Annotated in this window: 51 protein-coding genes, 1 tRNA gene, 1 riboswitch and 1 other annotated feature (1 of these 54 running past the window's edge); of the genes, 39 read left to right on the top strand and 13 right to left on the bottom strand. The window is 28.9% G+C overall.

Annotated elements, in window-relative coordinates; all coding sequences use genetic code 11:
* Positions 1 to 434 carry the 3' portion of a TetR/AcrR family transcriptional regulator gene (locus I4V51_RS10915; RefSeq protein WP_195988467.1) on the top strand. Its footprint begins 127 nt before the window's first position, so the window shows 434 of its 561 coding nt (coding positions 128-561); its start codon lies off the left edge, out of view; its stop codon occupies positions 432 to 434.
* 37 nt (positions 435 to 471) lie between these two features.
* Here I4V51_RS10915 and I4V51_RS10910 read toward each other — a convergent pair whose 3' ends face one another.
* The 4 genes from I4V51_RS10910 to I4V51_RS10895 form a co-directional block, all read right to left on the bottom strand.
* Positions 472 to 2,061, bottom strand: coding sequence for an ATP-binding cassette domain-containing protein (locus tag I4V51_RS10910; protein WP_195988466.1), 1,590 nt, complete (start codon positions 2,059 to 2,061; stop codon positions 472 to 474).
* 225 nt (positions 2,062 to 2,286) lie between these two features.
* Positions 2,287 to 3,822 (bottom strand): cardiolipin synthase, encoded by a 1,536-nt coding sequence (cls, locus tag I4V51_RS10905; RefSeq protein ID WP_207745950.1) that lies wholly within the window; start codon positions 3,820 to 3,822, stop codon positions 2,287 to 2,289.
* A 150-nt stretch (positions 3,823 to 3,972) separates the two neighbouring features.
* On the bottom strand, positions 3,973 to 4,188 hold the full coding sequence (locus tag I4V51_RS10900) for a DUF4351 domain-containing protein (RefSeq protein WP_195988465.1): 216 nt from the start codon (positions 4,186 to 4,188) through the stop codon (positions 3,973 to 3,975).
* Positions 4,189 to 4,216: 28 nt separating this feature from the next.
* Positions 4,217 to 4,864, bottom strand: a complete 648-nt coding sequence (locus I4V51_RS10895) for a hemolysin III family protein (RefSeq protein WP_195988464.1) — start codon at positions 4,862 to 4,864, stop codon at positions 4,217 to 4,219.
* Positions 4,865 to 5,081: 217 nt separating this feature from the next.
* On the opposite strand from I4V51_RS10895, the gene I4V51_RS10890 reads away from it, so the two are divergent.
* Together I4V51_RS10890 and I4V51_RS10885 are read left to right on the top strand one after the other, a co-directional pair.
* A complete protein-coding gene (locus I4V51_RS10890) occupies positions 5,082 to 5,654 on the top strand; it encodes a DUF1836 domain-containing protein (protein WP_207745949.1) in 573 nt (190 codons plus the stop codon).
* 3 nt (positions 5,655 to 5,657) lie between these two features.
* On the top strand, positions 5,658 to 7,349 hold the full coding sequence (locus I4V51_RS10885) for an ABC-ATPase domain-containing protein (RefSeq protein ID WP_195988462.1): 1,692 nt from the start codon (positions 5,658 to 5,660) through the stop codon (positions 7,347 to 7,349).
* Positions 7,350 to 7,411: 62 nt separating this feature from the next.
* Here the strand turns inward: I4V51_RS10885 and I4V51_RS10880 are convergent, their stop codons facing one another.
* Both I4V51_RS10880 and ahpC read right to left on the bottom strand, forming a co-directional pair.
* Positions 7,412 to 9,079, bottom strand: a complete 1,668-nt coding sequence (locus tag I4V51_RS10880; RefSeq protein ID WP_195988461.1) for an FAD-dependent oxidoreductase — start codon at positions 9,077 to 9,079, stop codon at positions 7,412 to 7,414.
* Between the two features lie 137 nt (positions 9,080 to 9,216).
* A complete protein-coding gene (ahpC, locus tag I4V51_RS10875) occupies positions 9,217 to 9,780 on the bottom strand; it encodes an alkyl hydroperoxide reductase subunit C (protein WP_195988460.1) in 564 nt (187 codons plus the stop codon).
* 216 nt (positions 9,781 to 9,996) lie between these two features.
* Here ahpC and I4V51_RS10870 point away from each other — a divergent pair.
* A tRNA-Glu gene (locus tag I4V51_RS10870) sits at positions 9,997 to 10,071 on the top strand.
* A 125-nt stretch (positions 10,072 to 10,196) separates the two neighbouring features.
* Here the strand turns inward: I4V51_RS10870 and I4V51_RS10865 are convergent.
* Complete coding sequence (locus I4V51_RS10865; RefSeq protein ID WP_195988459.1) at positions 10,197 to 11,573, bottom strand: YjiH family protein; 1,377 nt, start codon at positions 11,571 to 11,573, stop codon at positions 10,197 to 10,199.
* A gap of 295 nt (positions 11,574 to 11,868) precedes the next feature.
* Here I4V51_RS10865 and proB point away from each other — a divergent pair, with 295 nt between their 5' ends.
* The 4 genes from proB (at position 11,869) to I4V51_RS10845 (ending at position 15,081) form a co-directional block, all read left to right on the top strand.
* The gene (gene proB / locus I4V51_RS10860; protein ID WP_195988458.1) at positions 11,869 to 12,675 is read left to right on the top strand and encodes a glutamate 5-kinase; all 807 of its coding nucleotides are present in this window, start codon (positions 11,869 to 11,871) and stop codon (positions 12,673 to 12,675) included.
* 22 nt (positions 12,676 to 12,697) lie between these two features.
* Positions 12,698 to 13,942, top strand: coding sequence for a glutamate-5-semialdehyde dehydrogenase (locus tag I4V51_RS10855; RefSeq protein ID WP_195988457.1), 1,245 nt, complete (start codon positions 12,698 to 12,700; stop codon positions 13,940 to 13,942).
* Between the two features lie 25 nt (positions 13,943 to 13,967).
* Positions 13,968 to 14,414 carry a GNAT family N-acetyltransferase gene (locus tag I4V51_RS10850; RefSeq protein ID WP_195988456.1) on the top strand — a complete coding sequence of 149 codons (447 nt, stop codon included), beginning with the start codon at positions 13,968 to 13,970 and terminating at the stop codon, positions 14,412 to 14,414.
* 70 nt (positions 14,415 to 14,484) lie between these two features.
* Positions 14,485 to 15,081: an ElyC/SanA/YdcF family protein gene (locus I4V51_RS10845; RefSeq protein WP_195988455.1), complete on the top strand. Its 597-nt coding sequence runs from the start codon at positions 14,485 to 14,487 to the stop codon at positions 15,079 to 15,081.
* 35 nt (positions 15,082 to 15,116) lie between these two features.
* On the opposite strand, the gene I4V51_RS10840 is transcribed toward I4V51_RS10845, so the two are convergent.
* Complete coding sequence (locus I4V51_RS10840) at positions 15,117 to 15,527, bottom strand: hypothetical protein (RefSeq protein ID WP_195988454.1); 411 nt, start codon at positions 15,525 to 15,527, stop codon at positions 15,117 to 15,119.
* A gap of 71 nt (positions 15,528 to 15,598) precedes the next feature.
* Positions 15,599 to 16,093 carry a hypothetical protein gene (locus I4V51_RS10835; protein WP_195988453.1) on the bottom strand — a complete coding sequence of 165 codons (495 nt, stop codon included), beginning with the start codon at positions 16,091 to 16,093 and terminating at the stop codon, positions 15,599 to 15,601.
* A gap of 375 nt (positions 16,094 to 16,468) precedes the next feature.
* Between I4V51_RS10835 and I4V51_RS10830 the strand changes: the two genes are divergently transcribed.
* From I4V51_RS10830 to I4V51_RS10775, 12 genes are all read left to right on the top strand, one after another.
* Positions 16,469 to 17,251, top strand: a complete 783-nt coding sequence (locus I4V51_RS10830; RefSeq protein WP_195988452.1) for an SDR family oxidoreductase — start codon at positions 16,469 to 16,471, stop codon at positions 17,249 to 17,251.
* A gap of 11 nt (positions 17,252 to 17,262) precedes the next feature.
* Positions 17,263 to 18,075, top strand: coding sequence for an HAD family hydrolase (locus tag I4V51_RS10825; protein WP_195988451.1), 813 nt, complete (start codon positions 17,263 to 17,265; stop codon positions 18,073 to 18,075).
* A 563-nt stretch (positions 18,076 to 18,638) separates the two neighbouring features.
* A complete protein-coding gene (locus I4V51_RS10820) occupies positions 18,639 to 19,688 on the top strand; it encodes a carbamoyl phosphate synthase small subunit (RefSeq protein WP_195988450.1) in 1,050 nt (349 codons plus the stop codon).
* A gap of 13 nt (positions 19,689 to 19,701) precedes the next feature.
* The gene (gene carB / locus I4V51_RS10815; RefSeq protein WP_195988449.1) at positions 19,702 to 22,908 is read left to right on the top strand and encodes a carbamoyl-phosphate synthase large subunit; all 3,207 of its coding nucleotides are present in this window, start codon (positions 19,702 to 19,704) and stop codon (positions 22,906 to 22,908) included.
* Positions 22,909 to 23,145: 237 nt separating this feature from the next.
* A complete protein-coding gene (locus tag I4V51_RS10810; RefSeq protein ID WP_195988448.1) occupies positions 23,146 to 23,448 on the top strand; it encodes a hypothetical protein in 303 nt (100 codons plus the stop codon).
* Between the two features lie 121 nt (positions 23,449 to 23,569).
* Positions 23,570 to 24,346: a glutamate racemase gene (gene murI / locus I4V51_RS10805; RefSeq protein WP_195988447.1), complete on the top strand. Its 777-nt coding sequence runs from the start codon at positions 23,570 to 23,572 to the stop codon at positions 24,344 to 24,346.
* Positions 24,347 to 24,504: 158 nt separating this feature from the next.
* Complete coding sequence (locus tag I4V51_RS10800; RefSeq protein ID WP_195988446.1) at positions 24,505 to 24,777, top strand: STAS-like domain-containing protein; 273 nt, start codon at positions 24,505 to 24,507, stop codon at positions 24,775 to 24,777.
* Between the two features lie 268 nt (positions 24,778 to 25,045).
* On the top strand, positions 25,046 to 25,570 hold the full coding sequence (locus I4V51_RS10795; protein WP_195988445.1) for a peptidylprolyl isomerase: 525 nt from the start codon (positions 25,046 to 25,048) through the stop codon (positions 25,568 to 25,570).
* A gap of 117 nt (positions 25,571 to 25,687) precedes the next feature.
* Positions 25,688 to 26,062, top strand: coding sequence for a DUF3783 domain-containing protein (locus tag I4V51_RS10790; protein ID WP_195988444.1), 375 nt, complete (start codon positions 25,688 to 25,690; stop codon positions 26,060 to 26,062).
* Positions 26,055 to 26,729: a helix-turn-helix transcriptional regulator gene (locus I4V51_RS10785; protein ID WP_195988443.1), complete on the top strand. Its 675-nt coding sequence runs from the start codon at positions 26,055 to 26,057 to the stop codon at positions 26,727 to 26,729. The genes I4V51_RS10790 and I4V51_RS10785 overlap by 8 nt, the downstream gene beginning before the upstream one ends.
* Positions 26,730 to 26,741: 12 nt before the next feature.
* The gene (locus tag I4V51_RS10780) at positions 26,742 to 30,464 is read left to right on the top strand and encodes a S8 family peptidase (RefSeq protein ID WP_207745947.1); all 3,723 of its coding nucleotides are present in this window, start codon (positions 26,742 to 26,744) and stop codon (positions 30,462 to 30,464) included.
* 72 nt (positions 30,465 to 30,536) lie between these two features.
* Positions 30,537 to 31,871, top strand: coding sequence for a peptidoglycan-binding domain-containing protein (locus I4V51_RS10775; protein ID WP_195988442.1), 1,335 nt, complete (start codon positions 30,537 to 30,539; stop codon positions 31,869 to 31,871).
* A gap of 377 nt (positions 31,872 to 32,248) precedes the next feature.
* Here I4V51_RS10775 and I4V51_RS10770 read toward each other — a convergent pair whose 3' ends face one another.
* Positions 32,249 to 33,310, bottom strand: a complete 1,062-nt coding sequence (locus I4V51_RS10770) for a transporter (RefSeq protein WP_195988441.1) — start codon at positions 33,308 to 33,310, stop codon at positions 32,249 to 32,251.
* 133 nt (positions 33,311 to 33,443) lie between these two features.
* Here I4V51_RS10770 and I4V51_RS10765 point away from each other — a divergent pair, with 133 nt between their 5' ends.
* The 5 genes from I4V51_RS10765 (at position 33,444) to I4V51_RS10745 (ending at position 37,508) form a co-directional block, all read left to right on the top strand.
* Entirely contained in the window at positions 33,444 to 34,526 is a 1,083-nt protein-coding gene (locus I4V51_RS10765) for a hypothetical protein (protein ID WP_195988440.1), read from the top strand.
* 138 nt (positions 34,527 to 34,664) lie between these two features.
* Positions 34,665 to 35,591 (top strand): TIGR01212 family radical SAM protein, encoded by a 927-nt coding sequence (locus tag I4V51_RS10760; RefSeq protein WP_195988439.1) that lies wholly within the window; start codon positions 34,665 to 34,667, stop codon positions 35,589 to 35,591.
* 206 nt (positions 35,592 to 35,797) lie between these two features.
* Positions 35,798 to 36,343 (top strand): sigma-70 family RNA polymerase sigma factor, encoded by a 546-nt coding sequence (locus I4V51_RS10755; protein WP_207745946.1) that lies wholly within the window; start codon positions 35,798 to 35,800, stop codon positions 36,341 to 36,343.
* Entirely contained in the window at positions 36,336 to 37,070 is a 735-nt protein-coding gene (locus I4V51_RS10750; RefSeq protein ID WP_195988437.1) for a hypothetical protein, read from the top strand. The genes I4V51_RS10755 and I4V51_RS10750 overlap by 8 nt, the downstream gene beginning before the upstream one ends.
* Before the next feature lie 24 nt (positions 37,071 to 37,094).
* Entirely contained in the window at positions 37,095 to 37,508 is a 414-nt protein-coding gene (locus tag I4V51_RS10745) for a DUF2752 domain-containing protein (RefSeq protein WP_195988436.1), read from the top strand.
* Positions 37,509 to 37,624: 116 nt separating this feature from the next.
* On the opposite strand, the gene I4V51_RS10740 is transcribed toward I4V51_RS10745, so the two are convergent.
* Complete coding sequence (locus I4V51_RS10740) at positions 37,625 to 38,800, bottom strand: class I SAM-dependent rRNA methyltransferase (RefSeq protein ID WP_195988435.1); 1,176 nt, start codon at positions 38,798 to 38,800, stop codon at positions 37,625 to 37,627.
* A gap of 434 nt (positions 38,801 to 39,234) precedes the next feature.
* On the opposite strand from I4V51_RS10740, the gene I4V51_RS10735 reads away from it, so the two are divergent.
* From I4V51_RS10735 to I4V51_RS10705, 7 genes are all read left to right on the top strand, one after another.
* Positions 39,235 to 41,256: an ABC transporter substrate-binding protein gene (locus I4V51_RS10735; protein ID WP_195988434.1), complete on the top strand. Its 2,022-nt coding sequence runs from the start codon at positions 39,235 to 39,237 to the stop codon at positions 41,254 to 41,256.
* A 140-nt stretch (positions 41,257 to 41,396) separates the two neighbouring features.
* On the top strand, positions 41,397 to 42,365 hold the full coding sequence (locus tag I4V51_RS10730) for an ABC transporter permease (RefSeq protein WP_195988433.1): 969 nt from the start codon (positions 41,397 to 41,399) through the stop codon (positions 42,363 to 42,365).
* Positions 42,366 to 42,376: 11 nt separating this feature from the next.
* Entirely contained in the window at positions 42,377 to 43,393 is a 1,017-nt protein-coding gene (locus tag I4V51_RS10725; RefSeq protein WP_195988432.1) for an ABC transporter permease, read from the top strand.
* A 151-nt stretch (positions 43,394 to 43,544) separates the two neighbouring features.
* On the top strand, positions 43,545 to 44,540 hold the full coding sequence (locus I4V51_RS10720) for an ABC transporter ATP-binding protein (protein WP_347708659.1): 996 nt from the start codon (positions 43,545 to 43,547) through the stop codon (positions 44,538 to 44,540).
* A gap of 20 nt (positions 44,541 to 44,560) precedes the next feature.
* Positions 44,561 to 45,538, top strand: a complete 978-nt coding sequence (locus I4V51_RS10715) for a dipeptide ABC transporter ATP-binding protein (protein ID WP_195988431.1) — start codon at positions 44,561 to 44,563, stop codon at positions 45,536 to 45,538.
* A gap of 104 nt (positions 45,539 to 45,642) precedes the next feature.
* Positions 45,643 to 45,882, top strand: coding sequence for a GIY-YIG nuclease family protein (locus tag I4V51_RS10710; RefSeq protein WP_195988430.1), 240 nt, complete (start codon positions 45,643 to 45,645; stop codon positions 45,880 to 45,882).
* 30 nt (positions 45,883 to 45,912) lie between these two features.
* A complete protein-coding gene (locus I4V51_RS10705; RefSeq protein WP_195988429.1) occupies positions 45,913 to 46,416 on the top strand; it encodes a GNAT family N-acetyltransferase in 504 nt (167 codons plus the stop codon).
* 201 nt (positions 46,417 to 46,617) lie between these two features.
* Here the strand turns inward: I4V51_RS10705 and I4V51_RS10700 are convergent, their stop codons facing one another.
* On the bottom strand, positions 46,618 to 46,830 hold the full coding sequence (locus I4V51_RS10700; RefSeq protein WP_195988428.1) for a (2Fe-2S)-binding protein: 213 nt from the start codon (positions 46,828 to 46,830) through the stop codon (positions 46,618 to 46,620).
* 241 nt (positions 46,831 to 47,071) lie between these two features.
* Positions 47,072 to 47,315, top strand: a binding site (T-box leader).
* A gap of 96 nt (positions 47,316 to 47,411) precedes the next feature.
* On the opposite strand from I4V51_RS10700, the gene ileS reads away from it, so the two are divergent.
* Positions 47,412 to 50,522 (top strand): isoleucine--tRNA ligase, encoded by a 3,111-nt coding sequence (gene ileS / locus I4V51_RS10695; protein WP_195988427.1) that lies wholly within the window; start codon positions 47,412 to 47,414, stop codon positions 50,520 to 50,522.
* A gap of 183 nt (positions 50,523 to 50,705) precedes the next feature.
* Complete coding sequence (locus tag I4V51_RS10690; protein ID WP_195988426.1) at positions 50,706 to 51,704, top strand: LacI family DNA-binding transcriptional regulator; 999 nt, start codon at positions 50,706 to 50,708, stop codon at positions 51,702 to 51,704.
* Positions 51,705 to 51,975: 271 nt separating this feature from the next.
* Here I4V51_RS10690 and I4V51_RS10685 read toward each other — a convergent pair whose 3' ends face one another.
* Entirely contained in the window at positions 51,976 to 52,161 is a 186-nt protein-coding gene (locus I4V51_RS10685) for a hypothetical protein (RefSeq protein WP_195988425.1), read from the bottom strand.
* Between the two features lie 185 nt (positions 52,162 to 52,346).
* Between I4V51_RS10685 and I4V51_RS10680 the strand changes: the two genes are divergently transcribed.
* The 5 genes from I4V51_RS10680 to I4V51_RS10660 all read left to right on the top strand — a co-directional run bounded on the left by I4V51_RS10680 (position 52,347) and on the right by I4V51_RS10660 (position 57,543).
* Positions 52,347 to 52,922 carry a nucleoside recognition domain-containing protein gene (locus tag I4V51_RS10680; RefSeq protein WP_195988424.1) on the top strand — a complete coding sequence of 192 codons (576 nt, stop codon included), beginning with the start codon at positions 52,347 to 52,349 and terminating at the stop codon, positions 52,920 to 52,922.
* Between the two features lie 18 nt (positions 52,923 to 52,940).
* Positions 52,941 to 53,465, top strand: coding sequence for a nucleoside recognition domain-containing protein (locus tag I4V51_RS10675; RefSeq protein WP_195988423.1), 525 nt, complete (start codon positions 52,941 to 52,943; stop codon positions 53,463 to 53,465).
* 261 nt (positions 53,466 to 53,726) lie between these two features.
* Positions 53,727 to 54,167 (top strand): ACT domain-containing protein, encoded by a 441-nt coding sequence (locus I4V51_RS10670; RefSeq protein ID WP_243281481.1) that lies wholly within the window; start codon positions 53,727 to 53,729, stop codon positions 54,165 to 54,167.
* A 20-nt stretch (positions 54,168 to 54,187) separates the two neighbouring features.
* A complete protein-coding gene (locus I4V51_RS10665; RefSeq protein WP_195988421.1) occupies positions 54,188 to 55,447 on the top strand; it encodes an aminopeptidase P family protein in 1,260 nt (419 codons plus the stop codon).
* A gap of 79 nt (positions 55,448 to 55,526) precedes the next feature.
* Positions 55,527 to 55,701: riboswitch (Lysine riboswitch) on the top strand.
* A gap of 126 nt (positions 55,702 to 55,827) precedes the next feature.
* Complete coding sequence (locus I4V51_RS10660) at positions 55,828 to 57,543, top strand: Na+/H+ antiporter NhaC family protein (RefSeq protein ID WP_347708658.1); 1,716 nt, start codon at positions 55,828 to 55,830, stop codon at positions 57,541 to 57,543.
* Positions 57,544 to 57,671: the final 128 nt, after the last annotated feature.

The raw sequence follows: 57,671 nt of genomic DNA, 5'->3' as shown, positions 1-57,671 counted from the left end.
ATAGTAAAGAATGTTTATTAAATTTAATAGTAGATACTGTATTTGATTCTATAGCTGAAGAAAGCAAGCAAATAATTAATGATAAAAACATAGATGATATAGAAAGATTAAAAAGGTTATTAACTATATTACCTACATCATTTAAAACAATTGATTATACTAAGATTTATGAAATAAGAAAGTTCTATCCTAAAATTTATGAAAAGATAATAGATAAGTTGGATTCTGGATGGGAACCAACAGGTGAATTGATTAATAAGTGTATAGAAAAAGGATTAATTAAAAGGGTAAATTTAACTTTAATGAAAAGTGTTTTAATTGGTGGTATAAGAAACTTATTGGAAGATGATTATTTATACAAGGAGAATTTAGAGTATCAAGAAGTAATGAAAGATATTGTAGATATAATGTTTGAAGGTTTAGTTATTAGATAAAAATTATATAAAAAAGCCAGCAAAGCTGGCTTTTTTATTATTCACCGAATTTTTCTAAGAATTCGTCATATGTCATTGTTCTATCTAAGATAGATCCATCATCATTTATTCTTATTATTCTATTTGCAACTGTTTGAACAAATTGGTGATCATGAGAAGCAAATAATACGTTGCTGCTATAATCCTTTAATCCATTATTTACAGCAGTGATTGATTCAAGATCTAAGTGGTTAGTAGGACCATCTAAAATTAATACATTTGCACTAGAAAGCATCATTCTAGAAAGCATACATCTAACTTTTTCTCCTCCAGATAATACATTAGCTTCTTTTAAAGCTTCTTCTCCAGAGAATAACATTCTTCCTAAGAATCCTCTAATATAACTTTCAGATTTTTCTTCAGAGAATTGTCTTAACCAGTCAACTAAGCTTAACTTACAATCGTTGAAGAATTCAGAGTTATCTTTAGGGAAGTATGCTTTAGTTATAGTGATTCCCCATTTGAATTCACCAGTATCAGCTTCCATTTCTCCGTTTATAATTTTAAATAAAGTTGTGATTGCAATTTCATTACCAACAAAAGCAATTTTTTCATCTTTATTTACTCTGAAGCTTACGTTATCTAAAACTTTAACTCCATCAACAGTTTTAGACAATCCTTCAACTACTAATATATCATTACCAACTTCTCTTTCAGGTTTGAATCCAACGAAAGGATATCTTCTGCTTGATGGTTGGATATCGTCTAAAGTAATTTTATCTAGTAACTTCTTACGAGATGTTGCTTGCTTAGATTTAGAAGCATTAGCACTAAATCTTGCGATGAAGTCTTGTAATTCTTTAATTTTTTCTTCTTTCTTTTTGTTTTGATCTTTAGCCATAGCTGTAGCTAATTGACTTGATTCATACCAGAAGTCGTAGTTACCAACGTATAATTTAATCTTACCAAAGTCAACGTCAGCCATATGAGTACAAACTTCGTTTAAGAAGTGTCTATCATGCGATACTACTATAACTGTACCTTCAAAGTCACCTAAGAAAGTTTGTAACCATTTAATAGATTTAATATCTAAGTGGTTAGTAGGCTCATCTAAAATTAAGATTCCTGGATTACCAAATAGAGCTTGGGCAAGTAAAACTTTAACTTTTTCAGCCCCAGTTAATTCTGACATTAATTTATAATGTGCATCAGTTCCGATTCCTAAACCTTGTAATAATGATGATGCTTCAGATTCAGCTTCCCAACCATTTAATTCAGCAAACTCACCTTCTAATTCAGCAGCTTTAATTCCGTCTTCATCTGAAAAGTCAGGTTTAGCATATAAAGCATCTTTTTCTTTCATTATTGTATGTAATCTTTCATTACCCATTATAACTGTTTCTAAAACAGGAAATTCATCATATTTATAATGGTCCTGACTTAATACAGACATTCTTGTATTTGGAGCAATTATAACCTCACCAGTGTTTGGTTCAACCTCTCCTGATAATATTTTTAAGAATGTAGATTTTCCAGCCCCGTTAGCTCCAATGACACCGTAACAGTTACCAGGAGTAAATTTGATGTTAACATCTTCAAATAATTTACGAGAACCGTATCTTAAACTTACATTTAAAACATTTATCACTCAACATACCTCATTTCATTTATTATTCTTTCGCTATTATAACATAAAGTTTTTATCTTTTCATTGAAATATGCAATATTATATCAGTGAATTAGTGAGAATTTTTCAAAAAAAATCATTGTAAAATTTTTATATACAAAAAATGATTTAATATCGAAAAAAAGAATTAATATAAAAAGTTGTAATAAAAAAGAAAAAGCCGAAAACTTTTCGACTTTTTCTTTTTTACATTAAAGGTGCAAATATAGTTATTACAGAATATATGGCACGTTTATATAAAGGAATAGAATTCCATAAGTCTGTAGTAACTTCTTCAGAAACCTTAAGTATTTCTATAAAATCATCACGTACTTCAAGAACACTATTTGTTTTATATAAAAAAGTAGCACATTCAAATTGAAGATATAGGCTACGGTAATCAAGATTAATAGTTCCAACAACTGCATAATCATCATCTACTACGATAGTTTTTGCATGGATGAATCCAGGGGTATATTCATATATCTTAACACCGGATTCAATTAAAGCGTTATAGTTTGAACGAGTCATACCATGAACATACCACTTATCTCCAATATGAGGAGTTACAATACACACATCAACACCTCTTTTGGCTGCTTGACATAATGCAGTACGAGTTTCATTATCTATTATTAAATAGGGGCTTGTAATATGTATGTAATCCTTAGCCTGATTAATTAAATTTAAATATACTGTTTCTCCAACTTCTTCATTACTCATTGGATTATCTGTATAAGGTTGAACATATCCATCATTATAAAAGTCTTCTTTGTAATGTACATGAGGACGATATTTTTCGAAATCTTCTTTTGTTTTATAAAGATTCTCCCACATAGTTAAAAACATTACAGTAAAGCTCCATACAGCATCACCTTTTAAAAGAATAGCTGTATCTTTCCAATGGCCATGAATATTTATTGCATTAATGTATTCGTCAGCTAAGTTAATTCCACCATTAAAGGCTGTATGTCCATCAATAATTATAATTTTACGATGATCACGATTATTCATTCTTATAGATAATGACGGGACAAAAGGATTAAATACACAACATTTTATGCCGAAAGATTCTAATTTTTTTGCATAGCCAGATGGTAATAAAAATAAACAACCAAAATCATCATAAATAACACGAACATCTAATCCAGTAGCGGCTTTCTCTTTTAAAATATCTAGTATTGTATCCCACATTTTACCTTCTTGAATAATAAAATATTCTAAAAATATGTAGTGTTTAGCATTTTGTAGTTCTTCAATTAAACGCTCAAATTTACGCTCCCCTAGATTTAAATATTCAGTTTTGGTATTTTTATAAATTGGACAATGTGCATATTTAGTGATGTAACTAGATTGATTTGAGGCTAATTTATTTTTAAGTAATATTTCATTATTTACTAGAGTGTTTTGGTCTAAATATAATTTTAAGTCTTCAGTAATTGGAGCGAATTTTTTTGAAATTTTATTATGGGTAAATTTACTACCAAATAAAAGATAAAATATTCCTCCGAATATAGGAAAAAGTAAAATTGGTATAATCCAAGCTATCTTGTATCCTGGATTTGAGTTATTATTAAGAATAAAAAATACACAGGTTAAGCTTAATACACTACAGATTCCATAAAAATAAACAAAATAATTTTGAAAGTTAATCATAAAAAGAATTAATATTAATAGTTGTATAAATATTAATAAACCAATAATACCAACTCTGCCTAATAAAATTTTTAAAGTGTTTTTCAATGTTCTCGCCCCCGATTAAGTTTAATAATTATTAAATAATGTATAATGAAAAATATTATAACAAATAATATAATTGATTTAAATAATATTTATTTAAGACATAAAAATACTCACAATGAAATTTATTGTGAGTATTTTTTATAATAATAATTAATTTAGATATTTATTTAAATCATCCATATTTTCTATTGTAAAAATATTCAAAGCAACATTAATAATTTTACTATTATCTAAATCTTCGAGTTTATTAAGTTGCAAATCAGAAATTTTACCAAGTTTCTTTTTTAACAACTGAATTAGCAATAAATATTGCCCGCGTTCTATACCAATCTCTACACCTTCTTCATATAAATCAAAATTAAGCATTATATATACCTCTCATAAATGAATTTAATTATATTACATAAGTAAATACACAAATAAAGTGACTTAAGCTACCAAGCAATATGAAGATATGGAATATTTCATGAAATCCCCAATTACCTATTTTTAACTTTTCAGATTTTGTAGCATAAATAATACCACCTATTGTATAAAGAATTCCTCCAAGGACCAACCAAAATAAACTTATTCCAGGTAAAATTGCAGCTAAAGGTTTAATCATAAATAAAGCAGCCCATCCCATACCGATATACATAGCACTATCTACCCAACAAGGACAATTAAACCAACAAAGTTTAAAGATAATTCCTGCAATAGCAAGAGTAATCATTATTATGAACATAGTAACACCAAACTTACCACCAATAGAAAGCAAGCAGAATGGTGCATAAGATCCAGCAATTAGAACAAAGATCATTGAATGATCAAGTTTTTTAAATATAGAAATTACTTTTTCACTGGAAATTATTCCGTGGTAAGTTCCAGAAGTTGTATATAAAAGAATTAAACTAATTCCAAAAATAGCTACAGATAATATTGTGATACTAGATGCATTTGATGATATAGCTTTAATTAGCATTGCTATTAAAGCTATAAAAGATAATCCAGCTCCTGCAAAATGAGTTATAGAGTTAATTGGTTCTCTCAATTTTTTATACATAATAAACACCTCTCAATTCAATATGTAGTTTTGAAAACTACATGATATTATATTAATATTATTTATTATATGTGCAAAAGAGTCAAAGTTTATAATAGGAGATTTAAGGAAATTATCATTAAATACATCTGTTTTTCTTGCAAATATTAGAAAATACTATTATTATTAAAATATAATAGTGATAAGAGATAGTTTTTAAAACTATATGGAGGATGTCATGGAAATACTAGATGTATTAAATAATTTACAATTACAAAGCAATATAAAATTAGATGAAATACCCGAGATAGATTTATATATGGATCAAGTAATACAGTTATTTGAATCAAAATTAAATGAACAAAAAAGAAATGAAGATGAAAAAATATTAACAAAAACGATGATTAATAATTATGCTAAAGGTAAATTACTATTACCAATAAAAAATAAGAAGTATTCAAAGGAACATATAATATTAATGTCTTTAATTTATAATTTAAAAGGTGTTTTATCAATTAATGATATAAAACTATGTTTAGATCAAATTATAAATAAATCAGAAGAAGATAATTATCCATTAAGAGAAATGTATTCTTGTTTTTTAGATGAGTGTAGGGAAGATGAAAATAATTTTATTGCTGGTGTAAATAATAAAATAGAAAAAATAAGTAATAAAGTTGATGAAAATAAAAAATTAGATGGTGAGTTTGAAAAGAAGTTTTTAATATTATGTTCTTTAGTAAATATGAGTAATATGTATAGAAGAATGAGTGAAAAGTTAATTGATGAATTTTTTGTTGAACAGGAGTAATTTATGAAAAATCTAAATGATTTAAAAAGAGAATTAGATAGAATTAATGGTCGTGGATATAAATGTTATAAGGATTTAGAAGGTCAATATAAATTTAATAACTATGTATTAAGTATAGATTATGTTCAGGGTGATCCTTTCGCATCGCCTTCGCGGGTTAGGGTAATAGTTGAAAATAAAGTTAATAAATTTCCAGGGCAATTATTTAATGAGAAATACAAGAGAATTGCATTATGTGATTTTTTAAATAGGTTATTTAGTAAAAATATATATAAATATAGTGAAAAAATATTTGGGTCAGGGAAAAGTGGGCTCTTAGAAATAAGTAGATGTACTCAACAAATATTAGAAAGAACTTCAATAATAATTGATAATGATAAAGTTGAAGCTAGATTTTATATAGGATTTCCTGCTAAAGGAAGAAGTGTATTATCTTCTGAATTAGAAAAAATATTATTTAATGTTTTACCTAACATAGTAGAAAATACTTTAATTTATAATAATATAAATGTTAAAGCATTAAGTGATAGAATAGATTTAGTTGAGGATCAAGAATTTATTAGATGTGAGCTTAATAAGAGAAAATTAATAGCATTTGTAGCTAATAATTCTATTTTACCAAGAGAAAGTGGGGTTTCACAGAAACCATTAAAAAATGGTAAGAAGTTTATATCACCTAAGGAGTTAGAAGTAGAATTTAATGTGCCTAATAAAGGAATAATTAAAGGCATGGGAATTCCAGAAGGAATAACACTAATAATTGGTGGGGGGTATCATGGAAAGTCTACATTGTTAAGAGCACTAGAACTTGGGATATACAATCATATTGAAGGTGATGGAAGAGAATTTGTTATTACAGATAATACTGCATTAAAAGTTAGAGCTGAAGATGGTAGAGCAATAACTAAAACAGATATATCGTTATTTATAAATAATCTCCCTAATGGAAAAGATACAGTGAATTTTTATACAGAAAATGCAAGTGGCAGTACATCACAAGCAGCTAATATAATTGAAGGAATTGAAAGTGAAACAAAATTATTTTTAATTGATGAAGATACATCAGCAACTAATTTTATGATTAGAGATAGTATTATGCAACAGCTTATAGCAAAGGATAAAGAACCAATAACACCATTTATTGATGTTGCAAGAAGTCTTTATAATAAAAAAGGTATATCTACAATTTTAGTAGCTGGGAGTTCAGGGGATTTCTTCGATATTGCGGATTTAGTTATTCAAATGGATAATTACGAACCCTTTGAAGTAACGGAAAAGGCTAAAGCTTTAAGCAAAGGAAATATAGAGCATAATAAAGATATAAATATTAATATAGATTTTAATAGAGTACTTCTTAAAGGAACAATAGAAAGTGGACCTAAAGGAGTTAAAGTCAAAACATTAGGTAAGGATGGAATTTCTATTAATAGAGAAAATATAGATTTACGTGCTGTTGAACAAATAGTAGATAGTGAACAGTTAAATACCATTGGTGCCATAATGAAATATGTTGAAAATAGATTTATGGGAAAAGATTCAACATTAATTGAAATTACAGATAAAATTATTAAAGAAATAAATACGAATCTTATTGGAATTGACAATGCTAGAGGTGGCTATGGAAGTCTTGCTATGGTTAGAAAGCAAGAAATTATATGTGCATATAATAGATATAGAAAATTAAGATTAAAGTAAATTGAGAGTAGATAGATTTGTGTTTTACACAAATTCATCTACTCTCCCATCTACTCTCCTTGCTATTTTATTAAATTTATAATTTCATCTATTTTTTTCGCACCAAAATATATTTTTTCATCATTTACTATTATTGCAGGAACACTCATAACTTTAAATTTATCTTTTATTTCCTTAAAGTTAGATATATCTATCATTTCAGACTCAATATTTTTATTATTTATAGCAATTTTTTGAGCTGATACAACAACATCAGGGCATAAGTGGCAAGATAATGACACACAAACTTTAATATTAGTAGAGTTAGAAATTTCATTAATATTATTTAAAGTTTCTTCTGGAATTTGTTGACCAGGCCCAGCTAAATTATACATTGCCAAAATAAATGAATTTAATTCATGTCCCCCTGGTACTCCATGGAATTTTACACCACTATAGTTATTTTCTTTATCTAAAAGTGCTATTACTGGATATTTATTTGCATTTATTTTAGTTTCAATATCTAAATTTTCACCAACTTTATATATTTCAGTAGATATCTTTTCACCTAAATCAGCAATATCTAATATTAAATCTTTTAATTCAATAGATTTAGCATTTGATTCATCTACAATTGATACAAGAGTAATTTTACTTTCAAATTTTTCTAAAATACCTTTAAGTTGATTTCTTAAAGAATCATTTAAAAGAGAACTTTTTCTAGAAACATTACCTAAAGAATTATTTTCAATAATTTTATTTTCTTTAACAGGTTTCTTAGGAGAATAAGTATCTTCTTTAATTCCTAATTTGTCCTTTAATTCAATAACATATCTTTCTGCGGTTGTTGCCGCAATTGCACCATCAGCTACAGCAGTAACAATTTGTCTTAATTGCTTAGGTCTTAAATCTCCCGCAACGTATATTCCATCAATATTAGTTTCCATATTTTCATTAGTTAGAATATAACCGAATTTATCTAAATCTAATATATTTTTAAATAAGTTACTTTTAGGAGCATATCCAACGAAAACAAATATTCCAAACGCGTTATCTTCTTTTTTGGCATGATATTCAAAAGTTTCACCAGTTTTATTATTGATAAACTTTGCATAGTTTACCATGTCTTCACCATTAGCTTCAAGGATTTCTGTATTAAATTTAACTTCAATTTTAGGATGAGATAAAACTTTATCTGCAATTGATTTTGCACATGTAAATTCAGGTTCTCTTGCTATTACAGTAACTTTTGAAGCAAATTTAGTTAGGAATATAGCTTCTTCAGCAGCTGCAAATCCAGCACCTATTACAAATACCTCTAATCCTTCAAAGAATTGTCCATCACAAGTTGAACAATAAGCAACACCTCTACCAGTAAATTCATCTTCACCTTTAAAGCCAAGTTTTCTAGGAGAAGCACCAGTTGCTATTATTACCGACCTACCTTTTACTTCACCTTTATCTGTTTTTAAAGTTTTAACTTCACCTTCTAAATATACTTCTGTAACTTCAGCAGATATAAAGCTTACACCAAAGTCTTCAGCTTGCTCTCTCATTTCAGACATTAATTTTGGACCGTTACTATTTTTTGCTCCTGGATAGTTAGAAATATCAAAGGTTTTATTTACTTGACCACCTATTTCAGATTTTTCTATGATAAGTGTATTTAATTTAGCTCTTCCTGCATAAATACTTGCTGAAAGACCAGCAGGACCTCCACCTATTATTAATAAATCATATATATCATTCATTTAATATACCTCCTAACATTAAATATTTTGCATTAATATCAAAACATTTTTAAATTATCAATTTTAAATAATTTAAAGATATCTTGAGAATAATAAGATTTGAATAAAAAGAGTGGATGTACCACTCTTTTTATTTATTAAAGTTTTCCTACTAAATCTAAGCTTGGTGTTAATGTTTCTTCACCTGGTTGCCATTTAGCTGGGCAAACTTGATCTCCGTGCTCTGCAACAAATTGAGCAGCTTGAACTTTTCTTAATAATTCTTCAGCACTTCTTCCGATTCCTAAATCATGGATTTCGTATGCTTTAATCTTACCTTCTGGATTAATAACGAATGATCCTCTTAAAGCTAAACCTTCTTCTTCAATCATAACTTCGAAATTTCTAGCTAATTTACCAGTTGGATCAGCTAACATAGGATATTTAATTTTTCCAATTGTATCAGATGTATCAGCCCATGCTTTATGAACGAAGTGAGTATCTGTAGACACTGAGTAAACTTCACAACCGATTTCTTGGAATTTAGCATAGTTATCAGCTAATTCTCCTAATTCTGTTGGGCAAACAAATGTAAAATCTGCTGGATAAAACACTACTACAGACCAATGACCTTTTAATGAATCTGAAGTAACTTCTACGAATTCCCCATTGTGATATGCTTGAACCTTAAAATCTGAAACTTTTTTATTTATTAATGACATAATAAAACCTCCTGATATTTCATTTCAAATGATAGTTATTATCATTTATCTCTTGTAACTAATAATAATTATTACTTAATAAAAAGTCAAGAGTTTTTAAATAAATTTTTTATTTTACGAAAAAATAGTTAAAAAGATAATAATTGGAAAAAAATATCTAGTATATTTAAAAGAAATATGGTAATATTAATACTGTAAGGAATTTATTTACAATAAGGCTTGTTGGTCAAGAGGTCAAGACGTCACCCTCTCACGGTGAAATCAGGGGTTCGATTCCCCTACAGGTCACCATTATCAAGGATTTAGGAGTTAAACTATAAGTTTGCTCCTTTTTTTAGTGAATATTAGATGATTTAAAAATAATGAAATAGATTAAAATAAAAAAGCTGCCGCATTTGCGACAGCTTTTAAATATATTAATAAATAAAGTTTGCTATTAAAACTATAACTGGTAAAGTTATTAAAGTTCTTTCTATAAAAATAATTATTAATTCTTTTATATTTATTGGAATTTTTGAACCTAATAAAACTCCACCAACTTCAGACATATATACAAGTTGAGTTACAGAAACTGCAGCAACTATAAATCTTGTCATTTCACTAGTTATAGTTGTTGAGGCAACAACTGAAGGTAATAGCATATCTGCAAAACCAACTACTAATGTTTGAGAAGCTTGAAGCGCTTCAGGCACTTGTAACAATTGAAGTATTGGAACAAAAGGTAAACCTAAAATTCTAAATACAGGAGTGTAATTTGCTATTATAAGAGCAATTGTTGCCATACACATAACAACAGGAAGAACACCAATCCACATATCTAAAACATTTTTAGAACCATCAATAAAGAATTCTTTAACACTAGAATTCTTTCTAGCCTTTGTTATAGCTTGCTCATATCCCCATGAAAAAGGAGTATATCCTTCAGGAATAGATTCATCTATTTTTTTAGTTTCACCGTTATAATAAGTATCTTTCTTTTTCGATAATGGATAAATTCTTGGAACTATTACAGCAGCAACTATACCAGCAAAAGTAACTGTTAAATAGAATGGCACAAACATATTACCAAGTCCAACGGTATTTATTACAACTAAACTAAATGTTATTGAAACAGCAGAAAATGTAGTACTTATAGTGGCTGCTTCTCTTTCAGTATAGAATCCATCTTCATATTGTTTATTAGTTAGCATTATTCCTAATGTACCATCACCTAACCAAGAAGTAATACAGTCAATTGATGAACGACCAGGTAATTTAAATACTGGTCTCATTACCTTAGTTAATAAAGAACCAAAGAATTCTAATAAACCAAAGTTAAGTAATAGTGGTAGAAATAATCCTGCAAATAAGAATATAGAGAATAGTACAGTTAAAAGGTCGTGTAATACAAATGAACCAGTATCTGCACTTATTATCATTTCAGGTCCTATTTTAAATGCTGCAAGAACTCCAAATATCCCACCAAGAACTCTAGCTGTTAACCATAAAGGTGTAGTATTAAAAAGTGAATTTAATAATTTATTATTAGTAATAAATTTAGGCTTAAATAATGTTGTTACTAAGCTAATTATAGCAGATACAGTTAATGTTCCAGTAATTATATATACTAGATATTCACCAAGAAAATTTACTAACATTCCTGAGAAAATAGCTATTGGAATTGTTACATCGCCTTCATGTTTTATTGGAATCATAAATAATAGCACACCAATAATTGAAGGAATTATAAATTTTAAGTTATCTTTTAATGTAACTTTATTATTATCAAATGGTTTAAATTTTGAAATTTCCATTTTATCTCCTTTATATATATACATGATTTTTTTATATTTATTCAACTACATTAATTTTAAATGTAAGAATATTAAAAATCAATACTTTTGATGCATAAAAATTAAAAAAAGTCTTGTAAAATTTAATTTTTATGCAAAAACATTAAATTTTACATGGTTTTTATTCAAATTTATGGTTACAAAACATCTTAAAAGGAATATAAGGACATAAATGTAAAGGAAATTTTTATAGCAAATATTAATAAAGATAATTATAATATAAAAATAACAAGCTATGATTTGGGAGATGATTAAGGTGAATTTCAGAGAGCAAATAAAAAATTGTAATAGAATAGTAGTTAAGGTTGGAACATCGACTCTTACATATGATAATGGAAATATAAATTTAACAAGAATAGAAAAGTTAACAAGAGTACTATCGGATTTAATGAATTCAGGAAAAGAAGTTGTTCTTGTTACATCAGGAGCAGTTGGAGTTGGTGTTAATAAATTAAAATTAAAGGAAAAGCCAAAGAGCATAAAAGAAAAGCAAGCTGTTGCTGCAGTAGGACAATGTGAGCTTATGCATATATATAGTAAACTGTTTGGTGAATATAGTCATATAGTAGGACAAGTGTTATTAACTAGGGATGTTATAGAAGATGATCATATAAGAGAAAATGTTGTTAATACATTTGAAACTTTATTAGAAAATGGAATAATACCAATAGTTAATGAGAATGATACTGTTGCTATAGATGAGATAGAAAATATAGTTAGATTTGGAGATAATGATAATTTATCTGCAATAGTTGCACAATTAGTATCAGCAGATTTATTAATTATATTATCTGATATTGATGGTTTCTATGATTCAGATCCAAGAAAAAATCCTAATTCTAAGTTAATACGAGTTGTAGAAGAAATTACATCAGAGCTAGAGGCATGTGCTGGTGGTGCAGGAAGTTCACTTGGAACAGGTGGAATGGCTACTAAATTGACAGCTGCTAAAAGAGCTACAATGGCAGGGTGTAATATGATATTAGCAAATGGAGATAATCCATCAATATTAATGGATATAACTGAAGGTAAGGAAATTGGAACATTATTTATAAAAAAATAATAAGAAGGGAGTTAATTAATAAATGAATGAATTAATTGTTAAAGGTAAAAAAGCAAAAGAAGTTTCTTTTATATTAGGAAATTTAAGTACTGCAGAAAAAAATAAGGGTTTAAATGCAATGGCGGATTTTTTAGTTAATAATAAGCAAGAAATTATTAATGCTAATAAAATTGATTTACAAAAGGCTATAGAAAAAGGTACTTCAAAAGCTATGCTTGATAGATTAGCTTTAAATGAAGAAAGAATAGAAGGAATGGCAAATGGATTAAGACAAGTTATATCACTGCCTGATCCTGTTGGAGAAGTTTTAGGAATGTGGACTAGACCTAATGGATTACAAATTGGGCAAAAGAGAGTACCATTAGGAGTTATAGGAATAATATATGAAGCAAGACCTAATGTAACAAGTGATGCTGCTGGACTTTGCTTTAAGGCTGGTAATGCAGTTATTTTAAGAGGTGGTAGTGAAGCTATAAATTCTAATAAATCTATAGTTAAGGTTTTAAGAGAAGGCCTTGAGTCTGTAGAACTTCCAAAGGATTCGATTCAATTAGTAGAGGATACCAGTAGAGAAGTTGCAACTGAAATGATGAGATTAAATGAGTATATAGATGTTTTAATTCCAAGAGGTGGAGCAGGTCTTATTCAAGCCGTAGTAAAAAATGCAACTGTTCCTGTAATTGAAACTGGAACAGGAAATTGTCATATATATGTTGATGAATATGCTGATTTTGAAATGGCTAAAAATATAGTGGTTAATGCAAAAACTTCAAGACCATCTGTATGTAATGCAGCAGAAAAATTATTAGTCAATGAAAAAATAGCGAAGGAGTTTATGCCAATAGTATTAAAAGCCTTAAGAGAAAAAGATGTAGAGATTAGAGGTGATGAATCTTCTATTGCTTATGATTCATCAATAGTAAAGGCAAATGATGAAGAGTGGTATAATGAATATTTAGATTATAAAATTGGAGTAAAGGTAGTTGGAAATATAGATGAAGCTATTAATATAATTAACCAATTTGGATCAGGTCATTCAGAGGCTATAGTAACTAGAGATTATGAAAATTCTCAAAAGTTCTTACAGAAGGTAAATGCAGCGGCTGTTTATGTAAATTCATCAACAAGATTTACTGATGGAGAAGAATTTGGATTTGGAGCTGAAATAGGAATTAGCACTCAAAAACTTCATGCAAGAGGACCTATGGGTCTTAAAGAGCTTACTACTATTAAGTATATTATTTATGGAAATGGGCAGATTAGGTAATTTAAACATATAAGGGGCAAATAGTATGAATTTTGAGATAAAGAAGTTTGATGAATTAAATGTTGATGAAATGTATGAAATTGCTAAATCTAGATTTGAAGTTTTTGTTTGTGAACAAAAAATAGTCGAAGAACAGGATTTTGATGATAAGGATAAGAAGTGCTATCATATAATGTTAAAAGAAGATAGAAGAATTGTTGCTTATAGTAGAATAGTGCCTAAGAATATAGGGTATGATTATGTTTCAGTAGGAAGAGTTTTAGTGCTTTCAAGTCATAGAAGAAAAGGTATAGCTCAGAAAATGATGAAAGTGGCATTAGATTTTATAAAAAATAATTTAGATGAAAATATTGTAGTATTATCTGGGCAGCTTTATGCAAAAGGATTATATGAAAGTGTAGGTTTTAAAGTTATATCTGATATCTATGATGAAGTAAATATTCCTCATGTTAAGATGAAAGTAGAACTATAAAAATTTATGTACAAATTTATAAATCGATACATATCATATAGTAGGAGAAATAGTCGAGAAGGAATACTATATGACCTATGTATTGATTTTTTGTTTAATAGTAGTGGCAATTGTTCTTGGTATATTTGCAATAATGGATCTGTATGGGGATAAGTATATCTTAGATTTAAAGGACCTTCCGATAGATTGTGATACTGTAATCATCTTAGGGGCAGGTGTAAGACAGGATGGAAATCCCTGCGATTTATTAGCTGATAGACTAGATACAGGAGCTAAAGTATATGTAAGAAGAATTTGTAAAACTATCTTATTAACTGGTGATAATAGTGGTGAATCGTATAATGAACTTGCAGTAATGAAGAACTGGATTATGAAAAATTATACGGAAGCAAATGTTAGAAGAGAAGATTTATTAATAGATAATTGTGGCTTTTGTACTTATGATAGTATTAATAGAGCAAAAAATAAATTTAATATAAAAAGTGCTATAATATCAACTAATAGATATCATTTGCCAAGAGCTATTTTTATTGCAAGAAGATTTGGAATAGAAGCTTATGGGATTGCCTCAGATAAGAGGGAATATGATAGGATGAAAAAATATAGAAGAAGAGAGCGTTTAGCTCAAATTAAAGATTTCTTTTTATGCCTTATAAAGATACATTAATAATGTATCTTTATAAGGCTATTTTTAGTTTTAAATTAATGCTTATATCCACTTCCAGCACCTGTTTGTGCCTTTATTTCATGAAGATTAAGTTTTTTAGCAGTATTAAGAATTAAATCATTAATTTTATGACTTTTATGAGTATAAGTTTTAGCTGTGTCAGAATTATTTATAGTAGTTGACATATTTATTTTATCAATATGAGTATATCCATTGCCAACACCAGTTTGAGCTTTGATTTTATGAAGGTTAACTCTTCCTTTAGTGTTGGTTATTATATCATATAGTTTTTCGAGTTTAGGTGAGTTGTTAGATATATTATTATCAACATCTATAATTGTATGTCTATATCCATTTCCAGCACCAGTTTTAGTTTTGATTTCATGTAAATTTAATGTATATCCATATTTATTAATAACTTCACTTATTTTTCTGCTTTTTTCCATAATAGCCTCCTAAAAATAAAACATAATTTTTATTTTCTATTTATATATTTTAAATTATAATTTTCTAAAGTTTAATCATCATATCTATCATTAGCATCATGATCATCATCATGAGTATCGTTAATGTCATCATTATCGTGGTTATCATCATTGTCATTAATATCATCAATATCATCATAGATATCATCAATATCATCATAGATATCATCAATATCGTCTTGATCATCGTATAGATCATCATTATCTATATCTAAGCCGGATTCAAATTCTTTTGCATCAATAATATTGTCGATTATATCTTCGTAGTTATGACCAAATTTAGTTTCTAACTCATTTTCTAAAATATCATCCCATTCTTTACCATTTTTTTCATATAAATCTATTGCCCAGTTTGAACCATAAGTATTGTTTATATAATTTTCTACTTCTGATTTCATATTATTATTTACAGGTTGTACATTTACACTTTTTGTATTTATTTCTCCATTGTTTGTTGTAGCCCAAGCTGTTGCTCCAACTCCACCACATATTGCTGTTAATACTAAACCTATCATTAATTTTTTCATAATTTAATTCCTCCATTTTTTCTTATATTATTAATTACAATTATCATTTTTGTTTTAGGTACCTTTTTAATAAATTTTTTAAATAAATAGTTAAATGTTAGTTTGATTAATTTTGTCATTATTAGATACAATGTATAAATTTTGTTTAGGTACTTTTCTCAAAATTTTTATTTTTAATTTTAAATTTTTAATGTACTAATCTTGTCATTACTAAATACAATATGTAATTTTAATTTAGGTACTTTTTTTAAAACTTTTACTATATAAGTATTAAGTTTTTTGCTTTAAGAACTTTGTCATAATTAAATACAATGTATAATTTAATTTTAGGAACCTTTTTAATAAAAAAATAAAAATATATTATTGGAGGAAAAAATGAGAGCTTTTAACAAAGAATATGTATTACTTACAGGGGCTAGCTCTGGAATAGGATATGAATTAGCAAAATTATATGCTAGTAGTGGTCAAAATTTAATATTAATTGCTAGAAATATAGATAGATTAAAAAAAGTAGAATCTGAGTTAAATAAATATAATGTAGAAATAAAGATTCTTAGCTTAGATATATCAAAAGATTATGATATAGAAAAGTTATTTAACTATGTAGAAATAAATAATTTAAATATAAATACTTTAATTAATAATGCCGGGGTAGGAACATTTGGAGATTTTAAGGATATAGAGTGGGAAAAGGAAGAAATATTAATTGATATAAATATAAAGTCATTAACTAGATTAACAAAATACTTTTTGCCTAAAATCATAGAAAATAAAAATGGTGGAATTTTAAATGTTTCTTCTACAGCAGCTTTTTGTTCAGGACCTAGAATGGCAGCTTATTATGCATCAAAAGCATATGTGTTAAATTTAACAGAAGCTATATATGAGGAATGTAAAGAAGCTGGAATTAAAGTTTCATGTCTTTGTCCAGGACCAGTTAAAACAGGATTTCAAGTTAAGGCTGGAATTAAGAAAAGTGATGCAGCTAAAAAATATTTAATGGAAGCAGAAGATGTTGCTAAAATTGCTTATAAAGAATTTAATAAAGGCAAGCTTATTATAATTCCAGGTATGAAGAATAAATTGTTAGTTTTAGGAAATAAACTTTTACCAGATAGCATTTCAAGAAAAATAATATTAAAGACTAATAAGAAATAAGGAGATAATATATGAAGATTTTTAATGGATATGTATTAGTTTCAGATATGGATGGAACACTTTTAAATAGTAAAGGAAAATTATCGGAAGAAAATAAAAAAGCTATAGAGTACTTTGTAGATAATGGGGGGGAATTTACATTAGCTACTGGTCGTATGTTACCATCTATAAAGAGACATATTCATAAGATGAAGGTTACATTACCTGTTATTATGTATAACGGAACAAAGGTATATGATTTTAATAATGACCTAGTAGTTTGGGAAACCTTTTTAGAGGAAGAAAGAAAGGTAATAATTAAAGTAGTTAGTGAAATTAATAAAAATGTAGGTATTGAAATATATAGCGATGAAACAGTGTATATTTATCAATCATGTAGAAGAACTGAAAGGTTTAATAAGCTTGGATATGATGTGATTTATAATGTTGATGATAGTATTTGGAATAAAAAGTGGACTAAAGTTTTAATCGTAGGTGAAAAGGAAGAACTAAATTGTGTAGAAGCATATTTAAAGGATAGTTATGGAGATAGTAATATTGTAAGAAGTTCAGAAGTTTATTTAGAAGTAATTCCAAGGAATGTCTCAAAAGGACAAGCATTAAAAAAGCTAATAACTCATAAGAACATTAAAGAGTTTACAGTAATTTCAGTTGGAGACAATATGAATGATGTGGAGCTTTTAGAGGTGGCCAATTATGGATTTTGTATAGAAAATGGAAGCGAAGAATTAAAGAAAAAATCAAAGTACATAGCTCCAAGTAATGATGAAAATCCAATAGAGTTTATCGTTAAATGGATAGAAAGTAATTTTAAAAATAATTAATTGAAAAATATGGATGTGATTCTAAGGATATTATCAGAAATGAAAAAGAAGTAGGCGTGGATTTATTAATTTATATATTTATAAAAATACAATAATGTTGCATAAATATTCACGAAGATGTATAATTATAAAAAATACACAATCAAATAATTGGAATAGAAGTGTGCAATTAACTGAATATATAAAATAGGACGAATATAATCAATTTAATCTTGACAATAATTCGAGCTGAATATACAATAATATACAAAGATATAGAATAAATTAATTAGTTAAAAAGTACACTTTAAATTGGTCCAGAGAGGCCAGAAAGGAGTATGTAGGTATGTTATACGTAAATAGCAATAGTTACATCGATTTATCAAAAGAATTTTCTAAAGTAGATTTTAAATATAATAAGGATAGTATGGAGAGATTACATAGGTAAATGTCTCCCTACTATCCTTTTCTTATAAATTCATTAATATAAGATGAAGAAAATAGAGAAAATATATTTAAGGTTAAAGAGCTTTTAGAAAGTGTATTTTTAGCTGTTATATACATAAATTTCAGGAGGGCTAGGAATGAAAGCAAGGCTTATATTAGAAAATGGTATGACTTTTGAAGGTAAGGCATTTGGATACTTAAAAGATAGCGTAGGAGAAGTTGTATTTACAACTGGAATGACAGGATATCAAGAGGTATTAACAGATCCATCATACTATGGTCAAATTGTTACTATGACATATCCGTTAATCGGGAACTATGGAATTAATTTAGAGGATAATGAATCTGATACACCAAAAGTAAGAGGATTTATAGTAAGAGAAAAATGTAGTTTCCCAAATAACTTTAGATGTGAAATTGGATTAGAAGATTATTTAAAACAAAATAAAATAATTGGATTAGAAGGAATAGATACAAGAGCTTTAACTAAAGTATTAAGAAATAATGGGACAATGAGAGGAATAATTTCATTAGAACATGAAACTTTAGAAGAGGTTAAGGAAAAAATAAGTGCTTTTTCAAATAAAGAAGCAGTTAGTATAGTTTCAACTAAGAAACCATACACAATTGAGGGAACAGGAAAGCATGTTGCAATAATGGATTTTGGGATAAAGACTAATATAATTAGAAATTTCAAAAAGAGAAATTGTAAAATAACAGTTTTTCCAATGACTGCTACTGCAGAAGAAGTATTATCAGTAAATCCTGACTTAGTATTTTTATCAAATGGCCCTGGGGATCCAGAGGATTTAACAGATGTAATAGAAAATGTTAAAAAGATAGTTGGAATTAAACCTATAGTTGGTATTTGTTTAGGACATCAATTATTAGCATTAACTTTAGGTGGAACTACTACTAAATTGAAGTTTGGACATAGAGGATGTAACCATCCAGTTAAAGACTTAGAAAGAAACAGAGTTCATATTACTTCTCAAAATCATGGATATGTAGTTGATGAATTACCAGAGGGTGTTGTAGCAACGCACTTAAATATCAATGACGGAACAGTAGAGGGTATGAAACATACTACTTTACCAATATACTCAGTTCAATTCCATCCAGAGGCTGCAGCAGGTCCAAAGGATAGTGAATATATATTTGACAGATTTATGGAATATGCACTATAGGAGGGTTTAGAAAATGCCATTAAATAAAGATATTAAAAAAGTTTTAGTTATAGGATCAGGACCAATCGTTATCGGGCAAGCCGCTGAGTTTGATTATTCAGGAACTCAAGCATGTCAGGCTTTAAAGGAAGAAGGAATAGAAGTTGTATTAGTTAACTCTAATCCAGCTACTATCATGACAGATAGAGAAGTTGCAGATAAAATTTATATAGAACCATTAACAGTAGAGTTTGTAGAAAAAGTAATAGCAAAAGAAAAACCAGATAGCTTACTTGCAGGTATGGGAGGTCAAACAGGACTTAACCTAGCAGTTGATTTACATGATGCTGGAATATTAGAAAAGTATAACGTTAATGTTATAGGAACATCAATAGCTTCTATCAAAGAAGGAGAAGATAGAGAGTTATTCAGAGATATGATGTACAGAATTAATGAACCAGTTATTACATCAGAAATAGTAACTGACATGGAATCTGGTATGGCATTTGCAAATAAAATAGGATACCCAGTTATAGTAAGACCTGCTTATACATTAGGAGGATCTGGTGGTGGAATAGCTGAAAATGAAGAAGAATTAAAAGTTATTCTTGCATCAGGATTACAATTAAGTACTATAGGGCAAGTTTTACTAGAAAAATCAGTTAAGGGATGGAAAGAAGTAGAGTACGAAGTAATGAGAGACTCTTACGGAAACTGTATAACTGTATGTAACATGGAAAATATTGATCCAGTAGGAATTCATACAGGAGATAGTATAGTTGTAGCTCCATCACAAACTTTATCAGATAAAGAATATCAAATGTTAAGAACTGCATCAATTAACATTATTAATGCGGTAGGAATTGAAGGTGGATGTAACGTACAATTTGCTTTAAATCCAAATTCATTTGAATATGCAGTTATAGAAATCAACCCTAGAGTTTCAAGATCTTCAGCTTTAGCATCAAAAGCTACTGGATATCCAATAGCAAAGCTTGCAGCTAAGATAGCTTTAGGATATGGATTAGATGAAATTAAAAATGCAGTAACTCAAAAGACTTATGCATGCTTTGAGCCAACATTAGACTATGTAGTAGTTAAGATTCCAAAATGGCCTTTCGATAAGTTCTTTACAGCTGACAGAGCTTTAGGAACAAAAATGATGGCAACAGGAGAAATAATGGCTATAGGTGCTAACTTAGAGTCAGCATTATTAAAAGGTATAAGAAGTTTAGAAATAGGAAAATATTCTTTAGACCATCCAAAGTTTAAAGAAATGAGTATTCAAGAATTAAAAGAAGCTGTAATGAAGCCGGATGATGAAAGATTATTTGCTCTTACAGAAATGATAAGAAGAGATTATAGAATTGAAAGCATAGCTAAAATTACTGGAATAGATATATTCTTCTTAGAAAAATTCAAGTGGATAGTGCATGAAGAAACTAGGTTAAAATTAAGCAAAATAGATGATTTAGATAAAGAATGGTTATTAAACCTTAAGAGAAAGGGATTCTCAGATAAGGCTATAGCAGATATGTTAAAAGTTAGCCCAGATGATATCTATAGATTAAGAAACATCTGGAACATAAAGCCTGCATATAAGATGGTTGATACTTGTGGAGGAGAATTTGAAGCATTATCACCATACTACTACTCAACTTATGAACAATATGATGAAGTTGAAGTATCAGATAAGAAAAAAGTTATAGTAATAGGTTCAGGACCAATAAGAATAGGTCAAGGTATAGAGTTTGACTATGCTTCAGTTCACTGTGTAATGGCATTAAAGAAGATGGGAATTGAAACTATAATAGTTAACAACAACCCAGAAACAGTAAGTACTGATTTCAATATTTCAGATAAACTTTACTTCGAACCATTAACAGAAGAAGATGTATTAAATATCATTGAAAAAGAAAATCCATATGGAGTTATTCTTCAATTTGGTGGTCAAACAGCAATTAAGCTTGCAAACTTCTTAAAGGAAAAAGGAATTAAAACCTTAGGAACTACAGCAGATCAAATAGATATGGCTGAAGATAGAGAAAAGTTTGAAGAATTACTTGAAAAGTTCGATATAGCAAGACCTAAGGGGAAAGGTGTTTGGACTTTAGAAGAAGGTATAGAAGAAGCAAATAGATTAAGATACCCAGTACTTGTTAGACCTTCATATGTATTAGGTGGTCAAGGTATGGAAATAACTCATGATGAAGAAGAGTTAACGTACTACTTAAGTAATGCATTTAAAAAGGATAAGAAAAATCCAATACTTATAGATAAATACTTAATGGGGAGAGAAATAGAAGTAGATGCTATATCTGATGGAGAAAATATCTTAATACCAGGTATAATGGAGCATTTAGAAAGAGCTGGAGTTCACTCAGGAGACTCTGTAACAATGTACCCAAGCCAAAATATTAGTGATGAAATTAAAGCAAAAGTTTTAGATTACACTAAGAAATTAGCTTTAGCTATAGGAATTAAAGGAATGATAAATATTCAATTCATAGAATTTGAAGGAAATCTTTATGTAATTGAGGTTAATCCAAGAGCTTCAAGAACAGTCCCATATATCAGTAAAGTAAGTGGAGTTCCAATAGTAGATTTAGCTACTAAGGTTATGCTTGGAGAAAAGTTAGTTGATTTAGGGTATGGAATAGATGTTTACCCAGAACCAGAATTAGTATCAGTTAAAGTACCAGTATTCTCAACTCAAAAATTACCAAAGGTTGAAGTATCTTTAGGCCCTGAAATGAAATCTACAGGAGAAGTTTTAGGTGTAGGTAGAGATGTTAAGGAAGCTTTATATAAGGGATTTGTTGGCGGTAGCATGTATCCATCAATGGAAAAAGGAAAGATTTTAGCTACTATTAATAAGCATGATAAGGCAGAGTTCTTACCAATAGCTAAGGATTTAGCTAAGGCTGGATATAAGTTTATTGCAACTGAAGGAACTTGCAAGTTATTAAGAGATGCAGGTATAGATTGTGAAGAAGTAAGAAGACTTAATGAAGAAGAGCCAAATATATTAGACGTTGTTAAGAATAAAGAAGTTGATTTAGTAGTAAATACGCCAACTAAGGGAAATGATTCTAAGAGAGATGGGTTCTTAATTAGAAGAGCTGCTATAGAAAGAAATATAGGAGTTATAACAGCATTAGATACATTAAGAGCAATTGCAGATGTTAAGGTATCTGAAATTGACAAGAGAGATTTAGAAGTATTTAATATAGCTGAATAATGTAATAAATTTATATATAAAGGGGATTCAAATTAGGATCCTCTTTTTATTATTTTAATAATAAAAAGAGGAAAGAGAATAAGTTAGTGAGCATTACCAGGTTAATTAGATTGAATGGGGTGTTTGGGTTGATATAAGATAAAAGAAAATACTCTAAAAAAGTAAAAAAATGTTGACCAAGAACAAATGTTCTGGTATTATTTAGTTAAGAAATGAACATTTGTTCGGAGGTGCGGTATGAAAGGTAATAGAGGAATATTTGTAAAAGTTAATTATAAAAATATCGGGGAACTTAATAGTTTTATTTACGATAGTATGAATGGTGTAAATAAAAATAAAGATAAGTATGTTATGTGTGCAGGAAAATATAATAAAGATGGATGGACAATGGTATTTAAAGCAAAAAGTATGAGAGAGGCAGAAGAACTATTAAATATAAATTCAGCTAAGAGAAAGCAAGATAAAAAGAAGCATATATTACAATCACAATTAATGGAAAATGATAGGGTGTCAATTCCATCTTGGATGTCTAATAATTAATAGTTTTTTATTGAAAGAAAAATACACAAGAATTTATATATAATATTAATTTGAAAGTAGATTTACTATTAATTAAGGTATAAAATAAAATTAAGGAATATATAAATTGGAGTGAGAGAACTTGAATAAAAAGGATTTACCAATAGGTTTTTTAGATTCTGGCGTAGGTGGTTTAAGTGTACTTAGAGAAGCTATAAAAATAATGCCTAATGAAAATTATATATATTTTGGAGATTCAAAAAATGCTCCATATGGTGTGAAGCCAACGAAAGAAATTAGAGATTTAACTTTTAATGTTGTTGATTTTTTAATTGAAAAAGGGATAAAGGGATTAGTTGTTGCTTGTAATACAGCAACAAGTGCAGCTGTAAGTGAGCTAAGAAGGGTATATCCAGATATGCCTTTAGTCGGAATAGAGCCTGCAATAAAGCCTGCGGTAGAGTTAAATAGAAATGGAAAAATATTAATAATGGCGACACCTATGACCATTAAACAAGAGAAGTTTAATTTGTTACTTAATAAATATAAGGAAAAGGCTGAAATAATTCCAATACCATGTGCTGGACTTATGGAGTTTATAGAAAATGGTGTTTTGAGTGGAAAAGAATTAGAGGAATATTTAGAAGAAAAATTAAGTATATATGATAAAAGTGAAATAAGTTCTATAGTACTTGGATGTACTCATTATCCTTTTGTTAAAGATGTAATAGCTAAAATTGTTGGAAGTAATGTTATTATAATGGATGGTGGAGAAGGAACTGCTAAAGAAATAAAAAGAAGATTAGGAGAAAAAAATCTATTAACTGATAGGATTGAAAAAGGGAATGTAGATATATATAATTCCTTAGATGAAAAAAAGGTTATTGATTTGAGTTTTAAGTTAATTCAACAACCGTAAAGAAACGCCATAAGGCGTTTTTTTTATTAAAATTTTAAATAAAAGGAAATTATTAAAAAATAATTGTTAAATCATTGACAATATTCTGAAAATTGTATATATTATTATTGTAGAGGGAATTTTCAGAATATTTAAAAAAGGAGATTGGGGTAATGAGTATGAATATAAAAATAAAGGATTTCTTAGGAGAGAGATATTCAATAGAGGACGCTATATTATTAAGAGAGATAGTAAAAAATAATTTAGATAATGGGATAAGCTTAGATTTTTGTGGATTAGATAGAATCCCATCAACTTTTTTAATGTGTTTATTTAGTGATTTAATAAATAAATTTGGAAGAGACTACATTTTTAAACAAATAGATGTTAAAAATTTATCAAACTATAGTGATTATTCAAGAGTAGTTCTAGGAACTGCTTTTCAACAATAAATAAAGACTCAAATTAAATATATTTTAAAGTTTCGTTTTTTTATTAGTTAAAACCTATTTAGCTTCGATTTTCGAGGCTTTTTTTCTTTTAAGTGAGTTTCTGAACTTCAATTTCATGACTTAAATACTTGCTTTAGTGTTATTTATTCAATGATATTAGGTGTAGTTGAAGTAAAAATTTATATAAAATTTTTATAAAACATTGAATTAGTGTATAGAAATATGATAATAATAAATTATACCAAAAAATGAAAGTGAGGTAATTAATATGAAAAACCCTATAGTAACTATAGAAATGGAAAATGGAGATATAATGAAAGCGGAGTTATATCCAGAAGTAGCCCCAAATACAGTTAGAAATTTTGTTGATTTAATAAATAGAGGATTTTATGATGGATTAATATTCCATAGAGTAATACCAGGATTTATGATTCAAGGTGGATGTCCAGAAGGAATGGGAATTGGAGGTCCTGGATATAGTATAAAAGGTGAATTCTCAAGAAACGGAGTTGCAAATAATTTAAAACATACAAAAGGTGTTTTATCTATGGCTAGAGCAATGCACCCAGATTCAGCAGGTAGTCAATTCTTTATAATGGTTGAAGATGCACCACACCTAGATGGACAATATGCTTCATTTGGAAAGATTATAGAAGGATTAGATGTTGCTACAAAGATAGTTAACACTAAGAGAGACTATAGTGATAAACCATATGAGGATCAAGTAATGAAGAAAGTAACTGTAGATACTTTTGGAGAGAAGTTTGAAGAACCTGAAATAATAGAAGACTAATATAGAAGGCTTTTATGAGTGATAGGCTGTATTAAATAAGATGTGAATATTTTTATTTTCACATTAATTTTTAATGCAGCCTAAAATTAAATCTTCATGTATAAAAGGGGTGTTTGTATGCTTGATAATAATAAATGTATTTTAGTATATGGATTATCTAATATAGAGTTATTAAACTTAAGTGAGTTTGGATATAAGATAATAGAAATAACTCCTGAAATGTGCGAAATGACATTAATGGATGTATTAAAAGGTACTAGATTAGATATATTTAATTGCAATCCAATTAAGGAGAAAGTAATATTATATAATAATTTATCAGAGAATGAACTTAGAAAAGCGATAATTGATACTAGGGAAAAGATTAAGGATGGAATTTTAGCTGTAGTAACTGAGCAGTCAATTAATTGGAAGATAAACTATCTTATTAAGCATTTAAAAGATGAGAAAGAATGGTATTCAAAAGTTAGAAAGGAAAATGACAATGAGTAGAGTTGGTGAAAAAATAAAAGAAGCTAGAGTAAAATCTGGTATGACACAAAAGGCATTTGCAAAGAAGTTAGGGGTTGCAGAGAAATTTATAAATGAAGTTGAAACAGGAAGAAGAATTGTACAGGAATCATTTATAGATAAGGCTGCTAAAATTTTAAAAGTAGATTTAAATGATGTAAGTATGGTAGTGACTGATGAAGCATTAATGGAAGAGAGAAAAACTTATGCTGTAGTTAATAAGAAGCCATCAAAAATTGAAACTGAAGAAGTATGGGATAATGCATTTTCATCTGTTTTAAAGAATGTTCCAATTTATGATTATAGTTTGAAAAATGTTAAAGGGAAAATAGAGTTACCTATCCATTCAAATAAGGTAGAAGGTTTTCCGCAGGATAAAGTTATGTATTTAGAAATTCAGGATAATGAAATGTCTGGGTTTAGAATGATGCAAGGAGATTTAGCCTTTGCTCATTTAGTAAAGGAAGTAAGTAATAATGGAATATTCTTAGTTGATTATAAGGGAAATAGAAAAATAAGACAAATAAAGAGTCTTGGAAATTCTAAGTTATTACTTGTAAGCAACGGAGGAACTCTTATGACTGAGACTTTAGAAAGTAAAGAAATATCAGTAATTGCAAAATTAGAAAGAGTAGAGATTAGATTGTAATAAAGTGCTTAATTGCACTTTTTTTTTGTTAATACAAAAAACATATATAAGCATATACTATATAAAGCAATTTTATGTGGGGTTGATAATATAGAAACTAAGTATTTAAATAAGAATTATTTAGGATTATTAAAAAATTTCCCAGCACAGGTTTTAGGAAAATTGAATATATCAAATAGTTTTTTATCACAAAATATAGAGCCACAAATAGAGGTTGTTATCATTTCTGGGGATAGTGTGGATAAAGTATCAGAATCTGTGGATAAGTTGGGAGGGAAGTATGAGGATTTAGGATATAATTTCGGAATTGTAGTAATTCCTGTGGATAAGTTGATAGATTTAGCGTTAAATCCTCTTATTCAATATATAGAATTGCCTAAAAGCTTATATATTACAGATGATCAAGCTAATAGAGTATCATGTATTCCACAAGTTGTAAGTTCATACGATTTGGATGGACAAGGGGTATTAGTTGGTTTTATAGATACTGGTATAGATTATACTCATCCTGCATTTATAAATGATGATGGAACCACTAGAATTAAATATATTTATGATTTAGAGCAAGGGGGAAAAATATATGATAGTGAAATAATAAATAAAGCATTACAGGCAACAGATCCATTTTCAATAGTTAATTCTGTAGATATAGTTGGGCACGGAACACATGTAGCTGGTATTGCTTGTGCTGGTGGAAAAATAGATAAAAAATTTTATGGTGTAGCACCTAAAAGTTCTATAGCAATGGTTAAGGTTGCAAGAACTAGATTTGCACTTAGTAGTCAAATAATGCGAGGTCTTAAATTTTTAAGAGATAAGTCAAAAGAGTTGGGATTACCATTAGTTATTAATATGAGTTTGAGTACAAATGATGGAGCACATAATGGTAGTAGTCTATTAGAGCAATATATAAGTATAACAGCAATTTTAGAAAGGGAGACTATAGTAATTGCAGCAGGAAATGAAGGTGAAGCCGCACATCATATTTCAGGTGAATTAAAAGCTGTAAATGAAATTTATTTTAATGTTGGGGATGTAGAGACTATTATAGCATTAAACATATATAAATCTATTTTACCAGAAGTTAGTATAGAGATTATATCTCCTTCTGGAATAAGCAGTGGAGAAGTATTTTTAGCAGAAGGATTTAGAGAAGGTAGGATAGGTGGCAGTGTTTATCAAATGTATAACACAGGAGCTAAGCCTTTTGATATTAGTGGAGAAATAGGAATAATACTTAGTGGTGTCAATGAGTTTGTAACATCTGGTCAATGGAAGCTAATAATTAAAAGAGTTAATAATTATACGGGAATTTTTAATATATGGTTACCAATATCAGAAGGATTAAATGTAACTACAAAATTTTTAGATCCAACAATAGATAATACATTAGGAATTCCAGCTACAGTAAATAATATTATTTCTGTTGGAAGTTATAACTATCTAACTAATAATATATCACCATTTAGTGGTAGAGGAAATCAGTATGTTGGTCAATATATTAAACCAGATATAGTAGCTCCAGGAGAAAATATTTATTCTACAATTCCTGATAAATCATTTGATAGAAAAACAGGAACATCAATGGCTACACCGAATGTTACTGGGATATGTGCATTAATGATGCAATGGGGAATAGTAAAACAAAATGATCCTTATCTTTATGGAGAAAGGTTAAAGTATTATCTAGTTGTTGGTGCAAAGAAGGAAAGAAGGGATGTAATTTATCCGAATCCAGCTTGGGGCTATGGTGAAGTTTGTGCATATAATAGTTTGAAATTAACTATGAATCAATTAGGAGCTAGATATGATGAATTAACTAGGCAGGATGAACCTAAGAATAATTCAAATATAAGTACAGATGTAACTGAAAAATCTTCATCTGACCCTAATATAGTAAATAGCTCTAATAATGAAGGAATAAATAATATGATATCAAATACTGTAAGCGATAGTAAAGTAAATCAGAATAATATTGTTCTATTAATAGAGGTGGCTAATAAAAAAAGATTTGAGGAGATACTTTCAATTCCTGGGGTAAAAGGAGTAATGATATCTGAGGCTTTTGCAATAATAATAACTCCTATTGATAAAGTTGAAGAAATAAGAAAATTAGCTAATAATATAGTTGATTTTGATTTAACGCCGATATTAACATTAAGCGAGATATCTCCTATTGATGCAAGTGGGGCACCAGATTTTAATAATAATCCATATTTAAGGTTAAATGGAAGGGGAGTTCTAGTAGGAATAATTGATACTGGTATAGATTATTTAAGTGAAGAATTTCAAAGGGAAGATGGAACATCTAGGGTATTTAGAATATGGGATCAAACTTTAACTAATCAAGATAAAGAAATTTATGGTATAAAATATGGAAGAGAATATACAGAGGAACAAATAACAGAAGCTATATCAGCTAAAGCAAAAGGAGAAGATCCTTATGCTATAGTTGAATCAAAAGATGAAGTAGGGCACGGAACTATGGTAGCAGGAATTATTGGAGGTAGGGGAATTAATCCAGAATTAAAAGGAGCTGCCCCGGATTGTGAATTTGTTATAGTAAAGTTGCAAAAAGCAAATGAATATGAACTAAAAGAAGCTTATATAGATACTAAAAAACAAGGATATACACCTTGGAATGTACTTTTAGGGTTACGATATGCAGGTTCTGTAGGAAATGAACTTAATAGACCTATAGTTATATATATACCACTTGGTACTAATATGGCATCGCATTCCGGTGAGGGTATTATAGAAAGACCGATAGAAAACTATTCAAGGCAGGTAGGAACGATTGTAGTAACTAACACTGGAAATCAAGGAAATACGGAAACTCATGTTGAAGGGATAATTGAAGCTAATGATGATGTTAAAGATATTGAACTTAGAGCAGGAAAAAATCAAAGAATATTACCAATTCAAATATATATAAATAAGCCTAATATTGTAACATTATCAATAGTATCACCATCAGGAGAGATTATTGATAATTTAACATCGAAATTGGCTAGAAACGAAAAAATAAAATTTACTTATGAAGGCACGGAAATGATTATAAATTTTAGTAGTCCTGATTATGTAACAGGAGATTCTTTAATTATTATTAAAGCAAGTAATTTAAGAGAAGGAATATGGAAGTTTAGGTTAAAGGGTAAGTATATAGTTGATGGAAAGTATTATGCTTGGATTCCACAACGAGAATTATTAGAAGAAGATACCAAGTTATTAAACTCTACAGAGATTACAACATTAACAGTACCAAGTACAGTAAATGGGGCAATTAGTGTAGCTTATTATAATCAAAATAATAATTCAGTTGTAAGTGAATCAGGTAGAGGATATACAAGAGATAATAGAATAAAACCTGATATAGCGGCAGGAGGTATAAATGCAACTATTATTAAACCAGGGGGAGGAATAGGAGTTGCAAGCGGAGGTTCTGTAGCAGGAGCCGTAGTAGCAGGTGGATGTGCTTTAATTTTACAATGGGCAATAGTTAATAAAAATCAAGAATCAATATATACTCCTCAAGTAAAGACCTACATCATTGCCGGGGCAAAAACAAGAAGTGGAGATATTTATCCAAATAGAGAGTGGGGATATGGGACCTTTAGCTTGCAAGGAGTATTCGATACAATAAAAGAAATTTATCAAGAAAAAGATAGTGCTAGAAATGAAGAGAATTATGACGAATACAGTATTGGAAATTTATTTATTAGAAGGCCTAAATAGATATAGTGTTAGTAACTAAAGCTGAATGAAAAGCATATTAATATTAATGGATTAATATATTGAGGAGTAATTATGGCTGATAAAGGTAGATTAAAAATACAATGTTTTGTAGGTGATACGTATATACCAGTAGATGGAAGTAAGGCAGTATTAGTACCATCTACAGGACAGAAGGGGGATAGTAAGGAGGTAAATTTAGTAACAAATTCATCAGGTGAATCGCAAACAATAGAATTAGATGCTCCTCCTTTAGAGTATTCACAACAACCATCACAACCTACACCATATAGTTTATATGATTTAAAAATTGAAAGGGATGGATTTGAAACACTTGTTATAAATGGGGTTCAGGTCTTTCCGACGCAAACAGCTATACAACAATGTCAATTAATAAAAAGTAATAGAAGAGGTCCATCAAGAGCAGAGGTAATAAATATTGGACCTAACACATTAAATGGAGATTATCCAGCAAAAATTCCAGAAGAGGTTGATAAACCATTACCACCACCAACTAGTGGAGTAGTACTTCCTAAACCAGTAGTTCCAGAATTTATAACTGTTCATACAGGTACACCAAGTAATGATTCAGCACCAAATTATAAGGTTCTATATAAGGATTATATTAAAAATGTAGCATCTTGTGAGATTTATTCAACGTGGCCTGAAAGTACAATAAGAGCTAATATATATGCGATAATATCTTTTACATTAAATAGAATTTATACAGAATGGTATAAGGGAAAAGGTAAAAACTACGATATTACAAATTCAACAGCATATGATCATGCTTTTACTTATGGAAGAAATATTTATGACAGTATAAGTGTGGTTGTTGATGATATTTTTTCAAGCTATATAAGAAGGATGGGAAGAAAACAACCATTATTAACACAATATTGTGATGGTAAGAATGTTCAATGTCCAGGATGGATGACTCAGTGGGGAAGCAAATATTTAGGTGATCAAGGCAAAACACCTTATGAGATATTAACAAATTATTATGGAAATGATATAGAATTAGTTACTGCAGAAATTGTAAAAGGAAGTCCAAGTTCTTATCCAGGATATGATTTAACTATAGGATCTAGTGGTTCAGAAGTTGAAACAATTCAAAATCAATTAAATAGAATAGCTCAAAACTATCCATTAATACCTAAGTCTGCAGTTGATGGAGTATATGGTCAAAAGACTCAAGAAGCGGTTAAGGTATTCCAAAGTGTATTTAACTTACCACAAACAGGAGTTGTAGATTATGCAACCTGGTATAAGATATCAGATGTTTATGTTGGTGTAACAAGAATTGCAGAATTAAGATCATCTGTTAATCAAAAAGTATTTGTTCCACCACTATCATTTGATATCATGAACTCAAAAGAAATACCGAAAATAAACTACTTTGACGCTTAATTGAATAAAACTTCGAACTACAGTGAGGATGAAAATGGAATATTACTTTTACGGGAAGTAGTGAAGTTTTGAATTTAAATTTATATAATTGATTCTGTAAAATTTGCTAAAGCTTCAAATGTTAAAAACTTCTTCAGGCAAGTTTTACTACATAAATTATTAAATTATACAGCTCAATTTCAATGCTTCCCTCCAAATTAATATTTCATTTTTTATCTTCACTGTTTTTCTTAGTTCCCCACCATATAGTTAACAATTCTTGCTACAAATTTGTATGATAAGTTGTTAATTTTAGGGGAAATCAGCTTTAAATTATAAATTAAAGTTTTAAAGCCATTGATTTTCAGAAAAGTGGTATCTAAGTTTTAGTTCGCAATTTAACTATTAAGCTCGGATTTATGTTTATAATAGAAATAAATACATTGTGTTATAAATATTAAGCTAAGTAAACCAAAAAGAGGATAGAGTGTTGAGATTAAATTTGAAAATCCAATTTGTGATATTGGTAGAGCTACAGCTAAAACAATAAAGATTCCTTTTTTAAATTTAATATTAAAAGTTTGTTCTAATGTTTTACTAATTGAGTAAACATCTGAAACTTCGGTAGAGAACATTTCAAGCCAAATTATTACTAATAATAGAGCTTGAATAACAGTTCCAAATCTTTGGGCAACTAGAAGTAATGGTATTTCAAGTTCAAATATATATGGTTGATTAGCTAGCAACAATAAGTTAATAGCTCCAGATAATAATGTTAGGCCTAAAGCCCCAAATGCAACTCCGTAAACCATTATCTTAGAATTTTTAGTTTCATTACTTAATGGAACTAATACACCAGAACAGCAAAGTATGTTATATCCTGCATAAAGTATTGTAGAAACAAAAACACCTTTTTTAGGAGGTTCAAAGCTAGCAATATGTTGTAATGAAATAGAGTCTTTACAAAATAAAAAATATAGCACTAGAATAAGAGTAATTGTACCTAATAAAGCTGGAACAATAAATGAATTTACTTCAATAAGACCTTCGGTATCTCTTAATAAAAATATACAAGCTATACATAGCATAATTAGAGAACCAATAATTTTTGGGATACCAAAAAATTGATTAATTAAAGCACCACTTCCAGCTAGAATAATTGATGCACTAGAAATTAAATAAAAGGTTGTTATTATTCCTGTTATTTTACCTAATAAATTAGGACTTATTATTTTTAGAACATCGCTATAAGAGTTAAGACTATATTTAATACCTATTTTAGCTATTATTGACCCCATCAATACATAAAACACTCCACAAAAGAGTATTCCCAAAAAACTAGTCAAACCAAAAGAGGTAAAAAATTGAGTAATTTCTTTACCGGAAGCAAGTCCAGCGCCTACAACTGTTCCAATAAATACAACAGCAATTTGAAAAATCTTAGTGAAATCCTTTTTCACGTATATCCCCCCAATATATTTCTAATATCTAATATATAAAGGTTACAGTACAATTATTCTTTTTTTGTGAATAAGCTATATTTTATTAGGAAAAATAAATTTAAGAGTAATAAAAGTATATAAGGAGATTGATATGGTTAATTTTAAAAGAGTTTTAAGTAGCATATTGATTTTAACAATTAGTTTATTAATAGGATGTACTAAGATAAATGAGAATACGGAAGCAAACATAGATTTATTTGATGTATTCAAAGGAAAGGATTTAGCAACTAATTATTTAATAAATATTAGAAATGGTGATATAGCAAAAGCTAATGATATTTGTGAAAGTGAGTTAATTAAGGAGAATGTTAGTATATCAGAAGGAGTTTCTGATATAACAGGATTTCAATTAGATAAAACTATAGTAAGTAGTGAGTTTGGATATTATATTTTTAATGTTATTAGAGATTCAAGTATTGAACCTAAGAGTAACTTAGAAAGTTATATTATCAAGGTAAATAGAAATGATGAAAATTATAGTATAGCAGAAATAAACTCAAAGACAGAAAGAGAATTATACATAAATAATAATTCATTAAGAATAATTGGAGAAAAGGGTGGTAAAAGTAGCTTAATAATAAGCTTGAATAATATTCCTAAGGATACATATTTAAGAGAAAATAAGATTATGCTATACAAGGAAAAAGTACCTAATAATAACTTTGGAAAAGTAGTTTTGGGATTTACTGGTCAAAAGGTGGCTATTTCGACTATAGATGATAAGAATACATTTATTTGTATTGCTTATATTGATAATTCATTAATGAAAGACGGAGTTGATGATATATCTCAAGACACAGCATCTCAAGGTTCAACACTAAATAGTCTGCAAGAAGTTTTAGAAAAGCCAGTTACAAGTAAAATTGTATCAGTAGATTTATTAAATAATATAAAAATAGATGATTTTATATTTTCTAAAGAGGATGATAATATAGCGGTTAATTATAAAAATCAAAGTGGGATAAGTAGATTAAATATATATAAGGCTGATGATGGAAAAGCTGTAGATGCTAAATTAGATGATATTTTTAATAAAGATATATATAATGTTAAAGCTGGATATTTTGATGGAGATAAATTAATAATGGATGTTTATAAATCTGATGGTAGTATTGATGATATTACAGGTAAATACAGTTTTAATATGAAAAGCGAAGAAATGATTAAATTGTAATTAATTAATAAGTAATTTATAATATAGTAAAAAATAAAAGAGGTTAATGCTTATATGCGTTACCTCTATTTTAATTACATTATTTAATATTAAAATAAATGTATTAATATAAATAGCTATTAATATAAGGAGAGAAAAATGATAAAAGAGTGGAATGGAAAAAGATATCACAGTTTAAATTATTTCCTAAGAAATAAATTTGGAGAAAAGATATATAAAATATCACTAGATGGGGGATTTACATGCCCTAATAGAGATGGAAAAGTAGCAAAGGGAGGTTGTACTTTTTGTAGTGCAAGAGGTTCAGGAGATTTTGCTGGAAGTAGAATACTATCTATCACAGAACAGTTTGAAGACCGAAAAGAAATGATGGAAAAGAAGTGGAAGGATGGTAAGTATATTGCTTATTTTCAGGCTTATACAAACACATATGCTCCAGTTGAGGAACTAAGAAGAAAATATGAAGAAGCATTAGCTCAAAAAAATGTTATTGCTTTATCTATAGGAACAAGACCTGATTGCTTAGATGATGATGTTTTAGATTATCTTGAAGAATTAAATAAAAAAACTTATCTTTGGGTTGAATTAGGATTACAAACTATAAATGACAAAACAGCACATAATTTTAATAGAGGTTATGATTTTGAAACCTTTGATAGTAGTTTAAAGAAATTACAGGAAAGAGGAATTGAAGTTGTTGTACATACTATATTTGGACTTCCAGGAGAAACTAAAGAGGATATGCTAAAGACCGTAGATTATGTTGCACATTCAGGGGCTCAAGGAGTTAAATTCCATTTGTTACATCTGATGCAGGGAACTAAGATGGTAGAACAATATGAAAGTGGAGAATTACAACTTCTAAGTAGAGAGGATTATATCGATTTAATATGTAAGAGTGTAGCTATGATACCAGAAGATATGGTAGTTCATAGACTAACAGGTGATGCACCAAGACAAAGCTTAGTTGGGCCAATGTGGAGTTTGAAAAAATGGGAAGTATTAAATGATATTGATAAAGCACTTGTAGATAATAATATTTGGCAAGGAAAAGATTTTAAATAATTTTAATTTTATAGATATATTAATAGCGGCTGTACAAATAATTTTTGCAACAGTCGCTTTTTAATTTATAATATATCTAAGAGAACTCCTACTCTGTTTTATGTTAGTGGGGATAAGTTAGGTTAATAAAATTAAAGTTTTATAGTGTTCTTTTATGGAACAAAGAGAGATGAATTTAAGTCTAATGGATGAAGGGAGCGAATAGTTTGGAGGCTTCAATAGATAATCTAAGTAAAGATGAATTGATAATGGAAGTTAAAAGGGCAAAAAGAGGCGATAAGGATGCTTTTTGTAACTTAATTAGAATAAATAAGGTCGCATTATATCGAGTGTCTAAATCTATATTAAGTAAGGAAGAAGACATAGAGGATGCAGTTAGTGAGGCTATATTAAAGGCGTATAAAAATATAAAAACATTGAAGGATGAAGCCTTTTTTAAAACTTGGTTAATAAGAATAGTTATAAATGAAAGTAATAATTTATATAAAAAGCGATTTAGAGAAGTAGCGGTAGATAAAGATCACTTTAAAAATATAAGGATTAATGATAGTTATAAAGATTTATCTTTATATAATGCAATTAATTCTTTAGATGATGAATTAAGAACTACAACAATATTATTTTACTTTGAGGATATGAAATATAAGGATATAGCAAAAGTCCTTAATGTAAGGGAAGGAACTATAAAGTCCAGGTTATCTAGAGCAAAAGAAAAGCTATATAATATTTTAAAGGAGGAGCTTCATGGATAAATTTGATAAATATTTAGAAAATAAAAGTGAAAATGAAAAGCAAGAGTTTGACTTACCAAAATCTTTTGAATATAAACTTGAAGAAACTCTAGAAAATTTAGATAAGGAAAAACAAGAGAAAACTAATAGATGGTATAATAACAAGAAATTATGGACTACTGCTGCATGTTTTGCATTTATATTTATAGCTGGAATGTCAGTAAAATATGGAGTTGATTTTAATAAGTCAGATTCTATAGAAAAAAGTTTAGATAATCAAATTGCAAGATATAGTGGAGATATTCCTGAGATAGCTAGTAATAATGAATCTGAAGCTAGAAGTGCCGTTGATAATGATACACAAAAAAGAATACCAGAAGAGTTTAGTTTACAAGATACATTAGGAGATAGTTTTATAGATTCTACTAATATTGATAAAGTAATAATTAAGAATATAATAGATGGAAACACTTATAAGTCTATAGATAATAAAATAGATATAGATAATATTATTGAATTTATAAATAATATTTCTAAAGAAAAAGTTCCAGAACAATTATTAGGAGAATGGGATTTTTTAATTCAGACTAATGGGTTAGAAAGTAATCATACTATAATTATTAAGGATTATATTATGAATATAGATGATAAATATTATAAAATAAATCCTGAGGAAATTAATAGTTTTAAAGATATGTATAATAATTTAAATTATGATGAAAATACGATACCTTATTGTAACTATTAATTTATATGTGACTAGGTTAAGATGATGAATAAATATTTTAGTTATAATACTAAAAAGATAAAATTTATAAAAGTATTAAGTTTAATAGCATTTGGAATACTTATTATATTTTTGATTATGAAAAAAATTTCTTCAATTACTGGAAGTATTTGTTTAATAAGGGGTGTTGTAGGAGTTCCATGTCCATCATGTGGTATGAGTAGGGCTATTACAGAAGTAATTAATGGAGATATTATAAAAGCATTTAAATTTCATCCATTATTTTGGTTACCATTTGTAGTAATATTACTTTTAGTTCTTAAAAGAAAATATTTTAAATGTATATTAATAATAGCTATTATTTTATTAATAACAGTATATATTATAAGAATGGTAATTTTATTTCCTACTGTAGAACCTATGAAATATAATGAAAAAGCAATATTTAATCAGTTATAAGTTAGCAAGGTTGATAAGTAACAATTTAATGAATAAATTCAGCTTAGGCTGAATTTTAAATATATATGTAGAAACTCCTTAAAGAGTTTCTACATTAAATTATCACTTAATTAATCTTAAACTACTTGGAATATAAAGAATTTTAAGTAGTATGATTCATCAGAATTCCAAAGAATTGGATGGTCTGAACTTTGAGTTCTAACTTCAATTTGTCTTAATGTTTTTCTTGCATCATGAGCAGCTTCAAGTACGGTTTTCTTTAATTGTTCTTCACTCATATAATGAGAGCATGAACAAGTAGCAAAATACCCTCCAGATTTAACCATCTTTAATCCTCTAAGATTAATTTCTTTATAACCTCTAATTGCAGCATTAACAGTATTTCTAGATTTAGTAAATGCAGGAGGATCTAAAATAACAACATCATATTGCTTACCTTCTCTTGACCAATCTCCAAGAACATCGAAAGCATTATGGCATTCAAATTTAACTGTATCTTGTAGGTTATTTAGCTCTGCATTTCTTGTTGCACAGTCTACTGCATGTTGAGATACATCAATTCCTAAAACTGATTTTGCACCCGCAATACCTGCATTTAAGGCAAATGAACCAGTATGAGTAAAGCAATCTAAAACATCTCTACCTTTACAAATTTTATGCATTGCAGCTCTATTTTCTTTTTGATCTAAAAAGAATCCTGTTTTTTGACCATTTTCTAAATCAACTATGTATTTAACTCCATTTTCAATAATTTCAACATTAGTATCAAAGGCTGGGGTTAAGAAGCCTTTAGTTTGTTCTAAGCCTTCAATTTCTCTAGTTTTTATATCACTTCTTTCATATACACCTTTAGCATTGTATTCTTCCACTAATATTTTAACTATTAAGTCTCTATATTTATCCATTCCTAAAGTAGAAATTTGTATTACATAATAATCCTCAAATTTATCTACAGTTAATCCAGGAAGAAAATCTGCTTCTCCAAATATAAATCTGCAAGAAGAAGTGTCAATGACAGTTTTTCTGTAATCCCATGCAGCAGCAAATCTTTTTTTGAAGAAAGCTTCATCTATTTCTTCATTTATATCCCTTGTCATTATTCTAATTGTTATTTTACTTTTATCGTTTATGTAACCTTTACCTATGAAGTAATTTTTATGATTATATACTTCAACTATGTCTCCATTTTCATAGTCACCATCATATTCATTTATTTCATCTATGTATATCCAAGGACGACCTTGCTCAGCTCTTTTATTTTTTCCTTTATGTAAGAAAAATTTACTACTCATTATTTACATCTCCTTATTTTAAATCTTATAAAATTATAACATAACTATTAAATAACAGTGTAAATTTTACTTATAAAATAATTTACTATTTCTATATGTAAATTAATATAAAATTTGTAATAAATAGATAAAAATATATGAATTTCGTAATGAGAACTTATATTAAAATAATAAAATTTGATTTTTAAATAGGTTATGACAGTAAAATGATTAAAAAGATAAAAAAATAGTGAATAAAGTGTTAAAAAAAATAGGGATTGATAATTGACTTAATAAAAAACCTATGATATATTTAACAATATATAAAATGTAATAAACTGTAATATAATAAAGTAAATTACAAAAAAGGAACAAAATTATTGGGGGATAATTTCTATAAGGTTTTTATAGATTATTATATAAATTTTAGAAATATAAAAAGGGGGAAATTTATTATGAAAAGAAAGATACTTGCAGTATTATTATCGGCCACTATGTTACTAACTGTAGCAGGGTGTGGTAATAGTAAAAGCAATGAAGGAAGTAGTACGGATAATGGAACTACTAGCAGTAGCAGCAGTAATACATTAGTTATCGGTACTCAAACATTTAATGGAGTATTTAATCCATTCTTTTACACATCAGCTTATGATGCACAAGCATTTGAAACAGTTTTTACACAGGTTTGTGAAAGAGATGAAAATAATGAATTGATAGATAAGGCTGGTAGTATAAGTTCAGAAGAAGTAACAGCAGAGGATGGAAGTGTACAAACTTTATATACTATTAAGTTAAAAGATGGAATGACATACCATGATGGAAAGCCTGTAACTATTGATGACTTAATATTTTCTTATTATGTATATGCAGACCCTACATATGATGGAATGTCATCATTTGTTTCAGCAGTAGATATTGTAGGAATGAAGGAATATTATTATGATGATGCTAATTATTCAACAAAAGTAGCAGAAATCAATGCTCAAGCTGCTGAAAAAGCTGGAAATGAAGAAAGCTTTATGCAATTTTTAATTGAATCAAATTGCGATGGTTGGTATGCAGGGGATCCAAATGGAGATCCAGGAGATGGAACAACTTTCGTTGAGTACTTAAAAAATGAAGGTTATGATGCTGATAGCGTTGCATCTGATAGTGATAAATTCTTAGAATTATTAGCTAAATGTGAATATGAGAAATATAAAGATAACTATGATGCAGTTTCATGGTGGGTAAGTAAATTATCTGAGGATTATATAAATGCAGGTCTTGCAGATGGGATTGATGTTGAAACAATTACTGGTATAACAAAAGTTGATGATTTAACTTGTACAGTATTGGTAAATGGAGTAAATATTACAGCAGATCGTCAATTAACTTTAAACCCTATAACTCCAAAGCATTACTATGATGCTGAATTTACTAAAGGGGATTTATCAAAAATAAAATCTAAGAATGATTCACCAATGGGATCTGGTCCATACAAATGGGTTGGATATGACAATAACGTTGTATCTGTTACTAAATTTGATGATTATTTTTTAGGTACTCCTAAAATTGAAAATATTAAATATCAAGTAGTTGATGAAGAGCAAAAAGTAAATGCTGTTATTTCAGGTGATATTGATATCACTGATCCAAGTGCTTCTTTAGAGATAATGGAAGAATTGGAAGCTAACGAAATTAAATACTCTTTGATTGGTAATCCAGGTTATGGATACATTGCAATTTCTGCCAAGAGAATTCCAGATTTAAAAGTTCGTGAAGGTTTAATGCATTTAATGACTAGAGAACAAGCCATTGCTACTTATTATGGTGAATTAGCAGAAGTTATTGAAAGACCAATGACTCCAACATTAGCTGAATATCCACAAGATGCTAAGGAATATTGGGGATATGATAAAGATAAGGCATTAGAATGTTTCAAAGAGGCTGGATACGAGCAAGTTAATGGCAAATTAGTTAAGGATGGAAAACAATTAAGCGTTGAAGTTGGTATCGGTAGTGCAGCATCTCATCCATCTACACCAATATTAACTCAAATGAAATCAGATATGGAGGAATTAGGAGCTGAATTAATTGTTAGTGACCTTGACTTCTCAATTTTAAATAATCGTCAACAAAATGATGATATAGATATGTGGGTTATGGCTTGGGGTAATTCTACTGACTGTGATTTAACTCAATTATTCGGTAGTGAATTCGTAAAAGCTGGTGGTTCTAATAGAACTTGGGTACAAGATGAAAAAGTAGATGATTTATTAAAACAAGTAATGCAGACTCTTGATTTTGATGAAAGAAAAGCATTAGTAAAAGAAGAGTTAGATCAAATTATGAGTTGGGCTACTTATATGCCAGTTTACCAACGTAAAAACTTATGGATTTACAACGGGAATACAGTTAATGTAGATACAATTCCAGAAAATACTTCAACTTACTATAACTATGTAAATGAAATTCATTTATTAGAGTTAAAGTAGTTCTATAGTATTTAGGTATGAGGATGTTTTAATTAGCATCCTCATATTTTGATATATATGAATTGAAATTAGATAGTTATAGAGCTTATTAATTATGTTTAATATTTTAATAATTTTAATATAAACGAAAGAGGTGTATTATGAAGCAATATATTATACGTCGTGTGTTAATTAGTATTGTAGTTCTTTTTGGAGTATCTTTTTTAATCTATGGAATATTACGTTCTATGCCTGGAGATTTTGTTGAGCAAATGACTTCAGGAAATCCTAGTATAACTGCAGAGCAAAAAGAATTATTGAGAGAATCTTATGGTTTAAATGGTGGTGTTATTGAAGGGTATGTGAGTTGGATTAAAAATGCTATTAAAGGTGATTTTGGAATATCTTTTCTTTATTCAAAGCCTGTTACAGAGGTAATATCAAGTAGAATGTGGACATCATTTTCGTTAGCAGCAATAGCGTTTGTTATAGAGCTTTGTATTGCTATTCCATTAGGAATTATATCAGCAACTAAACAATATACAAAAACGGATTATGCTATAGTTTTTTTAGCTTTAGCAGGTATATCTTTACCAAGTTTCTTTTTAGCAGCAGTATTACAAAGAATTTTTGCAATGGGATTAGGTTGGTTACCTTTATCAGGTATGGTTACAGCTAGAGAAAACTTTACAGGATTTAGATTGACATTAGATATTGGATATCATTTTATTCTTCCTATTACAGTATTTGCGATTATAGGTATGGGTAGTTGGTTAAGATATGTTAGAACTAATATGTTAGAAGTTTTAAATGCTGATTATATAAGAACTGCACGTGCAAAAGGATTATCAGAACATAAAGTTATATATAAACATGGATTTAGAAACACATTAATTCCAATAGTAACATTCATTGGTGGTACAATACCAAGTCTATTTGCTGGAGCTATTATAGCTGAAGGTATATTCTCAATTCCTGGTTTAGGAAAAGCTGCACTTGATGCAGTTAATAGTAAGGATTTACCTTTCTTAATGGGATATTTAATGTTTATGGCAGTACTTACGCTAGTTGGAACATTAATTTCTGATATCCTGTATGCAGTAGTTGATCCGAGAGTTAGATATAATTAGGAGGGGTTTTGATGTTAACTTCAGAGGAAATTAAAAATACAAATCAAGCTAATCAAGAAGAACAAGATATATTTGAACAAAATCAAATAATTCAAACTCCAGGTCAATTAATAATGAAAAGATTTTTAAGAAATAAACTAGCTATTTTAGGAGTATGTATTATTTTAGCGATTTCTCTTTTCTCATTTGTAGGACCTTTTTTTTCACCTTACGGAGAATATGAAATATTTTATATAAATCAAACAAATGGTCAAGAAATAAGAATGACAGATACAGATAAGATTAAAGAAAAAAATGTAGGTGTTAATGTTAAGGCACCTATGTCAATAGCTCATCCATTAGGAACGGATGCGGATGGACGTGATGTATTAACTAGGCTTATGTATGGAGGAAGAATATCTCTTGTATTTAGTGTTGTTGTAACAATAATAGAGTTATTGCTAGGAGTAACTCTAGGAGGTGTAGCAGGATACTATGGTGGGAAAATAGATATGATAATTATGAGATTGGTAGATATCTTTTACTGTATACCATTTTTCCCATTAATGTTAGTTACAGCATCATTAATGTCTGCCTTTGGAATTAAGCCACAATCAAAAATTTATTTTTTAATGATAGTAATGGGGGTATTTAACTGGTCTGGTGTTGCTAGAATGGTGCGTGGCCAAATACTATCTATTCGTGAAATGGATTATATGCAAGCAGCAGAGGCTTGTGGACTTAGTGTACCACGTAAAATATTTAAACACTTAATACCAAATGTTACTCCAGTAATTATTGTAATGGCAACTATGGACCTTGGTTCATTTATATTAACGGAATCTGCACTAAGTTTCTTAGGAGTAGGACTTGCATTCCCATATGCTTCATTAGGTAATATGGTTAACGCAGTTAATAGTTCTATAATAATGAAAAATTATTTAAATATCTGGTTACCACCAGGAATATTAATTTTATTTATAGTTATGGCATTTAACTTTATTGGTGATGGTTTACGTGATGCATTTGATCCAAGGATGAAAAGGTAGGTGAGCTTAGATGGAAATGACAAAAAAAGAATTTAATAAGCAACAAAAAGCTAAAATGAAAGAAATTAAAAAATTCAATGCTAAGATGTATAAAAAGTATAATAAAGAAAAGAAAATTAAGAATGTGCCAGAGTCTTATTATACAACTACTATGAGTGATGAAAATAATATATTAGAGTTTAACAATTTACAAACTCATTTCTTTACTGATACTGGAACTGTAAAAGCCGTCGATGGTGTGTCTTTTAGTATTCCTAAAGGAGCAACAGTAGGTGTTGTTGGGGAATCAGGTTGTGGAAAATCTGTAACAAGCTTATCTATAATGAGATTATTACAGGGACCACAAGGTCAAATCGTAGGTGGGGAAATAAAATTTAATTGTAAAAATAGAGGAAAAGCAATAGATATTACTAAATTGCCTTTAACAGAAATGCAAAAAATTCGTGGAAATGAAATTTCAATGATTTTCCAAGAACCTATGTCAAGTTTAAATCCTGTATTTACTATAGGGGATCAATTAGCTGAACCAATAGTGTTACATAATCCAAAAATGAAAAAGGATGAAGTTAATACAAAGGTAATTGATTTATTAAAATTAGTAGGTATAGCTAATCCAGAAGGAATAGTTAAGAGATATCCCCATGAACTAAGTGGAGGAATGAAGCAAAGAATAGTAATTGCAATGGCGTTATCTTGTAATCCACAATTAATTGTTGCTGATGAGCCGACTACTGCTCTTGATGTTACTATTCAAGCACAGGTTTTAGAGTTACTTCATGATTTAAAGTGTAAAATTAATGCCTCTATTATGCTTATTACTCATGATCTTGGAGTTGTGGCTAGTATGTGTGATTATGTTGTAGTTATGTATGCTGGTAGAGTTATTGAAAAGGGAACAGTACATGAAATATTTAAAGATCCTAAACATCCTTATACAATAGGATTAATAAAATCATTACCAAGTATGAATTCAGAAAATGAAAAATTATATTCTATTCCAGGAAATGTTCCTAATCCAATTAATATGCCAAATCATTGCTACTTTAAAAATCGTTGTGATGAATGTTTTGAAACATGTTTTGGTGATTATCCTTCTATGAAGAAAATAACAGAAACGCATGAAGTAAGCTGTCATCTTTACGAGTAGGGCAGAAAGGGAGGTAAAATATGAGTAACGAAAATATTTTAGAAGTTAGAAATTTAAAGAAACACTTTCCTATAAAAGCCGGAGTATTTCAACACGTTGTTGGACATGTTAAATCAGTAGATGGTGTATCTTTTGATATAAAAAGGGGACAAACATTTGGTTTAGTAGGTGAATCAGGATGTGGTAAAACTACAACAGGTAGAACCATATTAAGATTAACAGAGCCTACTGAAGGTGAAGCAATATTAAATGGAAAAGATATTTTTAAAATGTCTAAAAAGGAACTTCAAAAAATTAGGCCAGAAGTTCAAATTATTTTCCAAGATCCATATTCTTCATTAGATCCACGTATGCCAGTAGGTGAAATTATTGGTGAAGCAGTTAGAGCTCACAACATAGTTCCAAAAGAACAATACAGAGATTATATAATGCAAATAATGAAGGATTGTGGTTTAAGACCTTATCATATTGATCGTTATCCACATGAGTTTTCAGGAGGACAACGTCAACGTATATGTATTGCGCGTGCATTAGCTCTTAATCCAAGCTTAATAATTGCTGATGAGCCTGTAAGTGCGTTGGACGTGTCTATTCAAGCGCAGATAATAAATCTTATGAAAGAACTTCAAGAAAAGAGAGGAATATCTTATCTTTTCATATCACATGATTTATCAGTAGTAAAATATATTTCTGATGTTATTGGTGTAATGTATTTAGGAAATTTAGTTGAAATGGCACCTAAGGATGAGTTATTTAAAAGTCCAATGCATCCATATACAAAGGCATTATTAAGTGCAGTTCCAGTTCCGGATCCTGATGTAAAGATGGATAGAACTATATTAGAAGGTGACCTACCATCACCTGCAAATCCGCCAGTTGGATGTAAATTTAATACTCGTTGCCCAGAGTGTATGGATATATGTAAAAAAGAGCAACCTGAATTAAAATTAAAGAAGAATGGTCATAAAATAGCATGTCATTTATATGATAATGAATAACTTAAATATAATGATATAAAAAGTCGCAGGAAAGTCTGTGGCTTTTTGTTTTAGTGACAATGTATAATTTATATATAATAAATTTATAGATAGGTAGATTAAGTATGAATTATGTTTATATTTTACGATGTGGTGATAATAGCTTATATACTGGATGGACAAATGATTTAGATAAAAGAGTACAAAAGCATTTGTCAGGAAAAGGTGCAAAATATACAAGGGCTAGATTACCGGTAGAATTAGTTTATTTTGAGGAATATGAAGATAAAATAGAAGCCATGAAAAGGGAGTATGCTATTAAACAGCTAAAAAGAAAGGAGAAGTTAATGTTAATAGAGAAGTAAAAAAATAGTTTAATTTTAGGAGGTAAAACTATGGATATAAAAATAAGAGCAATAAGAGTGGAAGATGCAGAAGGACTTAATGAATTAAGAGTTATGGAGGGTGTAAGGGAAAATATACTAGGAATAACCAGTGAAAGAATAAATAAAAGTAAAAATTTTATTGAAAATTTAAGTAATGATGCACATATTTATATAGCAGAGGTAATAGAAAATGGACAAAAAAAGATAGTTGGAACAGTAGGATTACATGGTGCTCAAAGTCCTAGACTTAGGCATTCTGCTAGTATAGGAATTATGGTACATAAGGATTATCAAGGAAAAGGTATTGGTAAGAAACTTATGGAAACAGTTATTGATTTAGCAGATAATTGGCTTATGCTTAAAAGGTTAGAATTGGGCGTATTTACAGATAATATTAGGGCATTAAAGCTATATAAAGCTTTTGGATTTGAAATTGAGGGAACTAAAAAGCTTTCAGCAATAAGAAATGGAGAATATATAGATGAATATATAATGGGGAGAATTAAAAAGTAAAATTTAAAATAATATGGTATAGAAAAAACGTAAAATGCAAATACTATTAAGATATCAAAGTAGATGAATTCTGAAGATTATACTGCTAAAGATGAAGTGATAAATGAAGTTGATAGTTCATCTTTAATTTTTAATAAAAAAACCACTTACAATGTAAGTGGTTTAAATCGTTAAACTTATAGGGGAGTTTTGGATTGGGTATTATTTTGAATAATCGTTAATTAAATTCTGAATCTTTGATTTACATCTAAATCCATGACAACTTCCAGTGCATGAACCAGTTATTTTAGAAACCTCATCAACAGTATGGGCACCATTTTTTATAGCTTCTTTAATTTTTGCTCTGGATATAGATTTACAAGTGCAAACTTTAGTTATCTTATCAAGGATATCAGCATTTAAATTGTTTTCCATAACAGATCCTCCAAAATACAAAGATATTAGGAAACACAAAAATTAATTATTAGGTAAATTAATTTTTGAGTAATACGTTTCAACAACTATATTAAATCATAGTATACTAAAATAGTCAACAATAAATATTAAATAATAATTATTATTGTTTGAATAAAAGAGAAGAGTGAAAAATGAAGAACTAAAATAAAATTTTGGATGCAATTGACAACTTATAATTAATTAATATATAATAAATTCATTAAAGACTATGATTAGGATAAGTACTTTAGTTTATTCTTTTAAGAGAGTGATTGTTTGGTGTGAAATCATAAGATAACTTAAGGAAAATCACCTAGGAGTTTGAGGCTGAAAGTTATTACAATTAAGCTATCACGTTAGCCCGCGTTAAGGGATAGGGTATGAAAGTATCTGAAATATGGCTCATAGAATAGGTATGAGTTTATTAACCTTAGGTGGTATAGCGAATTCACTTCGTCCTTTTGGGATGGAGTTTTTTTTATTTTCAGAACAAAGGATTAAAATATGTCTTTAAGAGAATAATTTAAATAGTTAATAACTATAGAGAAAGGAGAATTCTTATGTACAAAAAAGTAGAATTACCAAATGGTTTTGTTGGTCTTGAAAAAGAAGTAGCAAATCTTTGGACTGCAAGAAATGTTATAAAAAAGAATTTTGATATGAATCAAGATGGTGAATATTTCACTTTCTATGATGGACCTCCAACAGCTAATGGTAGACCACATGTTGGACACGTATTAACAAGAGTTATGAAAGATATTATCCCAAGATATAAGGTTATGAAGGGATATAAGGTTATAAGAAAAGCTGGATGGGATACTCATGGGCTTCCAGTAGAGCTTGAAATAGAAAAGAAGCTTGGTATTTCAGGTAAAGAGCAAATCGAAGAATACGGAGTAGAAAAGTTCGTTAAAGAATGTAAAGAAAGCGTATTTACATACGTTAGTATGTGGGAAAAAATGACTAATCAAATTGGATATTGGGTTGATATGGAACATCCATATGTTACTTATCACAATCCATATATTGAATCAGTTTGGTGGGCATTAAAACAAATGTGGGATAAAGGTCTTTTATATGAAGGACATAAAGTAATGCCTTACTGCCCAAGATGTGGTACTGCATTATCATCTCATGAAGTTGCACAAGGATATAAGGATGTTAAGGACTTAACTTGTATAGCTAAATTTAAAGTTGTAGGAGAAGAAAACAAGTATATATTGGCTTGGACAACAACTCCTTGGACATTACCTTCAAACTTAGCTTTATGTATAAACAAAGCTTATACTTATATAGAAGCAAAAGTTGGGGAAGAAACATTAATATTAGCTAAAGATTTAGCTAATAAAGTTTTAGGGGAAGATTACGAAGTAGTTAGAGAATTCCAAGGAACAGAATTATTAGGAACTAAATATGAACAATTAATGCCTTTTGGTAAAGTTGAAGGAAAAGCATTTGAAGTAATACATGGTGATTACGTTACTTTATCAGATGGTACTGGTATAGTTCATATAGCACCTGCATACGGTGAAGATGATAGTTTAGTAGCTAAGGCTAACGGAATTACTTTCATTAACTTAGTTGATAGAGAAGGTAGATTCGTAGAAGAAGTTACTCCATGGGCTGGAAAGTTTGTTAAGAAATGTGATGAAAGCATTTGTAAGTGGTTAGAAGAGAATAATAAGTTATTTAAATCTGAAAAGCACCTACACTCTTATCCACACTGTTGGAGATGTGACACACCACTTCTTTACTATCCAAAGGAAAGCTGGTTTGTTGCAATGACTACGCTTAGAGATAAGCTTTTAGAAAATAATAATAAAATTAACTGGTATCCTGATAACATTAGAACAGGTAGATTTGGTAAGTTCTTAGAAAATGTTATTGACTGGGGTATTTCAAGAGATAGATACTGGGGAACACCACTTCCAATATGGAACTGTGAATGCGGACATAAAGAATGTATAGGAAGCATTGCAGAACTTAAAGAAAAGGGAGTTAATGTACCAGAAGAGATCGAATTACACAAACCATATATAGATAATGTTCACTTAAACTGTGAAAAATGTGGTAAAGAAATGACAAGAACTAATGAAGTTATTGACTGTTGGTTTGATTCAGGTTCAATGCCATTTGCACAATTACATTATCCATTTGAAAATAAAGAATTATTTGAAGAAAACTATCCAGCTCAATTTATATCAGAAGCTGTTGACCAAACAAGAGGATGGTTCTATACTTTATTAGCAATCTCAACTGCTATATTTGATAGAAACCCATTTGAAAACTGTATAGTTTTAGGTCACGTTCTTGACAAGAAGGGATTAAAGATGTCAAAATCTAAAGGAAATGTTGTAGATCCATTTACAGTGTTAGACTCTCAAGGGGCTGATGCAACAAGATGGCACTTCTATACTGCAAGTGCTCCATGGTTACCTACAAGATTCTCAATAGATGACGTTGGTGAAGCAGGAAGAAAGTTCATGGGAACTTTATGGAATGTTTACTCATTCTACGTTTTATATGCAGAATTAGATCAATTTAATCCATTAAACTATTCTGATTTTGTTTCAGAAAATGTTATGGATAAATGGGTTATGTCTAAGTTAAATACTTTAGTTAAAGATGTAGATTCTATGTTAGATTCATATCAAATAACTCAAGCTGCATTAGCTATTGAAGATTTTACTGATGAGTTATCAAACTGGTATGTAAGAAGAAATAGAGGAAGATACTGGTCTGAAGAGTTAACTGATGATAAGATTGGTGCATATGTAACTTTATATAGAGTATTAACAACTTTAATTAAAGTAGCAGCTCCATTCGTTCCATTTATAACAGAAAATATTTATCAAAACTTAGTAGTTGGATTAGATAAAAATGCTCCAGAAAGCATTCACTTATGCAACTGGCCAGAAGTAAATGAAACTGCTATAGATAAGAACTTAGAAAAGGAAATGGACTTAGCTTACACAATAGTTAAGTTAGGAAGAAGTGCAAGAAATGGTGCTAATATTAAGAATAGACAGCCACTTTCTAAGATGCTTATTTCTACAGATTCACTTCCTGAATATTACGGAGATATAATAACAGATGAGTTAAATATTAAAGCTGTAGAATTTGGTGCAGATCTTTCTACTCATGTTAACTTTGAAATTAAGCCTAACCTACCTGTTTTAGGAAGAGCTTACGGTAAGTTAATACCAGGAATAAGAAAAGAAATAGCTGCAAGAAACCAAATGGAATTAGCTCAAACTATTCAAAATGGTGGAGTAGTAGTTATTAATGTTGATGGAACCGAGATTGAATTAAATAAGGAAAACTTATTAGTTACTATGCAAGGGCTAGAGGGTTATGCATTTGCTGGTGAAGGTTCAATTGGGGTTGTTTTAGATACACATATTTCTGAAGAACTTAGAGAAGAAGGTCACTTAAGAGAAATAATATCTAAGATTCAAAATATGAGAAAAGATAAAGGGTTTGAGGTTGCAGACAAAATTAAATTATATGTAGCAGATAATGAAATGTTATTAGATGTAATTAAAAAGTTTGCTGAAGTTATAAAGAAGGAAACCTTAACCCAAGAAATAGTTTACAATGAAGAAGTTGATTATACTGAAACAGTTATAAATGGCGAGAAGTTAAATATGACAGTAGAAGTTATTAAATAATTAAGGTCTTTATTATAAAGGGTAGGGATTAAGTAATAATTCCTACCCTTTTTTCAAACAATAATAGTATATTTTACAATTATGAAATATTGAATGTAAAAAGTAATTAAAATTATTGTATTAAATAGGAAAAAAAGGTATAATTAATAATTAAAATGAAAATGAAAATGGAGTGATGTTGATATGGCTACTTCTATAAAAGATGTTGCTAGAGAAGCTGGCGTTTCAATAGCTACGGTATCTAGAGTATTAAATGATATAGATGTTGTTAATGAAGATACTAAAAAGAAGGTATTAGATGCTATTAAAAAGTTAGGATATAGACCGAATATTGTAGCTAGAAGTTTAAAAACACAAAGAACGAAAACTGTAGGGATATTAGTTCCTGATATTTCAAGTGGATTCTACCCTGAAATAGTTAGAGGAGCAGAAGACGTTGCAAATATTTATGATTATAATGTAATATTATGTAATTCTGACTTTGATTATGATAAAGAAAAAGATTACTTAAGAGTACTTAAGGAAAAGATGGTTGATGGTGTTATCTACATGAGTTCTTGTTTAGAAGAAGAAACTTTAGATATAATAAATGAATTAGATTTAAAGACAGTTCTTGCAGAATCTAAGGATAAGGAAGGTAGATTACCAAGTGTAATTATCGATAATATACAAGCGTCATATGATGCCACTAAGAGTTTAATAGACAAAGGATTAAAAAATATTGCTTTTGTTGGTGTTAACAAGGATGCGTCTAATGCTTGGGGAGAAAGACATATAGGCTATGAAAAAGCCTTAGAAGAAAATGGGCTTTCTATTGATGAAGATTTAGCATTCTTTAAGGATTTAAAGGTTAAAAGTGGATATGAGGCTGTTGAAAGCTTTTTAGCTACTGGTAAAAAGTTTGATGGAGTAGTATGCTCATCAGATGAAATTGCTATGGGAGTAATTAATGCTTTAAGAGAAAATGGCTTAAAGGTTCCAGAGGATGTAAGTGTAATAGGGTTTAATGATAATGCTGTTGCTTCATACTTCTATCCAAAGATAACTACAGTTAAACAACCAAGTTATGATATGGGATCAGTTGCAATGAGAATGCTTATTAAAATATTAAATAATAAACCTTTAGAGCAAGATCAGTATGTATTAGATTATAAATTAATACAAAGAGAAAGCTCTAAGTAGTTTAATAACTACCTCTAATTAGAGGTAGTTATATTTTTTTATATAAATATGTTGAAATAACAGGAAAAAAATGATATAATTAAGATAATTTGATAACGTTTACTGGTAGCGATTATTTCTAAGTTGGGTACACAATCAATTAGGTATAGGTAATATTATTGGGAATTTGAGAATTAGGGTATAAGTTAGTTATCAAATATTCAAAAAATAATTGCTATATTAGTAGGTAGAATAAAAGAGGATAGATAAACTATCCTCTTTTTTCTTAATATTATAGAATTCCTTCAGTTTTTAATAAGCTCTCTAATTTTTGAACTTTTTCTGTTAAGGTAATAAACTTTTCTTTTATTATATTATTTTTTTCATTTCCTTCATTAATGCAGTTTTCCATTTCTTCTACAGCTTTTAATGCATCATCAATATCTTTTTGAGCTAATTTTAAATTTGATTCTTTCATTGACAAATCTCCTTTGTTAGGTAAATAAAACTTAGACGAAGTATCTTCTTTAAATTTGAAGATGTACCTTTAACTTACTAAATTAAAATTTAGAGTTTAAGTTATGTTGATATATTTATCCTATCACTAATAAATAGGCGTTGCAAGGCATATATTATAAAGAAAAATAAATAGGGGGAGAAAAGATGATTAACTATATATGGTTTGTAATGATTTTTTTAGGCTTAGTAGTTGGTATATTTACGGGAAATGGTGAGGGAGTATCAAATGCCATAATAGGATCTATAGATACTACAGTTACATTTATTATTGGACTTGTTGGATTAATGTGTTTTTGGTGTGGAGTTATGAAAGTTGCTCAAAATAGTGGATTTACAGAGAAGTTAGCCAAGCTTATGAAGCCTATATTAAAGCTTATTTTTAAGGATGCGGCTAAAGATGAAAAAGCATTAGGCGCAATAGTTATGAACATAACAGCAAATATGATGGGACTTGGAAATGCAGCTACTCCTTTTGGAATAAAAGCAATGGAAGAAATGGATAGATTAAATAAAGAAAAAGGTATAGCTAGCAATGATATGGCTTTGTTTTTGGTATTAAATGCTGCTTGTATTCAGTTAGTTCCATCAACAGTATTATCTATAAGGGCTGCAGCAGGCTCAACTAATCCTGGTGTAATAATACTTCCTGCAATAATATCTACTGGAATTGCAGCAATAGTAGGTATAATTTGTTGTAAAATAATGCAAAAGTATTTTTAATATTGTGGGGTGAGTTAAATGTTTAGTTATATTACAAAAAGTATTATACCTATAATAGTTTTAATTATTATTACTTATGGAATGATAAAAGGTAGAAAGGTTTATGATTGGTTCATAGAAGGGGCTAAAGAGGGATTAAAAGTATGTCTTAATATATTTCCTTATTTATTAGCCATGATAATAGCAGTTCAAATATTTAGAGAAGCAAAGCTATTAGACATGTTAAATAATGCTATTGCTCCTATTTGTGGATTAATAGATTTACCAAAGGAAGTTGTTCCTCTAGTGCTAATTAAGCCTCTTTCAGGAAGTGGAGCAATGGGGATTTTTACGGATATATTAAAAAATTATGGAGCAGACAGTGTTATAGGATTAGTTTCATCAGTTATTATGGGAACTACAGAGACAATATTTTATACTGTAACTGTATATTTTGGAGCTGTTAAAATAAAGAAAACAAGACATACAGTATGGGCTGCAGTTATGGCAGATATGACTGCAGTTATTATGGCTATACTTATGGTTAAAATATTAATATTATAATAGTTAAATAGAAGTGAGAAGAAAAATAAAATTTAAGGGACTAACGGCTAATTAAGATTGTTAATGTAGATTATGCTAATTTTGAAAGGAAACATCTTTTCCGAGTTAGTCAAAAATCTTAATTGGCTGAAGAACCTTAGATATAAATTGCTTTGCAATTTAACTATATTGTGATTGAGAGTTGGAAATGTAAAATTTTTAATGCACTGTAAAAGGTTTGGTTGTATAATATTACTAAAATAAATCGAATGGAGAATGATTATGGGGGAAGAAAAATTTTATATTGTAAATGAAAAATCATTACCAGAGATATTTAAAAAGGTAATTGAAGTAAAAGAGAATATTGAACTTGGAAAAGCAAAGGATATAAGTGAGGCTATAAAATTAGTTGGTATTAGTAGAAGTACATATTATAAATATAAGGATGATGTATTTTTAATGGCACAAGATATGCAATCTAAGAAGGTAACATTAATATTATTAATGACACATAAATCAGGAACATTATCTAAGGTCTTAGATTGTATAGCTTTTTATAAAGGAAATATATTAACTATAAATCAGGATATTCCAATAAACTTATCAGCCAATGTTACAGTTACTATTGATATTTCTCATATGGAAAAAAGCGTTAGCCAATTGGCAGCTAGATTAAATTCTTTACCTAATGTTAGAAGTGTAAAATTATTAGCAGCAGAGTAAATTTAAAAGGAGATAGGGCTATGAATAACAATATTTATAAAATTAATAGAAATAATCTTTTAGAGAAAATTAAGGATAATTCAATTGTTGTTTTATTTGCAGGAAAGGCAGTACAAAAGACAGGAGATCAAACATATCCATTTACTCCAAATAGAAATTTTTATTATTTAACTGGAATAAATGAAGAAGATCATATATTAGTTATGTCAAAAATTAATGGAGTTAAGACTTCTAAGCTTTATATAAAAGATATTGATTTAGAAATGGAAAAATGGGTAGGTAAGAGTATTAGGAAGGAAGAAGCAACTGAACTTACAGCAGTAGATGAAGTTAAGTTTAAAAGTCAATTTGAGTCTGATATGCATTCAATACTTACTATGGCAGAAGAAATAAATCTTTATTTAGACTTAGAAAGAATGAGTGCTAATAGAGAAGGAACAATTTCACATAGATTTGCAAATGATATCATGAATAAATATCCACAAGTTAGAATTAATAATGTTTATAGTAAAATTGGTGAATTAAGATTAAAAAAGTCTCAAGAGGAAGTAGAAAAAATTAAAAAGGCTATTGAAATAACTAAGAGTGGTATTGAAAAATTAATGGTTGAAGCACGTGTTGGAATGAAAGAATATGAATTAGAAGCATACTTTGATTTCAATTGTAAGGTGAAAGGTGCAACAGGCTTAGCTTTTACAACAATAGCTGCAGCAGGAAAAAATGCTACAACATTACATTATGTTGATAATAATTCAGAACTTAAAGAAGATGATTTAATTCTTTTTGATTTAGGAGCAGAATATAATTGTTACAATGCAGATATAACAAGAACCTTTCCTGTTAACGGTAAGTTTACTGAAAGACAAAAGGAAGTTTATAATTCGGTTTTAAAAGTAAATGAAGAAATTATTAATTTAATTGAGCCAGGAATGAAATATAAGGATGTTAATGCAAAGGCAACTGATTTGATTGCAGAGGAGTGTATAAAATTAGGACTTATTGAAGATAAAAAAGATGTTAGAAAATATTATTATCATAGTATAGGTCATAGTTTAGGTATGGATACTCATGATATAGAAACTCCACATAGAGATATAATTTTTGAGCCAGGAGTTATATTTACAGTTGAACCAGGCATATATATAGAGGAAGAAGGAATCGGAATAAGGATAGAGGATGATATATTAGTAACTGAAGATGGAGTTGTTAATTTATCTAAAGATATAATTAAATCAGCAGAAGATATTGAAAATTTTATGAATAAATATTCAAAAAAATAAATATAAAAAGTTATAAAATGGTATTGCAAATGTAATAAATTGATTATATAATCAGATTAAAAGATAAAAAAAGTGAATAACTTAGGGTAGAGGCGCGAAAGTTAATAGTATTATTGATGAGGAAAGCACTGTGATTCAATAAGAAAGGAGCAATCGCCGAAGCATACAACCGATGCTTTAAGGTTGTATAGCTGGGAGTACATAAAATATATGTACTACTGTCACAAAATGTTTTGTGGTGAGCTATCATTTAAGACTTGTATTTTTATACTATTTTAATGCATACAAGGCCTTGGGTGTTAACTCAAGGTCTTTTTTTATTTAGTTAATTTGGGGTACCCTTATTATTCGCTTTTATATTAATTAAGGGGGAAATAAAAGTGAAAAAAAGAAGTTATAAAGTATTATTACTCACAATGTTAATATTAGCATTCTCAACTACTATTGCATTTGCATCAGAAATTGAACCAGCGGCGGTAAATGCAGATAAGTTTGGAATTTGGACTTTGATACCACCATTAGTTGCAATAGTATTAGCATTTATAACAAAAAATGTTGTTATTTCGTTGTTTATAGGAATTTTATCTGGTAGTTTTTTAGTTAGTCTTGCGGGACATAATGTGTTTGGGGCATTTATACAAGCGTTTTTAGATTTTGTAAATAGAGCATTAAACTCTCTTGCAGATCCATGGAATGCAGGAATAGTTCTTCAAGTACTTGCTATCGGAGGAGTCATTAATTTAGTTGCTAAAATGGGTGGAGCAAAAGCTATAGCAGAAGCCTTAGCTAGAAAAGCTAAAACTGTTAAGAGTACTCAATTAACAACTTGGCTTTTAGGATTATGTGTATTCTTTGATGATTATGCAAATTCATTAATAGTAGGTCCAATAATGAGACCGGTAGCTGATAAGATGAAGATATCAAGAGAAAGATTAGCGTTTATAATAGATGCTACTGCAGCTCCAGTAGCTGGATTAGCTATTATATCAACTTGGATTGGATTAGAAGTTAGCTTAATTGGTGATGGATTTAACTCAATAGGTATAGAAGCTAGTGGGTTTGGAGTATTTCTTCAAACAATACCATATAGATTTTATAACATATTAATTCTTGCATTCATAGTAATTACAGCATTAACATTAAAGGAATTTGGACCTATGAGAAAAGCTGAAATTGCAGCAAGAAATAGAGATAAAGTAGTTAAAGATGAAATTGCTGTAGAAGCATCATCTCAAATGGATGAATTAGAACCAAAGGAAGGCGTTAAGCTTAGTATATGGAATGCTATAGTACCAATAGGAGCATTAATAATTTCTGCATTAGTAGCATTTTATTATAGTGGATATAGTTCAATAATGAGTGGAGATCCATCAGTTGCTCAAGAAATAATGATGAATTCACCATTTTCATTTAAAGGTATAATGGAGGCATTTGCAGCATCAGATGCATCTGTAGCATTATTCCAATCAGCTTTATTTGCTTCAATAGTTGCTATTTTAATGGGAGTTGCTAAAAAAATATTCACTTTAGGTGAAGCTATTGATGTTTGGGTTGATGGAATGAAAGGATTAATAATAACTGGAGTTATATTAATATTAGCTTGGTCATTAGGATCAGTAATTAAAGAACTTGGAACGGCATATTACTTAGTTGAGGTATTAAAAGGGGCAATACCGGCATTTTTATTACCAAGTTTAATATTTATATTAGGGGCTGTAATTTCATTTTCAACAGGAACTGCATATGGAACTATGAGTATATTAATGCCACTTGCAATACCGTTAGCACATTCAATAAATCCAGAAATGTCATTTGTAGTAGTTTGTACAAGTGCTGTATTAACAGGGGCTATATTTGGAGATCACTGTTCACCAATATCTGATACAACTATACTTTCTTCAATGGGTGCAGGTTGTAATCATATTGATCATGTCAAGACGCAAATGTGGTATTCATTATTTGTAGCAGCGATAACTATATTATTTGGATATATTCCAGCTGGTTTAGGTATATCAGTATATATAGTATTGCCACTTTCATTAATTGCGTTATACGTAGGGGTACAAATATTCGGTAAGAAGGTCGAAGAAGCTTAGGCAATAAGAAAATTAAATAAAAAGGGCTATATTAAAAGGTTGTGCAGAATTAACTGCCCCCTGTCAAGTAGACAGGGTAAATAATATAAAATTATGCTACTAAGGTGTGGCTTCTATATTCAATAGGA

This window comes from Clostridium sp. D53t1_180928_C8 (assembly GCF_015667795.1).
In the GTDB taxonomy this organism is placed as follows: domain Bacteria; phylum Bacillota; class Clostridia; order Clostridiales; family Clostridiaceae; genus Clostridium.
The sequence above is the reverse complement of the archived record's forward strand: the minus strand, read 5'-3'. Positions and strand labels throughout refer to the sequence as shown.

Bases quoted from the DNA above. Each gene is read 5' to 3' on its own strand.
- I4V51_RS10690 (WP_195988426.1), top strand. From the start codon at position 50,706: ATGGCTACTTCTATAAAAGATGTTGCTAGAGAAGCTGGCGTTTCAATA.
- I4V51_RS10750 (WP_195988437.1), top strand. From the start codon at position 36,336: ATGGATAAATTTGATAAATATTTAGAAAATAAAAGTGAAAATGAAAAG.
- I4V51_RS10785 (WP_195988443.1), top strand. From the start codon at position 26,055: ATGAGTAGAGTTGGTGAAAAAATAAAAGAAGCTAGAGTAAAATCTGGT.
- I4V51_RS10855 (WP_195988457.1), top strand. From the start codon at position 12,698: ATGAATGAATTAATTGTTAAAGGTAAAAAAGCAAAAGAAGTTTCTTTT.
- I4V51_RS10900 (WP_195988465.1), bottom strand. From the start codon at position 4,188: ATGCTTAATTTTGATTTATATGAAGAAGGTGTAGAGATTGGTATAGAA.
- I4V51_RS10790 (WP_195988444.1), top strand. From the start codon at position 25,688: ATGCTTGATAATAATAAATGTATTTTAGTATATGGATTATCTAATATA.
- I4V51_RS10810 (WP_195988448.1), top strand. From the start codon at position 23,146: ATGAAAGGTAATAGAGGAATATTTGTAAAAGTTAATTATAAAAATATC.
- I4V51_RS10715 (WP_195988431.1), top strand. From the start codon at position 44,561: ATGAGTAACGAAAATATTTTAGAAGTTAGAAATTTAAAGAAACACTTT.
- I4V51_RS10795 (WP_195988445.1), top strand. From the start codon at position 25,046: ATGAAAAACCCTATAGTAACTATAGAAATGGAAAATGGAGATATAATG.
- I4V51_RS10890 (WP_207745949.1), top strand. From the start codon at position 5,082: ATGGAAATACTAGATGTATTAAATAATTTACAATTACAAAGCAATATA.
- I4V51_RS10775 (WP_195988442.1), top strand. From the start codon at position 30,537: ATGGCTGATAAAGGTAGATTAAAAATACAATGTTTTGTAGGTGATACG.
- I4V51_RS10850 (WP_195988456.1), top strand. From the start codon at position 13,968: ATGAATTTTGAGATAAAGAAGTTTGATGAATTAAATGTTGATGAAATG.
- I4V51_RS10710 (WP_195988430.1), top strand. From the start codon at position 45,643: ATGAATTATGTTTATATTTTACGATGTGGTGATAATAGCTTATATACT.
- I4V51_RS10880 (WP_195988461.1), bottom strand. From the start codon at position 9,079: ATGAATGATATATATGATTTATTAATAATAGGTGGAGGTCCTGCTGGT.
- I4V51_RS10820 (WP_195988450.1), top strand. From the start codon at position 18,639: ATGAAAGCAAGGCTTATATTAGAAAATGGTATGACTTTTGAAGGTAAG.
- I4V51_RS10725 (WP_195988432.1), top strand. From the start codon at position 42,377: ATGTTAACTTCAGAGGAAATTAAAAATACAAATCAAGCTAATCAAGAA.
- I4V51_RS10720 (WP_347708659.1), top strand. From the start codon at position 43,545: ATGAGTGATGAAAATAATATATTAGAGTTTAACAATTTACAAACTCAT.
- I4V51_RS10840 (WP_195988454.1), bottom strand. From the start codon at position 15,527: ATGGAAAAAAGCAGAAAAATAAGTGAAGTTATTAATAAATATGGATAT.
- I4V51_RS10765 (WP_195988440.1), top strand. From the start codon at position 33,444: ATGGTTAATTTTAAAAGAGTTTTAAGTAGCATATTGATTTTAACAATT.
- I4V51_RS10830 (WP_195988452.1), top strand. From the start codon at position 16,469: ATGAGAGCTTTTAACAAAGAATATGTATTACTTACAGGGGCTAGCTCT.
- I4V51_RS10665 (WP_195988421.1), top strand. From the start codon at position 54,188: ATGAATAACAATATTTATAAAATTAATAGAAATAATCTTTTAGAGAAA.
- I4V51_RS10670 (WP_243281481.1), top strand. From the start codon at position 53,727: ATGGGGGAAGAAAAATTTTATATTGTAAATGAAAAATCATTACCAGAG.
- I4V51_RS10740 (WP_195988435.1), bottom strand. From the start codon at position 38,800: ATGAGTAGTAAATTTTTCTTACATAAAGGAAAAAATAAAAGAGCTGAG.
- I4V51_RS10800 (WP_195988446.1), top strand. From the start codon at position 24,505: ATGAATATAAAAATAAAGGATTTCTTAGGAGAGAGATATTCAATAGAG.
- carB (WP_195988449.1), top strand. From the start codon at position 19,702: ATGCCATTAAATAAAGATATTAAAAAAGTTTTAGTTATAGGATCAGGA.
- I4V51_RS10685 (WP_195988425.1), bottom strand. From the start codon at position 52,161: ATGAAAGAATCAAATTTAAAATTAGCTCAAAAAGATATTGATGATGCA.
- I4V51_RS10705 (WP_195988429.1), top strand. From the start codon at position 45,913: ATGGATATAAAAATAAGAGCAATAAGAGTGGAAGATGCAGAAGGACTT.
- I4V51_RS10745 (WP_195988436.1), top strand. From the start codon at position 37,095: ATGAATAAATATTTTAGTTATAATACTAAAAAGATAAAATTTATAAAA.
- I4V51_RS10825 (WP_195988451.1), top strand. From the start codon at position 17,263: ATGAAGATTTTTAATGGATATGTATTAGTTTCAGATATGGATGGAACA.
- I4V51_RS10730 (WP_195988433.1), top strand. From the start codon at position 41,397: ATGAAGCAATATATTATACGTCGTGTGTTAATTAGTATTGTAGTTCTT.
- ahpC (WP_195988460.1), bottom strand. From the start codon at position 9,780: ATGTCATTAATAAATAAAAAAGTTTCAGATTTTAAGGTTCAAGCATAT.
- I4V51_RS10700 (WP_195988428.1), bottom strand. From the start codon at position 46,830: ATGGAAAACAATTTAAATGCTGATATCCTTGATAAGATAACTAAAGTT.
- I4V51_RS10865 (WP_195988459.1), bottom strand. From the start codon at position 11,573: ATGGAAATTTCAAAATTTAAACCATTTGATAATAATAAAGTTACATTA.
- I4V51_RS10885 (WP_195988462.1), top strand. From the start codon at position 5,658: ATGAAAAATCTAAATGATTTAAAAAGAGAATTAGATAGAATTAATGGT.
- I4V51_RS10835 (WP_195988453.1), bottom strand. From the start codon at position 16,093: ATGAAAAAATTAATGATAGGTTTAGTATTAACAGCAATATGTGGTGGA.
- ileS (WP_195988427.1), top strand. From the start codon at position 47,412: ATGTACAAAAAAGTAGAATTACCAAATGGTTTTGTTGGTCTTGAAAAA.
- I4V51_RS10895 (WP_195988464.1), bottom strand. From the start codon at position 4,864: ATGTATAAAAAATTGAGAGAACCAATTAACTCTATAACTCATTTTGCA.
- I4V51_RS10735 (WP_195988434.1), top strand. From the start codon at position 39,235: ATGAAAAGAAAGATACTTGCAGTATTATTATCGGCCACTATGTTACTA.
- I4V51_RS10675 (WP_195988423.1), top strand. From the start codon at position 52,941: ATGTTTAGTTATATTACAAAAAGTATTATACCTATAATAGTTTTAATT.
- I4V51_RS10845 (WP_195988455.1), top strand. From the start codon at position 14,485: ATGACCTATGTATTGATTTTTTGTTTAATAGTAGTGGCAATTGTTCTT.
- I4V51_RS10760 (WP_195988439.1), top strand. From the start codon at position 34,665: ATGATAAAAGAGTGGAATGGAAAAAGATATCACAGTTTAAATTATTTC.
- I4V51_RS10680 (WP_195988424.1), top strand. From the start codon at position 52,347: ATGATTAACTATATATGGTTTGTAATGATTTTTTTAGGCTTAGTAGTT.